Annotated in this window: 58 protein-coding genes, 1 tRNA gene and 1 pseudogene (1 of these 60 cut by a window edge); 20 read left to right on the forward strand and 40 right to left on the reverse strand. The window is 57.1% G+C overall.

The genetic code is table 11. The annotated features are described in order from the left end of the window. From KDX37_RS07845 to rmuC, 4 genes are all read left to right on the forward strand, one after another. Positions 1–575, forward strand: partial view of an ABC transporter substrate-binding protein gene (locus KDX37_RS07845; RefSeq protein WP_231652113.1) — the 3' portion only. The gene continues 205 nt to the left of window position 1, outside the view; 575 of the gene's 780 nt are visible here — the last part of the coding sequence; the start codon falls outside the window, past its left edge; it ends in the stop codon at positions 573–575. Between the two features lie 27 nt (positions 576–602). After that, entirely contained in the window at positions 603–1,292 is a 690-nt protein-coding gene (locus KDX37_RS07850; protein WP_231652114.1) for an ABC transporter permease, read from the forward strand. Then, entirely contained in the window at positions 1,289–1,996 is a 708-nt protein-coding gene (gene hisM / locus KDX37_RS07855; protein ID WP_231652115.1) for a histidine ABC transporter permease HisM, read from the forward strand. The genes KDX37_RS07850 and hisM overlap by 4 nt, the downstream gene beginning before the upstream one ends. A 146-nt stretch (positions 1,997–2,142) precedes the next feature. Beyond that, complete coding sequence (gene rmuC / locus KDX37_RS07860; protein WP_406641704.1) at positions 2,143–4,059, forward strand: DNA recombination protein RmuC; 1,917 nt, start codon at positions 2,143–2,145, stop codon at positions 4,057–4,059. Between the two features lie 372 nt (positions 4,060–4,431). Here the strand turns inward: rmuC and KDX37_RS07865 are convergent, their stop codons facing one another. Beyond that, positions 4,432–5,094, reverse strand: coding sequence for a GntR family transcriptional regulator (locus tag KDX37_RS07865; RefSeq protein WP_231652117.1), 663 nt, complete (start codon positions 5,092–5,094; stop codon positions 4,432–4,434). A gap of 159 nt (positions 5,095–5,253) precedes the next feature. On the opposite strand from KDX37_RS07865, the gene KDX37_RS07870 reads away from it, so the two are divergent. Next, the gene (locus tag KDX37_RS07870) at positions 5,254–6,624 is read left to right on the forward strand and encodes an aspartate aminotransferase family protein (RefSeq protein ID WP_231652118.1); all 1,371 of its coding nucleotides are present in this window, start codon (positions 5,254–5,256) and stop codon (positions 6,622–6,624) included. Positions 6,625–6,685: 61 nt separating this feature from the next. On the opposite strand, the gene KDX37_RS07875 is transcribed toward KDX37_RS07870, so the two are convergent. From KDX37_RS07875 to KDX37_RS07900, 6 genes are read right to left on the reverse strand one after another with little or no spacing between them, the layout of a single operon-like run. Then, complete coding sequence (locus KDX37_RS07875) at positions 6,686–7,618, reverse strand: electron transfer flavoprotein subunit alpha/FixB family protein (protein ID WP_231652119.1); 933 nt, start codon at positions 7,616–7,618, stop codon at positions 6,686–6,688. Then, complete coding sequence (locus KDX37_RS07880; protein WP_231652120.1) at positions 7,619–8,368, reverse strand: electron transfer flavoprotein subunit beta/FixA family protein; 750 nt, start codon at positions 8,366–8,368, stop codon at positions 7,619–7,621. A 41-nt stretch (positions 8,369–8,409) separates the two neighbouring features. Next, positions 8,410–9,234, reverse strand: coding sequence for an ABC transporter permease (locus tag KDX37_RS07885; protein ID WP_231652121.1), 825 nt, complete (start codon positions 9,232–9,234; stop codon positions 8,410–8,412). Between the two features lie 8 nt (positions 9,235–9,242). After that, complete coding sequence (locus KDX37_RS07890; protein ID WP_231652122.1) at positions 9,243–10,505, reverse strand: ABC transporter permease; 1,263 nt, start codon at positions 10,503–10,505, stop codon at positions 9,243–9,245. A 59-nt stretch (positions 10,506–10,564) separates the two neighbouring features. Then, entirely contained in the window at positions 10,565–11,593 is a 1,029-nt protein-coding gene (locus KDX37_RS07895) for an ABC transporter substrate-binding protein (RefSeq protein WP_231652123.1), read from the reverse strand. 38 nt (positions 11,594–11,631) lie between these two features. After that, entirely contained in the window at positions 11,632–12,723 is a 1,092-nt protein-coding gene (locus tag KDX37_RS07900; protein ID WP_231652124.1) for an ABC transporter ATP-binding protein, read from the reverse strand. Between the two features lie 324 nt (positions 12,724–13,047). Here KDX37_RS07900 and KDX37_RS07905 point away from each other — a divergent pair, with 324 nt between their 5' ends. The 3 genes and pseudogenes from KDX37_RS07905 (at position 13,048) to KDX37_RS07915 (ending at position 16,396) form a co-directional block, all read left to right on the forward strand. Next, positions 13,048–13,785, forward strand: a complete 738-nt coding sequence (locus tag KDX37_RS07905; protein WP_231652125.1) for an SDR family NAD(P)-dependent oxidoreductase — start codon at positions 13,048–13,050, stop codon at positions 13,783–13,785. Between the two features lie 45 nt (positions 13,786–13,830). After that, a pseudogene (gene gabD, locus KDX37_RS07910) lies at positions 13,831–15,269 on the forward strand (NADP-dependent succinate-semialdehyde dehydrogenase). 20 nt (positions 15,270–15,289) lie between these two features. Then, positions 15,290–16,396 carry an NAD(P)/FAD-dependent oxidoreductase gene (locus tag KDX37_RS07915; RefSeq protein WP_231652126.1) on the forward strand — a complete coding sequence of 369 codons (1,107 nt, stop codon included), beginning with the start codon at positions 15,290–15,292 and terminating at the stop codon, positions 16,394–16,396. Positions 16,397–16,593: 197 nt separating this feature from the next. Here the strand turns inward: KDX37_RS07915 and KDX37_RS07920 are convergent. The 9 genes from KDX37_RS07920 to thrS all read right to left on the reverse strand — a co-directional run bounded on the left by KDX37_RS07920 (position 16,594) and on the right by thrS (position 24,047). Then, positions 16,594–16,670: transfer RNA gene (locus tag KDX37_RS07920), tRNA-Pro, on the reverse strand. Between the two features lie 88 nt (positions 16,671–16,758). Continuing rightward, positions 16,759–17,115: a MerR family transcriptional regulator gene (locus tag KDX37_RS07925; protein WP_083182629.1), complete on the reverse strand. Its 357-nt coding sequence runs from the start codon at positions 17,113–17,115 to the stop codon at positions 16,759–16,761. Beyond that, positions 17,096–17,398, reverse strand: a complete 303-nt coding sequence (gene ihfA / locus KDX37_RS07930) for an integration host factor subunit alpha (protein WP_002553164.1) — start codon at positions 17,396–17,398, stop codon at positions 17,096–17,098. Before ihfA ends, KDX37_RS07925 begins: the two co-directional genes overlap by 20 nt. A 3-nt stretch (positions 17,399–17,401) precedes the next feature. Next, positions 17,402–19,780, reverse strand: coding sequence for a phenylalanine--tRNA ligase subunit beta (pheT, locus tag KDX37_RS07935; protein ID WP_231652127.1), 2,379 nt, complete (start codon positions 19,778–19,780; stop codon positions 17,402–17,404). 32 nt (positions 19,781–19,812) lie between these two features. Then, positions 19,813–20,829 carry a phenylalanine--tRNA ligase subunit alpha gene (pheS, locus tag KDX37_RS07940; protein WP_231652128.1) on the reverse strand — a complete coding sequence of 339 codons (1,017 nt, stop codon included), beginning with the start codon at positions 20,827–20,829 and terminating at the stop codon, positions 19,813–19,815. A gap of 103 nt (positions 20,830–20,932) precedes the next feature. Beyond that, entirely contained in the window at positions 20,933–21,289 is a 357-nt protein-coding gene (gene rplT, locus KDX37_RS07945) for a 50S ribosomal protein L20 (protein ID WP_002553161.1), read from the reverse strand. A 29-nt stretch (positions 21,290–21,318) separates the two neighbouring features. Further along, the gene (gene rpmI, locus KDX37_RS07950) at positions 21,319–21,513 is read right to left on the reverse strand and encodes a 50S ribosomal protein L35 (RefSeq protein ID WP_002553160.1); all 195 of its coding nucleotides are present in this window, start codon (positions 21,511–21,513) and stop codon (positions 21,319–21,321) included. Between the two features lie 60 nt (positions 21,514–21,573). Continuing rightward, complete coding sequence (infC, locus tag KDX37_RS07955) at positions 21,574–22,125, reverse strand: translation initiation factor IF-3 (protein ID WP_187518008.1); 552 nt, start codon at positions 22,123–22,125, stop codon at positions 21,574–21,576. After that, positions 22,125–24,047 (reverse strand): threonine--tRNA ligase, encoded by a 1,923-nt coding sequence (gene thrS, locus KDX37_RS07960; RefSeq protein ID WP_231652129.1) that lies wholly within the window; start codon positions 24,045–24,047, stop codon positions 22,125–22,127. The genes infC and thrS overlap by 1 nt, the downstream gene beginning before the upstream one ends. A gap of 346 nt (positions 24,048–24,393) precedes the next feature. Between thrS and KDX37_RS07965 the strand changes: the two genes are divergently transcribed. Both KDX37_RS07965 and KDX37_RS07970 read left to right on the forward strand, forming a co-directional pair. Continuing rightward, positions 24,394–24,702, forward strand: a complete 309-nt coding sequence (locus KDX37_RS07965) for a hypothetical protein (RefSeq protein WP_231652130.1) — start codon at positions 24,394–24,396, stop codon at positions 24,700–24,702. A 294-nt stretch (positions 24,703–24,996) separates the two neighbouring features. After that, entirely contained in the window at positions 24,997–25,209 is a 213-nt protein-coding gene (locus KDX37_RS07970) for a cold-shock protein (protein WP_125832272.1), read from the forward strand. Between the two features lie 64 nt (positions 25,210–25,273). Here the strand turns inward: KDX37_RS07970 and KDX37_RS07975 are convergent, their stop codons facing one another. Next, positions 25,274–25,606 (reverse strand): I78 family peptidase inhibitor, encoded by a 333-nt coding sequence (locus KDX37_RS07975; protein WP_231652131.1) that lies wholly within the window; start codon positions 25,604–25,606, stop codon positions 25,274–25,276. A gap of 309 nt (positions 25,607–25,915) precedes the next feature. Here KDX37_RS07975 and KDX37_RS07980 point away from each other — a divergent pair, with 309 nt between their 5' ends. Beyond that, entirely contained in the window at positions 25,916–26,110 is a 195-nt protein-coding gene (locus KDX37_RS07980) for a hypothetical protein (protein ID WP_231652132.1), read from the forward strand. Positions 26,111–26,132: 22 nt separating this feature from the next. Here the strand turns inward: KDX37_RS07980 and KDX37_RS07985 are convergent, their stop codons facing one another. From KDX37_RS07985 to KDX37_RS08020, 8 genes are all read right to left on the reverse strand, one after another. Then, positions 26,133–27,158: a nucleoside hydrolase gene (locus KDX37_RS07985; RefSeq protein ID WP_231652133.1), complete on the reverse strand. Its 1,026-nt coding sequence runs from the start codon at positions 27,156–27,158 to the stop codon at positions 26,133–26,135. 24 nt (positions 27,159–27,182) lie between these two features. Next, positions 27,183–27,587 carry a D-ribose pyranase gene (gene rbsD / locus KDX37_RS07990; RefSeq protein ID WP_231652134.1) on the reverse strand — a complete coding sequence of 135 codons (405 nt, stop codon included), beginning with the start codon at positions 27,585–27,587 and terminating at the stop codon, positions 27,183–27,185. Beyond that, positions 27,584–28,504, reverse strand: coding sequence for a ribokinase (gene rbsK, locus KDX37_RS07995; RefSeq protein WP_231652135.1), 921 nt, complete (start codon positions 28,502–28,504; stop codon positions 27,584–27,586). Before rbsK ends, rbsD begins: the two co-directional genes overlap by 4 nt. Positions 28,505–28,538: 34 nt before the next feature. Further along, entirely contained in the window at positions 28,539–29,552 is a 1,014-nt protein-coding gene (locus KDX37_RS08000) for a LacI family DNA-binding transcriptional regulator (RefSeq protein ID WP_231652136.1), read from the reverse strand. A 1-nt stretch (position 29,553) separates the two neighbouring features. After that, positions 29,554–30,546, reverse strand: a complete 993-nt coding sequence (locus KDX37_RS08005) for an ABC transporter permease (protein WP_231652137.1) — start codon at positions 30,544–30,546, stop codon at positions 29,554–29,556. Beyond that, positions 30,543–32,096, reverse strand: coding sequence for a sugar ABC transporter ATP-binding protein (locus tag KDX37_RS08010; protein WP_231652138.1), 1,554 nt, complete (start codon positions 32,094–32,096; stop codon positions 30,543–30,545). The genes KDX37_RS08005 and KDX37_RS08010 overlap by 4 nt, the downstream gene beginning before the upstream one ends. 53 nt (positions 32,097–32,149) lie before the next feature. Further along, a complete protein-coding gene (locus KDX37_RS08015; protein ID WP_231652139.1) occupies positions 32,150–33,109 on the reverse strand; it encodes a sugar ABC transporter substrate-binding protein in 960 nt (319 codons plus the stop codon). Between the two features lie 165 nt (positions 33,110–33,274). After that, positions 33,275–33,499: a YgdI/YgdR family lipoprotein gene (locus KDX37_RS08020; RefSeq protein WP_231652140.1), complete on the reverse strand. Its 225-nt coding sequence runs from the start codon at positions 33,497–33,499 to the stop codon at positions 33,275–33,277. A 211-nt stretch (positions 33,500–33,710) separates the two neighbouring features. On the opposite strand from KDX37_RS08020, the gene KDX37_RS08025 reads away from it, so the two are divergent. The 3 genes from KDX37_RS08025 to KDX37_RS08035 all read left to right on the forward strand — a co-directional run bounded on the left by KDX37_RS08025 (position 33,711) and on the right by KDX37_RS08035 (position 36,232). Beyond that, positions 33,711–33,911 (forward strand): DUF1654 domain-containing protein, encoded by a 201-nt coding sequence (locus KDX37_RS08025; RefSeq protein ID WP_231652212.1) that lies wholly within the window; start codon positions 33,711–33,713, stop codon positions 33,909–33,911. Between the two features lie 229 nt (positions 33,912–34,140). Beyond that, positions 34,141–35,196, forward strand: a complete 1,056-nt coding sequence (locus KDX37_RS08030) for an endonuclease/exonuclease/phosphatase family protein (RefSeq protein ID WP_231652141.1) — start codon at positions 34,141–34,143, stop codon at positions 35,194–35,196. A 793-nt stretch (positions 35,197–35,989) separates the two neighbouring features. Beyond that, positions 35,990–36,232, forward strand: a complete 243-nt coding sequence (locus tag KDX37_RS08035; protein WP_231652142.1) for a DUF6555 family protein — start codon at positions 35,990–35,992, stop codon at positions 36,230–36,232. Between the two features lie 84 nt (positions 36,233–36,316). Here the strand turns inward: KDX37_RS08035 and map are convergent, their stop codons facing one another. From map to KDX37_RS08060, 5 genes are all read right to left on the reverse strand, one after another. Then, positions 36,317–37,108, reverse strand: coding sequence for a type I methionyl aminopeptidase (map, locus tag KDX37_RS08040; protein ID WP_231652143.1), 792 nt, complete (start codon positions 37,106–37,108; stop codon positions 36,317–36,319). Then, complete coding sequence (locus KDX37_RS08045) at positions 37,105–37,347, reverse strand: ParD-like family protein (RefSeq protein WP_231652144.1); 243 nt, start codon at positions 37,345–37,347, stop codon at positions 37,105–37,107. Before KDX37_RS08045 ends, map begins: the two co-directional genes overlap by 4 nt. 82 nt (positions 37,348–37,429) lie before the next feature. Next, entirely contained in the window at positions 37,430–37,756 is a 327-nt protein-coding gene (locus tag KDX37_RS08050) for a helix-turn-helix domain-containing protein (protein WP_231652145.1), read from the reverse strand. Positions 37,757–37,828: 72 nt separating this feature from the next. Beyond that, positions 37,829–38,026 (reverse strand): hypothetical protein, encoded by a 198-nt coding sequence (locus tag KDX37_RS08055; RefSeq protein ID WP_231652146.1) that lies wholly within the window; start codon positions 38,024–38,026, stop codon positions 37,829–37,831. 99 nt (positions 38,027–38,125) lie between these two features. Continuing rightward, positions 38,126–39,157, reverse strand: coding sequence for an Ldh family oxidoreductase (locus KDX37_RS08060; protein ID WP_231652147.1), 1,032 nt, complete (start codon positions 39,155–39,157; stop codon positions 38,126–38,128). Positions 39,158–39,376: 219 nt separating this feature from the next. Here KDX37_RS08060 and KDX37_RS08065 point away from each other — a divergent pair, with 219 nt between their 5' ends. Next, positions 39,377–39,724, forward strand: coding sequence for a FecR/PupR family sigma factor regulator (locus tag KDX37_RS08065; RefSeq protein ID WP_231652148.1), 348 nt, complete (start codon positions 39,377–39,379; stop codon positions 39,722–39,724). Between the two features lie 326 nt (positions 39,725–40,050). After that, positions 40,051–40,443 (forward strand): Fe2+/Zn2+ uptake regulation protein, encoded by a 393-nt coding sequence (locus KDX37_RS08070; protein ID WP_231652149.1) that lies wholly within the window; start codon positions 40,051–40,053, stop codon positions 40,441–40,443. Between the two features lie 47 nt (positions 40,444–40,490). Here the strand turns inward: KDX37_RS08070 and KDX37_RS08075 are convergent, their stop codons facing one another. Beyond that, positions 40,491–40,679 (reverse strand): hypothetical protein, encoded by a 189-nt coding sequence (locus tag KDX37_RS08075; protein ID WP_231652150.1) that lies wholly within the window; start codon positions 40,677–40,679, stop codon positions 40,491–40,493. Positions 40,680–40,913: 234 nt separating this feature from the next. Here KDX37_RS08075 and KDX37_RS08080 point away from each other — a divergent pair, with 234 nt between their 5' ends. Further along, positions 40,914–42,722: a monovalent cation:proton antiporter-2 (CPA2) family protein gene (locus tag KDX37_RS08080; protein WP_231652151.1), complete on the forward strand. Its 1,809-nt coding sequence runs from the start codon at positions 40,914–40,916 to the stop codon at positions 42,720–42,722. A gap of 1 nt (position 42,723) precedes the next feature. Here KDX37_RS08080 and KDX37_RS08085 read toward each other — a convergent pair whose 3' ends face one another. The 6 genes from KDX37_RS08085 to moaB all read right to left on the reverse strand — a co-directional run bounded on the left by KDX37_RS08085 (position 42,724) and on the right by moaB (position 49,729). After that, positions 42,724–44,145: an efflux transporter outer membrane subunit gene (locus tag KDX37_RS08085; RefSeq protein WP_231652152.1), complete on the reverse strand. Its 1,422-nt coding sequence runs from the start codon at positions 44,143–44,145 to the stop codon at positions 42,724–42,726. Further along, positions 44,142–45,191, reverse strand: coding sequence for an HlyD family secretion protein (locus KDX37_RS08090; RefSeq protein ID WP_406641753.1), 1,050 nt, complete (start codon positions 45,189–45,191; stop codon positions 44,142–44,144). The genes KDX37_RS08085 and KDX37_RS08090 overlap by 4 nt, the downstream gene beginning before the upstream one ends. A 28-nt stretch (positions 45,192–45,219) precedes the next feature. Beyond that, positions 45,220–46,764 carry an MFS transporter gene (locus KDX37_RS08095; RefSeq protein WP_231652154.1) on the reverse strand — a complete coding sequence of 515 codons (1,545 nt, stop codon included), beginning with the start codon at positions 46,762–46,764 and terminating at the stop codon, positions 45,220–45,222. Between the two features lie 194 nt (positions 46,765–46,958). Beyond that, positions 46,959–47,885, reverse strand: a complete 927-nt coding sequence (locus KDX37_RS08100) for a glycosyltransferase family 2 protein (protein WP_231652155.1) — start codon at positions 47,883–47,885, stop codon at positions 46,959–46,961. An 88-nt stretch (positions 47,886–47,973) separates the two neighbouring features. Beyond that, entirely contained in the window at positions 47,974–49,185 is a 1,212-nt protein-coding gene (locus tag KDX37_RS08105; protein ID WP_231652156.1) for a molybdopterin molybdotransferase MoeA, read from the reverse strand. A 4-nt stretch (positions 49,186–49,189) separates the two neighbouring features. Further along, a complete protein-coding gene (moaB, locus tag KDX37_RS08110; protein WP_231652157.1) occupies positions 49,190–49,729 on the reverse strand; it encodes a molybdenum cofactor biosynthesis protein B in 540 nt (179 codons plus the stop codon). A 76-nt stretch (positions 49,730–49,805) separates the two neighbouring features. On the opposite strand from moaB, the gene mobA reads away from it, so the two are divergent. Next, on the forward strand, positions 49,806–50,411 hold the full coding sequence (gene mobA / locus KDX37_RS08115) for a molybdenum cofactor guanylyltransferase MobA (protein WP_231652158.1): 606 nt from the start codon (positions 49,806–49,808) through the stop codon (positions 50,409–50,411). A gap of 72 nt (positions 50,412–50,483) precedes the next feature. Next, complete coding sequence (locus KDX37_RS08120) at positions 50,484–50,702, forward strand: YgdI/YgdR family lipoprotein (protein WP_231652159.1); 219 nt, start codon at positions 50,484–50,486, stop codon at positions 50,700–50,702. Between the two features lie 51 nt (positions 50,703–50,753). Here the strand turns inward: KDX37_RS08120 and KDX37_RS08125 are convergent, their stop codons facing one another. Further along, complete coding sequence (locus tag KDX37_RS08125; RefSeq protein ID WP_231652160.1) at positions 50,754–51,644, reverse strand: pseudouridine synthase; 891 nt, start codon at positions 51,642–51,644, stop codon at positions 50,754–50,756. A 184-nt stretch (positions 51,645–51,828) separates the two neighbouring features. On the opposite strand from KDX37_RS08125, the gene KDX37_RS08130 reads away from it, so the two are divergent. Continuing rightward, positions 51,829–52,683 carry a shikimate dehydrogenase gene (locus KDX37_RS08130; RefSeq protein ID WP_231652161.1) on the forward strand — a complete coding sequence of 285 codons (855 nt, stop codon included), beginning with the start codon at positions 51,829–51,831 and terminating at the stop codon, positions 52,681–52,683. 3 nt (positions 52,684–52,686) lie between these two features. On the opposite strand, the gene KDX37_RS08135 is transcribed toward KDX37_RS08130, so the two are convergent. Then, on the reverse strand, positions 52,687–53,388 hold the full coding sequence (locus tag KDX37_RS08135) for a TetR/AcrR family transcriptional regulator (RefSeq protein WP_231652162.1): 702 nt from the start codon (positions 53,386–53,388) through the stop codon (positions 52,687–52,689). An 86-nt stretch (positions 53,389–53,474) separates the two neighbouring features. Continuing rightward, entirely contained in the window at positions 53,475–55,382 is a 1,908-nt protein-coding gene (quiC, locus tag KDX37_RS08140) for a 3-dehydroshikimate dehydratase QuiC (RefSeq protein ID WP_231652163.1), read from the reverse strand. Between the last annotated feature and the right edge of the window lie 232 nt (positions 55,383–55,614).

Consider the following 55,614-nt stretch of genomic DNA (forward strand, 5'->3'; position numbering starts at 1 on the left):
CTTTCGACGGCATGGTTTCGGCACTTAAAGGCAAGAAGTTTGACGGGATACTGTCCGCCCTGTCGATCACTGAGGCACGCAAGGCCGAAATCGCCTTCTCCGACACCTTGTACGACACCCCGGCCCGTCTCGTCGCGCCCGAAGGCAGTCCCCTGCAGCCGACTGCAGAATCCCTGCGCGGCAAGCGCATCGGCGTGCAGCAAGGCAGCGTTTTCGAGGTCTATGCCAAACGGATGTGGGGCCTCAAGGGCGCGGAAATCGTGCCTTATCAGAGCAGTGACCTGACCTACTCAGACTTGATCAACGGCCGACTGGATGCAGCCTTTGACGACGCCATTGCGGTGTCCGAAGGCCTGTTGAAAAAGCCGATGGGCAAAGGCTTCGCTTACGTCGGCGAGGTAGTCAAATCTCCGGAAATCTTCGGCCCGGGAACTGGCATCGGCCTGCGCAAAAACGATACCGAACTGGCCAAAGACATCAATAAGGCACTGGAGCGGCTGCACCAGAACGGCACCTACCAGCGCATTGCCAGCAAATATTTCGATTTCGACATCTCGCCCAACGTCGCCCCCTGAATAACCTCCCCCATGGAGCCTGACAGCATGTTTCTCGACGGGTACGGTAATCTCATTCTCCAGGGCGCCTGGTTGACCGTGCAGGTGGCCGCTTGGGCTGCTTGCGTCGCTATCGTCCTGGGGCTGCTCGGGGCTCTGGCAAAGCTCTCGCCGCTGGCGCCATTGCGCTGGCTGGCGACGGTCTATACCACGCTGGTGCGCAGCGTGCCGGATCTGGTACTGATGCTGCTCATCTATTACAGCGCGCAGATCGGGCTGAATCAGGTAGCAGAAGTGTTCGACCAGGAATCTTTCCAGTTGAACCCCTACGGCACCGCAATCGGCACGCTGGGGTTCATCTACGGTGCCTACTGCGCGGAAACCTTTCGCGGCGCACTGCAGGCGATTCCATCGGGTCAGCTGGAAGCGGCACGCGCCTACGGCATGAGTCACTGGCAAGTCCTGCGGCGCATTCGTTTTCCACAAATGATGCGCTTCGCCTTACCCGGCATTGGCAACATCTGGCAAGTGCTGCTGAAGAGTGCAGGCCTTATTTCGCTGCTGGGTCTCAATGACATGGTTCAGGTCGCCAAACAGGCAGGCAATGCCACGGCAAGGCAGATGTTTTTCTATCTGGTGATTGCCGCGATATTTTTTGCCTTCGCGATCTTTTCAAGCCTCGCGCTCAAACACCTCGAACGCCGCTACAGCATCGAGCCGCAGCGGAGGGTGTCATGATAGATATTCTGAGAGAGTTCGGACCGAGCTTCCTGTGGTCAGACGGCTATCGCTGGAGCGGTCTTGCCGTCACGCTCTGGCTGCTGGTGGTATCTGCCGTCCTGGGTTTGTGCGCGGCGATACCTTTGGCGTTGATTCGCACCTACGGCAGCCTGTGGCTGGCACTGCCCATTCGGCTGTACACCCTGGTATTTCGGGGCACACCGTTGTTTGTGCAACTGCTCATCATCTACAGCGGCCTGGCCAACCTGAGCCTGATAAGAGGCTCACCGAGTCTGTGGTGGTTCTTTCGCGACGGCATGCACTGCGTCATTCTGGCGCTGGCCTTGAACACATGCGCCTACACCCTCGAAATTCTTGCCGGCGTCCTGCGCACCACCCCACGCGGCGAGATCGAAGCCGCCCTGGCACTGGGCATGACCCGCAGCCAACTGTTCATTCTGGTGCTGATACCAAGCATGTTGCGCCGCGCACTGCCCGCCTACAGCAACGAAGTGATCTTCGTCCTGCACGCTACGGCCATCGCCTTCACCGCAACGGTCCCCGACATCCTGAAAATCGCAGGCGACGTAAACGCCGCGACGTTCAAGACCTTTCAGGCCTACGGCATTGCCGCCCTGCTCTACATGCTGGTGGCGTGCCTGCTGGTGGGAATGTTTCGACTGATCGAGCGTCGGCTGTTGAGTTATCAGCGGTTGGGGTGAATGTGATTCGACTCGACAACAGATCGAGACAAGTTGAAAACCGACATCAGCAGCCTGGCGCAGGAAGCCGCTCACGCTGCTGTTTTCAGCCGATACACAACGTGCCATCATTTTGCGATCCAATCCAGCGATAAAAGGACGTAGCGATGGCACAGCAGTACCTGACACCGGCCCTGATCGGGCTTTTCAGCCTGTTGTTTCTGGGCATCGGCTTCTGGATCAACAGCCGCCTTGCGGCAAGCAGACTGGCCCAACAACTTTCAGAACTGAAGGCCAGCCATCTGGCAGAACACCAACAACTGCTAAACGATGTCACGCTCGCGCAGCAACGAGAGCAGCAGATGCTTCAAGAACAAACAAGCCAGCAGCAAGACCTGAAAATGGCCAGCGAAGCCTTGACCAACCATCGTGAGTTGGAGAAGCAGCTCAGCGTTCAGCTCAGCGAATTCAAGACGTTGCTTGAAGCCGAAAAGCAGCGCACGTTTGACAAGGCCCAGCAACTTGCAGACGCTACAGCCATCAGCGAAAAGCATAGCGCCGAAACAAATCAACTGCGGCTGCAACTTGGCGAGCTGAAAAAAGAGCTTGGGCAGGGCCTGGAGCAGACACGACAGCTGGAGGAGCTCAAGCAGGCGCACTCTGATCAGCAAGCGCGTCTTGAGAAAGTACAACTGCAACTACAAAAACAAGGCGAGCAGTTGGGCCAAAGCGCGGAACAGGCGAATCAGCTTCAGGACATAAAAAACGCCAACAGAGAACTACAGATTCGTCTCGACAATGCTCAGGAAGAATTCAAGAAGCAGCGCGAACAGTTGGGACAGGCAGCCGAGCAAAAGGAGCAACTGGAAACGCTGAAGTATGTATTGGCCCAACGTGAAACCGAACTGGGCAGTACGCGAGATGAGCTCAGCGTTGCGAAGCAGGATCTTGCTGAAATCAACATGCGTCACCAGCGCGATCAACACTCTGCGGCCGAAAAACTGCAGCTGCTTGAAGATAATAAAGTCCAGCTCAAGCAAGAATTCCAGAACCTTGCCAATCAGATTTTTGACAGCAAGCAACAGAGCTTCTCGGAGCAAAGTCGCCAAGGGCTGGACACCCTGCTAAAACCTTTCAAAGACCAGCTTGAATCATTTCGTCAACGAGTGGATCAGGTTCACTCCGATACCGTGCAGGGCCAGAGTTCGATGAAAAGCGAGCTGGTCAAGCTGATGGAATTGAATGCGCAGATCACAACGGAGGCGTCAAATCTTACCAAGGCGCTCAAAGGCGACAAAAAACTCCAAGGCACCTGGGGCGAACAAAAGGTAGAGATGCTGCTCGAGCAGGCAGGTCTGCGCAAGGGGTTCGAATACCATCGCGAGGCAAACTTCAAAGACGACAATGCCAGCAATAATCGACCGGACTTCGTGGTCAACTTGCCTGAAGGCAAGCACATTATCATCGACAGCAAGATGTCGCTGGTGGCTTATACGGACTACGTTTCTGCAGAAACTGACGAGGACCGCACGAGGGCCCTGTCCGCTCATATTCTGGCCTTGAAGAACCATATCAACGGGTTGTCAGACAAGAAGTACACCGATCTGAACGGCATCAACTCGCCCGACTTCGTGTTTTTATTCATGCCCGTCGAGCCTGCTTACCTGGTCGCCGCCGAACACAGCCCTGGGATATTTCAAGCGGCCTATGAAAAACGCATTGCAATCATCACGTCGACCACCCTGCTGCCAGTCCTGAGGGTCGTGTCGAATCTGTGGAGCATTCAGCGTCAGAACAACAGCACGCTACAGCTGGCGGCAATGGCCAGCAAGGTTTACGACAAGTTGCGAATTTTCGTAGACAAGATGGACAAGCTTGGTAATCAGATCGCCACCGTACAGAAAAGCTACACCGAAAGCGTCAATACGCTAAAAGGCGATCACGGGAGCCTGACAAAGACCGTGGACAAGTTCGTCGCATTAGGTGTGACAGTCTCAAAGCGCCTGCCTGCCTCAGCGGTGGGAGATGAAGAGCTGGAAAACGAGCTACACATACTTCCAGTGGAGGGAGCGGCCAATACCTGAGGTCGACTTCGAGCGGCAAATCATGCCGCTCGCATATCTCTGAATGGTCCCTTGTTCGAAACTTCATGCGGCAAGGGTCCAACGTTACTCAGAGTCGAAGAAACACGACTACTGTCCAACCACCAGACCCAACGACAGTAGCCGTTGTATTTTAGTGGCTGCTTCGTGCATCCGCTGTGTCAGCCGCGGTATATCCAGTTCGTTTTTACGGTATTGAGGGATCGTGGCAGAAATAGAGCCGCGCACTTTGCCGTCCACGAAAAAAGGGACCGCCAGACCAAAGCCGTCATAAAAACCGGCGCTTTGAAACAATGAAAGTGATTGCAGGCCGGAATGGATGGACGTGTCCGTCGAGCTTCAAGAGCCCCTTGATTATTGGGTTTTGATAAATTCCAGCATCATTTCATTGCCATCGAGAATGTCTGTGCAGATTGCCTGCCGGGCGGCAGCACCATCACGGTTTTTAAGGGCCGCCAATACTTCCCAGTGGTGCTCGATCGCCATCTGTTCTGAAAAGTGGTCATACGCAAGGGCCAGGAGTGGCCCGGTCCGCATCCACAGGCTGTCCAGAAAGCCACGCAGCAGAGGCATCTGGGCAATATCGGCAAAAAAGAAATGAAACGTCTGGTTCAGCTTTAACGCCTCGGTCATGTCTTCACGGTGGATCGCGTCCAGGTTCGCCTTGATATTGGCTTCGATACGCTCCAGATCCTCGTCAGTGACCATGGTCGCCGCCGTTTCCGCGGCCAGACCTTCAAGCGCCAGTCGCACTACGCGGATTTCCAGATATTGCGCGCTTGAGAGGATAGGGACACGGATGTCTTTAGGCGTCTTCATGACAAGTGCCTGCTCTTTCGCAAGCTGAAGAATTGCATCGCGCACAGGCGTGACGCTAGTACCGAGCTGCGTCGCGAGATCACGAATGCGCAGCTTGTCGTCAGGTTTCAACTTGCCGGTGATCAGCGCTTCACGCAGCGACGAATAGACGCTGGTTCCGAGATACGCATGTTTGATTTCGCCGATTGGGTAGCTCATATCAATTCCGAATGGAGGAAGGCTCTATTTGGCGGGAAACAGGGGCCCGACAGCACAGCGCTTCATCATCGCGGTTTTATGTGGAAAAAACCAGCTACACAACATGATGCATCATGCATTATGCTTCAGTCTGGCGTTCCCTAAACCAGCGAGATCATCATGAATACAACACGCTCCTCGTTAGCCGACAAAGACATGCGTCACCAAATGCACCCCTACACCAATGCCCGCGCTCACGAGGAACAAGGGCCGCTGGTGATCGACCGAGGTGATGGAGTGTTTGTGATTGATGAGAACGGCAAGCGATATATAGAAGCCATGGCCGGGTTATGGAGTGCGGCATTAGGGTTCAGTAACAAACGGTTGGTGGCAGCGGCTGAAAAGCAGATGTCGACCCTGCCCTTCTATCATCTGTTTGGCCACAAGGCGCACGCACCCAGCATCGAACTGGCAGAAAAACTGATCAACATGGCACCGGTACCCATGAGCAAGGTGTTCTTCACGAATTCGGGTTCTGAAGCCAACGACACCGTGATCAAGCTGGTCTGGTATCTCAATAATGCGCAGGGCAAGCCTGCTCGCAAAAAATTCATCAGCCGCATGGGCGGGTACCACGGCATCACGCTCGCCAGTGCGAGCCTCACTGGCTTGCCAACGAATCAGCGCGGCTTCGATGTGCCACTGCCAGGTTTTCTGCACGTTGGCTGTCCGCATCATTACCGCCACGCTCTGCCGCAAGAAACCGAGGAGCAGTTTGCTGACCGCCTGGCTGCAGAACTCGACGCTTTGATCCTGAGAGAAGGCCCGGAAACCATCGCGGCGTTCGTGGGCGAACCCTTGATGGGCGCCGGCGGCGTGATTGTGCCTCCACGTACCTACTGGGAAAAAATCCAGCGGGTTTGCCGCAAACACGACATTCTCATCGTGGCGGACGAGGTGATTTGTGGGTTTGGTCGTACCGGCAACATGTTCGGCAGCCAGACCTTTGGTATCGAGCCAGATATCATGATTCTGTCCAAGCAACTGTCATCGTCCTACCTGCCTATTTCTGCCATTTTGCTCAATGATCGGGTCTACCAGGGGATTGCAGACCAGACCAAATCCTTCGGCGCGCTAGGCCATGGCTTTACCGGCGGTGGGCACCCGGTGGCAGCAGCAGTCGCGCTGGAAAATCTGAAAATAATCGACGAGGAAAACCTCGTGGAGCACGCTGCCAAAATGGGCGAGTTCCTGCGTCGAGAGTTGCAGCGCTTCAGTGACCATCCGCTGGTGGGTGAGATCCGGGGGGCAGGCTTGATCGCTGCGGTCGAGCTGGTCGCCGACCGCACTACCAAGGCACCTCTGGATGCTCCAGGCACGCTGGGCCGCTACTTCGCCGGACGGGCACAGAACCATGGCATGATCACCCGTAACATGGGCGATGCCATCGCCTTCTGCCCTCCCCTTATCATCAGCGAAGATGAGGTACGCTTAATCGTCGACAGGTTCGGCATGGCACTGGATGACACCAGCAAGTGGGTCAATGGTTAAGTGAATGGCACAAGAAAGGCCTGGTGCGAACCAGGCCTTTTTTGTTTCGACGGTAGGGCCTTCAGTTCAACTCTGCCAAGAGCGCCGGCATTGCTTCAAACAAGTCGGCCACCAGGCCGTAATCAGCGACCTGGAAGATAGGCGCGTCTTCATCCTTGTTGATCGCAACAATCACTTTAGAATCTTTCATGCCCGCCAGGTGCTGAATCGCGCCGGAAATTCCGACGGCAATATACAGCTGTGGCGCGACGATTTTTCCGGTCTGGCCCACCTGCATGTCGTTGGGTACGAAACCTGCGTCTACCGCTGCGCGGGAAGCGCCGACTGCAGCGCCAAGCTTGTCGGCCACGGCATACAGGTGCTTGAAATTATCGCCGTTCTGCATGCCGCGACCGCCCGAAACCACGATTTTTGCAGAGGTCAGTTCAGGACGATCCGACTTGGCCAGTTCTTCGCCAACGACCCGGGACGTATTGGCGTCGTGAACGATGGAAACCGTTTCAACGGTAGCCGAGCCGCCTTCAGCGGCCACCGGCTCGAAACCTGTAGCACGAACGGTTATGACTTTGATCGAAGCGCTGGACTGAACAGTAGCAATGGCATTACCGGCGTAAACAGGGCGTTTGAAGGTGTCGGCGGTTTCAACCGAAATGATCTCGGAGATCTGGTCAACGTCCAGCAGCGCTGCAACGCGAGGCAAGATGTTTTTGCCGCTGGAGGTGGCAGCGGCCAGGATGTGGCTGTAACCCGAAGCCAGCTCGACCACCAGTGGTGCGATGTTCTCCGGCAACTGGTGGGTGTAGGCCGCATTATCAGCAACCAGCACCTTGGTGACACCGGCGATTTTGGCAGCGGCATCAGCCACGGCGCCAGCACCCTGACCTGCAACCAGCACATGAATGTCGCCGCCGATTTTGGCAGCAGCGTCTATGGTGTTCAGTGTGGACCGAGCCAGTGTTGCGTTGTCATGTTCAGCGATTACCAGGATAGTCATTCAGATTACCTTCGCTTCATTTTTCAGTTTCTCGACCAATTCAGTCACCGAGTTGACCTTGATACCCGCACTGCGTGCAGCGGGGGCTTCAACTTTCAAAGTTCTGTTGGTGGAGGCAGTACAAACGCCCAACGTTTCAGGAGTCAGCACTTCCAGAGGCTTTTTCTTGGCTTTCATGATATTTGGCAGGGACGCATAGCGCGGCTCGTTCAAACGCAGGTCGGTGGTGACGATGGCTGGCAATTTCAGAGAGACTGTTTGCGCGCCGCCGTCCACTTCGCGAGTGACAGCTACGCTGTCTCCGCTTGCTTCAACTCTGGACGCGAAGGTCCCCTGACCGAAACCGGTCAGCGCCGCCAGCATCTGACCCGTCTGGTTATTGTCGCTGTCGATTGCCTGTTTACCGAGGATCACCAGCGATGGCTGTTCCTTGTCGACAACAGCCTTGAGCAACCTGGCAATGGCCAGTGAAGTAAGTTCTTCAACGGATTCGACGAGAATGGCGCGGTCGGCACCCAGTGCCAACGCAGTACGCAATTGCTCTTGAGCAGCTGCCGGCCCGACGGACACGACAACAATTTCAGTCGCAACGCCCTGCTCTTTAAGGCGCACGGCCTCTTCAACGGCGATCTCGCAAAAAGGGTTCATCGACATCTTGACGTTAGCGAGATCGACGCCGGAATGGTCCGCTTTGACGCGGACCTTGACGTTGTAGTCGATCACTCGCTTTATGGAGACCAGAATCTTCATCAATTACCTCAGTAAGCACAACACGGGGGCGGAATAACAAATCAAACAGCGCTGGTGCCGCGCAGTTTTTCATTGCGTCGACGCAGCCACTCCATCATGAGTAGAAGCACCGCAGAAGCCACCACCATCAAGGTCGCTGCAGCAGCGATGGTGGGGTTGAGATTTTCGCGAATGCCACCAAACATTTGCATGGGCAAAGTGCGCTGTGCGGGGCTGGCCAAAAACAGCGTCACGACCACCTCATCGAAAGATGTGGCGAATGCGAACAAGGCACCACTGATGACCCCGGGAGCAATCAGCGGCAACATCACCTTGCGAAACGCCAACAGCGGAGGCGCCCCCAAACTGGCTGCAGCACGGGAAAAGTTGCGGTCATAGCCCTGTAGTGTCGCGGCCACAGTGATCACTACGAACGGCACGCCCAACGCAGCATGCGCCAGCACCAGACCCAGATAGCTGTTGAGAAGATTCAATTGGGCGAAGAAAAAGTAGAGCGCCACGGCAATAATCACCACGGGCGCAATCATTGGCGAAATCAAGATGGCCATTACCAGGCCCTTGCCCCGAAACTCGCCACGCGCCAGCCCCACCGCCGCCAAGGTTCCAAGCCCGGTGGCAAGTAAAGTGGCTGCCGGTGCGATGACCAGGCTGTTGCGTAGCGCCCGCATCCATTCCTGGGAACCGAGAAACTCTTGATACCAGCGCAATGAGAAACCGCTCAACGGGTAACTCAAAAACGATCCCTCATTAAATGACAGCGGCACGATCACCAGGATCGGCAGTACCAGAAAGATCAGCAGGCTGAAGCTGAAAACGCTGAAGACAGGCGCCCAGAGGCGCTCGATCACGGTGGAATAATGACTCATCGAACACCTCATGCACGCTGGGCAGGGTTGGCTGGGCGGGTGATACGCGAGTACACCCAATAAAGCAGCAGGACGATGATCAGCAACTGGCTACCCAGCGCAGCGGCGATCCCCCAGTTGATGGTGGTGTTGTTATAGAACGCGACGAAGTAACTGAGCATCTGATCACCCGGCCCGCCCAGCAATGCCGGGGTGATGTAGTACCCGATCGCCATGATGAAGACCAGGAGTGCACCGGCGGTCACGCCTGCAAAAGTCTGCGGCACGTACACCGACCAAAAGGCTCGAAACGGGTGAGCACCGAGTGAAACTGCAGCACGTACGTAGTTGGGAGAAATACCTTTCATCACTGCGTAGAGCGGCAGGATGACAAAGGGCAACAGTATGTGGGTCATGGAGATATAGACACCCGTCCTGTTGAACACCAGTTGCAACGGTTGCCCAATCAATCCAAGGCCGATCAGCGAACTGTTGATCAGTCCACCGTTTTGTAGAAGCACGATCCAGCCTGCGGTACGCACCAGCAAAGAAGTCCAGAACGGCAATAGCACCATGATCAGCAGCAGGTTCGCGCGACTGCTCGGCTGCCTGGCCAGCCAGTAAGCCACCGGATAACCAAACAGCACGCACAACAGGGTGACCACACTGGCCATCCACAAAGTTCGCATCAGCACAGAAAGGTATAACGCCTGCCCCTTGGGCAGTTCGACAATACTGCCGCTCTGCGCATCCACCTGATGATCGAACGCGGCCAGCACGTAATAGAATGTAAAACTACTCCCTGCACGCTGAATGCTGAGCCAGGTATATGGGTCTGCCCAGAGCTTCGATTGCGCGATCAACGCTCGGCTGATGGATTGGGCGTCATCATCCGGCAATCTGTTCAACGCCATCGTGAGCAGCGGTCGGTAACGACTGTCCTCATAACCCAGTCGCTTGACCAGGCCGGGAAATTGCCCCTCAGTCTTGGCAGTCTTCAGATCTCTGACCAGCGCCGAATAAACTTTCTCATCCGGCTGACTTTCACCGTCCCAGCCACGCAATGCCAGCAAAGTGGTCGGAAGCGCTCTTGCGACTTCGGGATTATCAATGCTCTTCCACAGGATGTTGCCAATCGGGAACACGAAGCTGATCAGTAAAAATATCAACAGTGGCGCGATCAACAGTATTGATCGCTTACGGTAAGTGCGCTCGGCATCCAGCAGTCTCTGCTTGAGCGACGGGCCCTTAGCGGTTGAACGATCGATAGCCGTCAGGCTGACTTCTGACATGCTGGTCTCCAGGTATAAGGCTGAACCGGCTTCAAGTGCTTGAAGCCGGCAGTGGCTGATTAGTTCGCCGCCCAGGCATTGAAGCGTTGCTCAAGCTCTTCACCGTGTTCGATCCAGAACTCGGTATCCACTCCACGTGCGCCTTTGAGGTTGGCGGGCGCGGTGGGCAGGTCAAGTTGCACTTTGGGGTCGATCTGCGCGATGGCCAGCGTGTTGGTCGGGCCGTACGGGATGGTCTCAGCGAACACTTTCTGGTTCTCGGGGCGATTGGCAAACGCAATGAACTGCTCAGCCAACGCCTTGTTCTTCGAACCTTTGACGATTGCCCAACTGTCCAGGTCGTAAAGACTGCCGCTCCAGACCATAGAAAACGGGTGACCTTCTTTCTGGGCTGCCGTGACGCGCCCGTTGTAGGAAGAGGTCATGACCACGTCACCGGAAACCAGCCACTGCATGGGCTGAGCACCCGCCTCCCACCACTGGATGCTTGATTTGATTTCATCAAGCTTTCTAAACGCGCGGTCGACGCCCTCGGGCGTAGCGAGAACCGTGTATAGCTGCCCCTGAGAAACACCATCGGCGAGCAAGGCGATTTCAAGGGTGAACTTGGCACTTTTGCGCAGCGCGCGTTTACCCGGATACGTTTTCAAATCCCAGAAATCTGCCCAACCGCTGGGCGCCTTGGCGAGTTTTTTCGAGTCGTAGGCCAGCACGGTGGACCAGATAAAAATGCCCGCTCCACACTCGGTGACGGCAGAATCAACCAACTGTTTCTTATCACCCAACTTTGACCAGTCCAGAGGCTCGAACAACCCTTCACTGCAGCCGCGCACCAGCTCAGGGCTTTCGACCTCGACGACATCCCAGCCAACCTGGCCGGTTTCGACCATGGCTTTTATCTTGGCCATTTCGCCGTTGTATTCGCCGGCCTCGATATCCACCTTGTTCGCTTTGGAGAATGGTTGATAAAACGCCTTCTCCTGAGCCTGTTTATTCAAACCTCCAAACGACACGACCGTGAGCTGTTGGGCCTGAACCTGGCTTGCCGCGCCAGCCATCAATGCCATTACTGCGATTTTCTTGAACATGGGAACGCTCCTCAGCAGGTTTTATGGGCAACGCTTTTTTAGTGATGAACCAAGGGGTCGAGCGCGCTGGCGTCGTGACTTAACCAACTGACCGGAACCGTATGGCCAGCCAACCAGTCGTCTTGCATATCAGCGATGGGAACTTTGGCAGTGAAAGCCTGATGACCCGCCACGTTGAGCCGTACGCGGACGTGATCACCCAGGTAGATCAGTTCCTCGATCCGTCCCGGCAGGCTATTGCCAGAAGGCCTGTCCAACGCGACGCGTTCAGGGCGAATGGACAACGACGTGGATTCACCAGCACGTAAAGCGGTGCTTGAGCGCGCGCCCACCTCAGTACCATCTACAAGGCGTATGCGACACTCAGCACCGGCAACCGACACCACAGTGCCGGGGAGCGCGTTGTTTTCACCAATGAAGTGGGCAACAAAGGAGTTGCTGGGGTTTTCGTAGAGTGCCTTTGGGGTGTCGATTTGTTGAATCACACCATCATTGAATACGGCCACTCGATCAGAAAGCGTCAGCGCTTCCGCCTGGTCGTGCGTGACAAATACGACGGTCAGACCCAACTGGCGATGCAAACGGCGTATTTCGAGCTGCATCTGCTCACGCAGTTGTTTATCCAGCGCCCCCAATGGCTCATCCATCAGCACCAGGCCAGGCTCGAACACCAAGGCACGTGCCAGTGCAATTCGTTGCTGTTGCCCACCGGAAAGTTGCGCCGGATAGCGTTGCGCGAGGTGGCCGAGCTGGACCATGTCCAACGCTCGCTTGACCTTGACCTCGATATCGACAGTGCCCATTCGCCTGACTTTCAGAGGAAAGGCAAGGTTGCCCGCCACCGTCATGTGTGGGAACAGTGCGTAATTCTGGAACACCATGCCAATCCCCCGCTGGTGGGGCGCCACTGTATGTAACGGCTTCCCGTCGAGCAGGATTTCGCCTTCGGTTGGGGTTTCGAAGCCCGCCAGCATCATCAAACTGGTGGTTTTTCCAGAACCCGACGGGCCCAGCAAGGTCAGGAACTCACCCCGCTGTATGTCGAGGTCAAGTTTTTTGACCACCAACTGTTCGCCGTCATAGCTCTTCTGCACGCCTCGAAAGCGCACATACGGGTGGGCAATGCTCATGGCTGCACCTGCTTATTATTGTTTTGGAAAAGTTGCCTTGGGTTACACGCATTCATTTTAAGCACACCTTCATTTATGATGCATCATGTTTTATATTTCACGACGACAGCATAATATGTGCCAGCTTTTGCCATCACTTTCGGAACGGAAAATAAGGCGCGGCGTTGCGATATGGGTTAAAGCTCAGCACTCATGCGGTGCGCAAAACGCTGTGGTGCACTGCGCAGGCGCGACCTGATGGTTCAGAGGAAGTAATTGACAGTCACATTTGAATTAAACATGATGCATCACGCATCATAAATAACGAAATATCGAGGATGGTCCATGATCGAGAGAAAAACCCTGCTGCTTACCGGTGCCAGCAGAGGCATCGGGCATGCAACGGTCAAACACTTCAATGCCGCTGGCTGGCGCGTTTTCACAGCCTCTCGTCAGAGCTGGGCAACAGAGTGCCCCTGGGCAGACGGTCAGGAGAACCACATCCACCTGGATCTTGAAGACATAGGCAGTATTGAAGCGAGCATCGACCTGATCAAACACAAGCTCGGTGACGGCAAGCTGCACGCGCTGGTCGATAACGCTGGCATGAGCCCCAAAGGACCTCAGGGTGGCCGACTGGGCGTACTGGAAACTGACTATGCAACCTGGTTACAAGTCTTCAACGTCAACCTGTTTTCCACCGCCCTGCTCGCTAGAGGCCTGTTCTCAGAGTTGAAAGCAGCACAAGGCACCATCATCAACGTCACTTCCATCGCGGGTTCACGAGTCCACCCGTTTGCAGGTGTTGCCTACGCGACCTCGAAAGCCGCCTTGTCTGCCCTGACCCGTGAAATGGCCTACGACTACGGCCAACACGGCATACGCGTGAACGCTATCGCACCCGGAGAGATCGACACCTCGATACTCTCCCCCGGCACTCAGGACATTGTTGAGCGCAACATCCCCATGCACCGGCTCGGCAAACCTGAAGAAGTGGCTTCACTTATTCACTTCCTGTGTACCTCCGGCGCCTCGTACATCAATGGGGCAGAGATCCAGGTCAATGGTGGCCAGCACGTCTGATAGCTCAACCCCCTCCCTTTAGCTGTGCGTCAAACCGGAGTTTTTATGAAATTGCGTGATAGCAGTCTGTTCCGTCAGCAAGCCTATATAGCCGGCGTCTGGAGCGACGCGGATAACGAACAACGCCTGGCCGTAAATAACCCGGCTACGGGCGAGATACTTGGCCATGTACCTAAAATGGGGGCATCAGAAACACGTCGGGCCATTGAAGCCGCAGAACGGGCGCTACCCGCATGGCGAGCACGGACCGCCAAGGATCGAGCGACACTGCTGCGTCGCTGGTTCGACCTGATCATGGCCAATCAGGACGATCTGGCCTGTCTGATGACGCTTGAACAGGGCAAACCTCTGGCAGAAGCCAAAGGCGAAATCGCCTACGCCGCGTCGTTCATCGAATGGTTTGCCGAGGAAGGCAAGCGCGTTTACGGCGATATCATTCCGGGTCATCAACCTGACAAGCGCTTGCTGGTTATCAAGCAGCCTATAGGCGTAACTGCAGCGATTACGCCGTGGAATTTTCCTTGCGCCATGATCACACGCAAGGTCGGCCCGGCCTTGGCCGCCGGGTGCACCATGGTGATCAAACCTGCAAGCCAGACACCTTTCTCCGCATTGGCGTTGGCAGAACTCGCAACACGCGCAGGCATTCCTGAAGGCGTGCTCAGCGTAGTGACAGGATCTGCCGCGCAGATCGGCGCAGAGCTGACCAGCAACCCAATCATTCGCAAGCTGTCGTTCACCGGCTCAACGGAAATTGGTCGTCAGTTGATGGCGGAGTGCGCTCAAGACATTAAAAAAGTCTCGCTGGAACTGGGCGGCAACTCGCCGTTCATCGTATTTGAGGACGCAGACCTTGATGCGGCCGTCGACGGCGCTCTGCTGTCCAAATACCGCAACGCCGGACAAACATGTGTATGTGCCAATCGCCTCTACATCCACGACAGCGTTTATGACGCATTCGCCGACAAGCTGCAGACTGCCGTCGCGAAGTTACGCTTGACGAAGGCATCACGACCGGCCCGCTGATTGATGACAAAGCCGTGCTCAAGGTTCAGGAACATATTGCCGACGCGATCAGCCAGGGCGCGCGCATCATTCAGGGCGGCAAGCCCCATGCCCTGGGCGGTAACTTCTTCGAACCCACCATTCTTGTGGATGTGCCAAAGACGGCCCTGGTTGCACGCGAAGAAACATTTGGCCCATTGGCACCGCTGTTCCGTTTCTCCAGCGAAGCCGATGTTATCGCTCAGGCAAACGACACCGAGTTTGGTTTGGCCGCTTATTTTTTCGCGCGAGACCTGTCACGGGTGTTCCGTGTGGCCGAAGCCCTCGAGTACGGAATCATCGGCATCAACACCGGAATCATCTCCACTGAAACCGCGCCGTTCGGTGGTATGAAAGCGTCCGGATTGGGCCGTGAAGGTTCGAAGTACGGTATCGATGATTATCTGGAAATCAAATACATGTGCCTGGGCGGCATCTGAATCTGCAAAGGAGTCAGTACGTGAGTGTCGATATCGATTGCGTAGTGGTGGGTGCGGGCGTGGTGGGGCTTGCCGTCGCACGCGAGATGGCCCAGGCCGGTCATGAAGTGCTGGTTATAGAAGCAGGAGAAGCCATCGGTATCGGCACGAGCTCGCGCAACTCGGAGGTCATCCATGCCGGAATCTACTACCCTCCCGGAAGTCTGAAAGCCAGACTTTGTGTCGAGGGGAAACACGCTCTCTACACGTACTGTGAGAGCCACGGGGTCAGCACGCGCAGGACAGGAAAGTTGATCGTCGCCAATACTCAACCGCAAGTTGATCAACTTCAGTCATTACTGAAGCGAGGGCATGACAACGGGGTGGATGATTTGCGCATGCTTGATCGTGATCAAGTCTTTGCCCTCGAACCTGCGCTCACCTGTATCGCTGCGTTGTATTCACCTTCGACCGGTATTGTTGACTCCCATGCACTTATGCTGGCGCTGCAAGGGGATGCCGAAGCGGCCGGCACCAGCATTGCGTTCCATGCGCCGCTGCTCAGTGCAACAGTCACAACCGACGGTTTTTTATTGAACGTGGGTGGAGAATCGCCCATGCAGCTCTCCTGTCAGAAGCTTATCAATGCTGCAGGTCTGCATGCTCCGGCGTTAGCCCGGCGCATAGAAGGTCTGTCGCCGGACACAATACCGCGTGAATACCTATGCAAAGGGAGCTACTTCAGCTTGGCCAAGCGAGTGCCCTTTACCCATCTCATCTACCCGGCACCCGAGGCCGATGGTCTCGGCGTGCATATGACTGTCGATCTAGGTGGCCAGGCGCGCTTTGGCCCGGATACCGAATGGGTCGAAACTGAAGACTATCAAGTCAATCCGGAGCGTGCGCAAGGATTCTATTCCGCCATTCGCAGCTACTGGCCAGGCTTGCCAGACGGCAGTCTGCAGCCCGGCTACAGCGGGATTCGGCCAAAGATTTCGGCGCCAGGTGAGCCCGCCTGCGACTTTCTGATCTGCAGCCAGAGTGAGCACGCCATTCCGGGGCTCATCAATCTGTTTGGCATTGAGTCTCCTGGATTGACATCATGCCTGGCCATCGCCAGACACGTACGTGAGCTGATTGAACGCTAGCTGAAGCAGAACCCCGTTCACATTCCTCGGCTTTTTTGCAGGGTCACGGCTGCGCGGAGCACGGGTGTCTCGCACGAACTCGACATTTCTGATGGCAGGCCTACCGAGCATCGGACATCCCCGGAAAGAAAGAGGATGCATGTTTCAGACATGAAAAAGCCCAACCTGAGAAGGTTGGGCCAAGTCATTGAATAATATGGTCGGGACGGAGTGATTCGAACACTCGACCCCTAGCACCCCATGCTAGTGCGCTACCGGACTGCGCTACGCCCCGACTAGGCGTGAAACTGTTTTGCAACTTGCGAAAGCGTTGAGAAATATACCCTAAGCTTTTGAATTATGGAAGTATCCTACTCGCCCAATTACGACTTGAGCATGACCAGTACGTCTTCCAACTCGGCAATCATCTGCCGGATCATCTGCTTGTACTGCTGGGTATCGTCCTTGACTTCACCACTCGAAAGACGAAGTCGGGCGCCACCGATGGTGAAGCCCTGATCGTACAACAAACCACGAATCTGCCGGATCATCAGCACATCCTGGCGCTGATAATACCGGCGATTTCCGCGGCGCTTGACGGGGTTGAGTTGAGGAAACTCCTGCTCCCAATAGCGCAGAACGTGCGGTTTTACCGCGCAGAGCTCGCTGACCTCACCAATGGTGAAGTAGCGTTTGCCGGGGATAGGCGGCAGCTCGTCGTTATGACTTGGTTCCAGCATAAGCCTCAACTCGGGCCTTCAACTTCTGCCCTGGACGAAAGGTGACCACACGGCGAGCCGTGATCGGAATTTCTTCGCCGGTCTTGGGATTTCTCCCAGGCCGCTGGCGTTTGTCTCGCAGATCGAAATTACCGAAACCGGACAACTTCACCTGCTCGTTGTCTTCCAGAGCGTGCCTGATTTCCTCGAAAAACAGCTCCACCAATTCCTTGGCTTCTCGTTTATTCAGGCCCAGCTCTTCGTACAGACGTTCGGCCATCTCAGCTTTCGTCAGAGCCCCCATACGCTACTTCCTTAATGTGGCGTTTAACCTCTCCTCAAGCGAGGTGAGGATGGCAAGTGTCGTTGCGTTTACCTCATCGTCATTAAGAGTGCGCGATGGATGCTGCCAGGTCAAGCCGACTGCGAGGCTTTTTCTATGTGGATCAATGCCTTTACCCTGATAAACATCAAATAGCCTGAGGTCTGTGAGCCACTCGCCTGCATTTTCACGAATTACTTCAAGAACCGCACTGGAAGAGACATCCTTATCGGCCAGAAGTGCCAGGTCACGGCGCACTTCAGGGAAACGCGACAATTCGTGGAATTTCGGCAGACGACCTTTTGCCACTTCGCCAAGAACCAGCTCGAATACAAATACCGGACGATCAAGACCCAGGGATTTCGACAGCTCAGGGTGAATGGCGCCGAGGAATCCGACTTCGCGACCGTCGCGTTCGATACGAGCGGTCTGGCCTGGATGCAAGGCAGGATGGTGACCTGGCGTAAAGGTGAATTCACCCAGCGCACCGGCAAAACCCAGCACCGCTTCGACATCAGCCTTGACGTCAAAGAAGTCGACAGCGTCGCGACCTTGCGCCCAGCCCTCTGGCAGGCGACTGCCGCATACCACACCCGCGAGCATTGGCTCTTGCTTCAAACCATCAAGCTGACCGACGAAACGCAGGCCGCTTTCAAACATCCGCACACGATCCTGCTGACGGTTCAGGTTGTGCTGCAACGCCTTGACCAGGCCTGGCCACAGCGAAGCACGCATGGCAGCCATGTCATTGGAAATCGGGTTGGCCAACAGCAGCGGCTTGACGCCAGGACTGAACAGTTCGAACCACTTCGGATCGATGAAGCTGTACGTAATAGCTTCCTGATAACCACGAGCGACCAGCAGACGGCGCAGCTCAGGCAGATCGCCTTGAGCCTCGGCCTTGGCCTGAGGTGCCAGACGCGCTTGCGGGTAGCGAACCGGCAAACGGTTGTAGCCATACAGACGTGCAAGCTCTTCGATCAGGTCTACTTCCAGACTGATATCGAAGCGGTGGCTTGGCACTTCAACGCGCCACTGGCCTTCGGCTTCAGCTGTCACGCCAAGACCCAATGCGCTCAGCAAGCGAGTGATTTCCGCGTTTTCGATCACCAGGCCGAGCATCTGCTCGACGCGGCTGGCGCGCAACGTCACAGGCGCAATGGAAGGCAGATGTTGCTCACTGACCACTTCGATCACAGGACCGGCGTCGCCACCCGTGATCTCCAGCAGCAGGCCAGTCGCGCGCTCCATGGCTTCGCGGGCCAGTTGCCAATCAACGCCACGCTCATAGCGGTGCGATGCATCGGTGTGCAGTCCGTAGGAACGTGCCTTGCCAGCAACTGAAATGGTGTCGAAGAAAGCGCTTTCCAGGAAGATGTCGCGCGTGCCAGCCGTCACACCGCTGTGCTCGCCACCCATGACACCCGCGATAGCCAGTGCACGCTGGTGATCGGCGATGACCAGTGTGTCGGCACGAAGGCTGACTTCCTGGCCATCCAGCAGGACGAGCTTCTCGCCCTCCTCGGCCATGCGCACGCGAATGCCACCGTTGATTTCAGCCAGATCGAATGCATGGAGTGGCTGACCCAGCTCCAGCATGACGTAGTTGGTGATATCGACGGCAGCATCAATGCTGCGTACGTCAGAACGACGCAGACGCTCAACCATCCACAGCGGGGTTGGGCGCGACAGATCAACGTTACGAATGACACGGCCCAGATAACGCGGGCAGGCCGCCGGGGCCAGAACCTCGATCGGGCGTACTTCGTCGTGTACAGCGGCCACGGTGGCGACTTGCGGACGCGTCACGTCAGCGGCGTAAAGCGCACCAACCTCACGGGCAAGACCGGCCACTGACAGGCAGTCGCCGCGGTTCGGAGTCAGGTCGACTTCGATGCTTGCATCGTCCAGCCCCAGATAGACGCGAATGTCCTGACCTACCGGCGCATCGGCCGCCAGCTCCATCAGGCCATCATTGCCTTCGCCAGCCTGCAGCTCGGCAGCCGAGCACAGCATGCCGTTGGACTCAACGCCACGCAGCTTGGCTTTCTTGATCTTGAAATCGCCCGGCAGCTCGGCGCCAATCATGGCGAACGGGATTTTCAGGCCTGGACGCACATTGGGCGCGCCACAGACAACCTGGAACGTCTCGGCGCCATTGCTGACCTGGCAGACGCGCAGTTTGTCAGCGTCCGGATGCTGCTCGGTACTCAGCACTTCGCCAACCACTACGCCGGTGAATACGCCGGCGGCCAACGTTACGCTGTCGACCTCAAGCCCGGCCATAGACAGACGAGCAACCAGCTCGTCACGGGAAACCTGCGGGCTTACCCAGCCGCGCAGCCATTGTTCACTGAATTTCATCCTGCTCTCCTGAAAGATTCGTTACATGCGACCTAGCGAAATTGCGCGAGAAACCGCAAATCGTTGTCGAAGAACAGGCGCAAATCATTGACGCCGTAACGCAGCATGGCGAGACGTTCTACGCCCATGCCGAAAGCGAAGCCCTGGAACTCTTCAGGGTCGATACCGGACATGCGCAGCACGTTCGGATGGACCATGCCGCAGCCCATCACCTCAAGCCAACCTGTCTGTTTGCACACGCGGCAGCCTTTGCCGCTGCACATCACGCATTCCATGTCGACTTCCGCCGATGGCTCGGTGAACGGGAAGAACGAAGGACGGAAGCGAACGGCAAGTTCCTTCTCGAAGAACACTCGCAGGAACTCTTCGATAGTGCCTTTCAGGTCTGCAAAGTTGATATCACGGTCAACCAGCAAGCCTTCGATCTGGTGGAACATCGGCGAGTGAGTGATATCGGAGTCACAGCGGTACACGCGGCCCGGACAAACGATCCGGATCGGCGGCTGTTGCGATTCCATGGTCCGTACCTGCACCGGCGAGGTGTGGGTGCGCAACAACATGTTCGCATTGAAATAGAAGGTGTCATGCATCGCACGGGCCGGGTGATGGCCTGGGATGTTGAGCGCCTCGAAGTTGTGGTAATCGTCTTCGACCTCAGGACCTTCGGCAATGCCATAGCCGATGTGGGTGAAGAATTGCTCGATACGTTCCAGAGTGCGGGTAATCGGATGCAGACCACCAGAGGTCTGACCACGGCCCGGCAGGGTTACGTCGATGCACTCGGCGGCGAGTTTGGCGGTGAGTTCCGCCTGCTCGAACGATGCCTTGCGCGCATTGAGAACCTCTGTGACACGCTCCTTGGCAACGTTGATCAGGGCGCCGATTTGCGGACGCTCTTCAGCAGGCAGGTTCCCCAGGGTCTTCATCACCTGAGTCAACTCGCCTTTCTTGCCGAGGTAGTGAACCCGGATTTGCTCCAGGGCATTGATATCTTCGGCGCTTTGCACAGCCTCAAGAGCTTGAGAGACCAGCGCGTCCAGGTTTTCCATGTACAGACTCCAGATACGAAATAGGGGAAGAGCTTAAGGCTCTTCCCCTATTTATGACGTTCAACACCGACCCCGGAAACCGGGGCCGGTGATTGTCGGGGACTTAGGCCAAAGTGGCTTTAGCTTTCTCGACAATCGCAGCAAACGCCGCTTTTTCGTTCACTGCCAGATCAGCCAGAACCTTACGGTCGATCTCGATGGACGCTTTTTTCAGGCCAGCAATGAAACGGCTGTAGGACAGACCGTTAACACGAGCACCAGCGTTGATACGAGCGATCCACAGAGCGCGGAACTGACGTTTTTTCTGACGACGGTCACGGTAGGCGTATTGGCCTGCCTTGATTACCGCTTGCTTGGCAACACGGAATACGCGTGAACGCGCGCCGTAGTAGCCTTTTGCAAGTTTCAGAATTTTCTTGTGACGCTTACGGGCAATGACGCCACGCTTTACACGAGCCATGAGTTACTTCCTCTATATCTTGATCAAAATTAACGAAGGCGCAGCATGCGCTCGACTTTTGCAACGTCGGACGGATGCAGCAAGCTGCTTCCGCGCAGTTGACGCTTACGCTTTGTCGACATTTTGGTCAGGATGTGGCTCTTGAAAGCGTGTTTGTGCTTGATGCCGTTAGCAGTTTTCAGAAACCGCTTGGCTGCACCACTTTTAGTCTTCATCTTTGGCATGTTCGGATACTCCGCATTCAGTTGATAAACATAACCGCAAGGCCTGCCGTGCCCTGGTGGTTACTTCTTCTTTTTCGGGGCGATGACCATGATCAGTTGGCGTCCTTCCATCTTAGGATGCTGTTCGACGGAACCGTATTCAAGAAGGTCAGCTTCAACCCGCTTCAACAATTCCATACCCAGCTCCTGGTGGGCCATCTCACGACCGCGGAATCTCAACGATACCTTGGCCCTGTCCCCATCACTCAGGAAACGTACCAGGTTGCGCAGTTTTACCTGGTAATCCCCTTCCTCCGTCCCTGGACGAAACTTGATTTCTTTAACCTGGATCTGCTTCTGGTTTTTCTTCGCTGCAGCAACCTGTTTCTTCTTCTCGAAGATCGATTTGCCGTAGTCCATCACGCGGCAAACCGGAGGCAGTGCGTCGGCAGAAATCTCTACCAGATCCAGCTTCGCCTCTTCGGCTATACGAAGCGCTTCATCAATCGAGACGATGCCAATCTGCTCGCCGTCAGCGCCAATTAACCGAACCTCGCGGGCCGAGATATTCTCATTGATCGGGGCCTTGGGTGCAGCTCGTTTATCTTGTCTCATTTCACGCTTAATAGTAATTACTCCGAATCTTGGCGACCACGCCGGGAAACCGCTTGTGCGAGGAATTCAGCGAATTGGGCGACCGGCATTGAGCCGAGGTCAGCGCCTTCGCGTGTCCGCACAGCGACAGTTTGCATTTCAACTTCCCGATCTCCTATCACAAGGAGATAAGGAACCTTGAGCAAAGTATGCTCACGGATTTTAAAGCCGATCTTTTCATTTCTCAAGTCGGACTTGGCACGAAACCCGCTTTGAGCCAGAGTTTTTTCGACTTCGAGGGCAAAATCAGCCTGTTTATCAGTGATATTCATGATCACTGCCTGAGTCGGCGCCAGCCAGGCCGGAAACGCACCTTCGTAATGCTCGATCAGAATACCGATGAAACGCTCGAAAGAACCGAGAATCGCACGGTGAAGCATGACAGGACTTTTGCGACTGTTGTCTTCCGAGACGTATTCGGCGCTCAAACGGATCGGCAGATTGAAGTCCAACTGCAAGGTGCCGCACTGCCAGACACGACCGAGGCAATCCTTGAGGGAGAATTCGATTTTCGGACCGTAGAACGCGCCCTCGCCGGGCTGCAAGTCGTACGGCAAACCTGCGCTGTCGAGTGCAGAGGCCAATGCAGACTCGGCACGATCCCACAACTCGTCAGAGCCCACACGCTTTTCAGGACGGGTGGACAGCTTCAGCTCGATGTCCTTGAAACCGAAATCGGCGTAGACGTCCAGAGTCAGCTTGATGAAAGCGGCGGACTCGGCCTGCATCTGCTCTTCCGTACAGAAAATGTGCGCATCGTCCTGAGTGAAGCCACGCACGCGCATGATGCCATGCAATGCACCGGAAGGCTCGTTACGGTGACAGGCTCCGAACTCGGCCAGACGCATCGGCAACTCGCGGTAGCTCTTCAGGCCCTGATTGAACACCTGCACATGGCACGGACAGTTCATCGGCTTGATGGCGTAATCGCGGCTTTCGGATTCAGTCGTGAACATGTTGTCGGCGTAGTTGGCCCAATGACCAGACTTCTCCCACAACGACCGGTCGACAACCTGCGGCGTCCTGATTTCCAGGTAACCGTTTTCCTGCTGAACCTTGCGCATGTACTGCTCAAGCACCTGATACAGGGTCCAGCCCTGCGGATGCCAGAACACCATGCCAGGCGCTTCTTCCTGGGTATGAAACAGGCCGAGGCGCTTGCCAATCTTGCGATGGTCGCGCTTTTCAGCTTCTTCTATACGCTGGATATAGGCTGCCAGTTGCTTCTTGTCTGCCCAGGCAGTGCCGTATACGCGCTGCAGTTGCTCATTTTTTGCGTCACCACGCCAGTAGGCGCCGGACAGCTTGGTCAGCTTGAAGGATTTCAGGAAGCGAGTGTTCGGCACGTGCGGACCGCGGCACATGTCGACGTATTCTTCGTGATAGTACAGACCCATGGCCTGCTCGTTCGGCATGTCTTCGACCAGGCGCAGCTTGTAGTCTTCGTGACGGGCGCTGAACACCTCGATCACTTCTGCGCGCGGGGTGACCTTCTTGATCACGTCGTAGTCTTTTTCGATCAGCTGCTGCATGCGCTGCTCGATCGCCGCCATGTCATCTGGCGTGAACGGGCGCTCGTAGGCGATATCGTAGTAAAAACCGTCGTCGATGACAGGGCCGATCACCATCTTTGCAGTGGGATACAACTGCTTGACCGCATGACCTACCAAGTGAGCGCAAGAGTGACGGATGATTTCCAGTCCTTCCTGATCCTTGGGGGTGATGATCTGCAGACTGGCGTCGTGCTCGATGAGATCGCACGCATCAACGAGCTTGCCGTCGACCTTGCCGGCCACGGTTGCCTTGGCCAGACCCGCGCCGATTGAAAGCGCGATGTCTGCGACAGAGACCGCATGGTCGAATGAACGTTGACTGCCGTCGGGAAGAGTAATAGTTGGCATGGCGCCTCCTCTCCTAGTGGTGACCCCTACCAAAGGTCACGTGGGTTGGGATGAGCCAGTACGTGATTCGGTGGTGTGCCTGCCTCACAGTGGCAGGAGCCCATGGGCCAACCTTGAACCGAACCAGATGACTGGAGTGTACGAAAACCTGCAAGCGCGGAGCTTTAAGACACAGCCGCCAGGGCACTTGAATTTAACAGGACGCGTATCCTAACACAGTTGCGCCAGCGCTGCGCCGCATTGCTTCAAATGAATATGAAATGGAACAGCCCTTGAACTGGTTTGCTCGATCAGCGTCTGAACTAGTCGATGTCGTGCACGATTTTTTCCAATAAAGGAGAACACCATGAAGCTTTTACCTCTGTCCGCCCTCCTCGCTTGCGCCGCACTTCTGGCTCCATGGGGTGCTCAGGCCGCCATGGACGGTGCAGCACGCACAACCTTCACTCAGGAATGTGTCAGCGCTGCCAAGCAGGGCAATGTGGACGAAAAGACAGTCAAGGCTCATTGCAATTGTGCCGCCAAGCAGATGGACAGCCATTTTTCGGACAAGGAAATTGCAGGTCTGAACGACTCGAATACGAAGCCAAGCCCTGAAATGACCGCAAAACTGCAGAAATTGGTCGCTGAAAACTGCTCGCAGGCAAAAAAATAATTTTCATCGAGCTGCAAAAAAACAGTCTGCAAGACGGCTTGAACTCACCCTCGTAGAACAGCTGAAAGCCTTTGAATACAAGGCTTTCAGCGACCCTCGCATCCTACCGAAAACACTCTGACGATCGACGCGAAAGCGGCGCTCCATAGCATGGCGACCTGCATATATTCGGTATTAGCTCAAACTTCCTACCGAAATAGCTCTCTTTTCGTACATTTCGACTATGATAGGCCGGTGTGCCCAGTTGGCCTGAGCAGCACGCATTACTGAAAATTATGTTCTTGGAGATACACCATGTCTAATCGCCAAACCGGCACCGTAAAATGGTTCAACGATGAAAAAGGCTTCGGCTTTATCACTCCACAGGGTGGCGGTGACGACCTGTTCGTACACTTCAAAGCAATCCAGAGCGACGGTTTCAAAAGCCTGAAAGAAGGCCAGACCGTTTCTTTCGTTGCTGCTAAAGGCCAGAAAGGCATGCAAGCAGAAGAAGTCCAGGTAGTCTGATTTACCTTGGCTGAAAAAACCCCGTCATCGACGGGGTTTTTTATGACCGCATAAAAACAAAAGACTAGCCGCAGTTCACCCGGACCACTTTGCCGGCGGCGTCTGTATTGACGTTGACACGTTCGGAACGGTACTCCAGCGTAACCATGTCGTTGGGCCCCAGAATGCGGGCGTCCAGCGAACCTGACCGGCTACGGACCTGCGTCAACAACTCGATGGACGCTTGCTTGCCAACAGCGAACTGAGCCTGCTCAGCGTCGCAGCGGCCCGGTACTGCACTGGCGACCGGTGCTGCCGCCTCGCGGGACGCGTCAGAAGCCGAATCAGACGTCGTACTGCACCCGGCCAGAAACGATGCTGCGACCAGGAAACCCAATGTTGCGAACTTGCAGGGCATAGACACCCTCCTTTGCCAAAAAAATTTTCCAGACCTTGTGCGACCGCACTCAACCCCGATGGTTGCAATGTGTCCACATCAGTTGACCGAAAAGCGGCAGATCTCCAAGGCGATGCAGTCTGCCTTGGCTGGCAAGGATTGGCCTGAAAAAATCGTCACAAAACGTTTGAGCCCGAGTGTTCACAGAACCTCCGGACAGGCATGATGCGTAAGTAGAAGTGTCAAACAGCGTGCGTGATGGTCTACTGGCAGAGGCAGCATCGCAGCTGTAAGCGCCAGACGACACACCCTCAGGAAAGCGAGACAGACATGACAGTCATTTCGATAGACGCGGATATAAAGGCCAAATGGCCTCAGGGCCATTGCTCGCACAGCCCGGGTACAACGGAAGAATTGATGATCATCGCCGTTGACCTGCTGATAAAGGATCTGGGCACCGAGGGTGCACGGTCCTTTATCACTCAGGTGCTGAGGCGCTATGCAACCGAAGAACTGCCCGCGTGATACGGGCAGTTGTGCAGCACGCTTACTTCAATCGTGACAGACGTTCGGTCAGCAGATCGAAGAAACCCTGAGCATCACCATCCTCGACCCAGAAAACGTTGGCGGGCTGTTTTAGAGTGCCATACCAGTCGGCAACCGTCTGACCAAACCCAATCCCCTCGCGACTGTCGACCGCGAAGTTGATCTGCCTGCCAGAAAACAGCTCCGGCTTGAGCAGCCAGGCAATGACGCTGGCATCATGAACCGGGCCACCTGGCAGGCCATAGTGTTCCATGTCGAGCTTGACGTACTCGTTGAGTATCCCATCAACGAGTTTGCCCGCCTGATTGCCCAGCGCAGCAATCTGCTTGAGCCGCTGCTCGCTGGTCAGGATCTTGTGAGTGACGTCCAGCGGCACGTAAGTCAGCTTCACACCACTGCCCAGAACGATCTGCGCCGCATGTGGATCGGCAAACAGGTTGAATTCGGCCACTGGCGTGATGTTACCGCCATTGAAATGCGCCCCGCCCATCACGACCACTTCCTTGATGCCCTGAGTGATCTCTGGCGCCTGTATCAGCGCAAGCGCAAGGTTGGTCTGCGGCCCCAGCATGGCGATGGTGATGCTGTGAGGCTTGGCCTTGTTGAGGGTCTCGATCAGATATTCGACCGCATTACCCTTTGCCAGCCGTTTGGCCGGCTCATGCACGGGCACGCCTGGCAACCCTTCCTGACCGTGCACGTTTTCGGCGTAGATGGGCGTACGGACCAGTGGCTTGGGCGCGCCGGCATACACAGGCACTTCCTCACGACCGGCCCACTCGCGCGCCAGCCTGGCATTGCGCGATGTCTTGTCGAGGCGCACGTTACCCGCCACGGTGGTGATTGCCATCACGTTGAGCTCTTCGGGTGATGCGAGGGCCAGCAACAGTGCAACCACATCGTCAGCGCCCGGATCGGTGTCGATGATGAGATCACGCTTTTCAGCGGCGTTTACAGCACCAATGCCGAGAACTGACAAGAGCAATGCTCCCCGTATGAACTGCCTGGAAAAATGAATCAATGTCATATGAAGCTCCCTTTCATGAATAACTTAAAACACGACTCCGGAAACCAGCGCCACGTTGCTGTAGGGCTGGCACTCGCCAGTCCTGACGATTGCCTTGGCCGAACGGCTGAGCGTTTTCAAATCTTCGTGGCTGATCCAGCGCTGCTGGCCCATTTGATCATCCAGATTCAGACTCTCGATGACCTGCAAGGCAGGCGGTTTGATCTGGGCCATCTCGCTGGCCAGCACATGACTTTCGACCTGCATCTCGCTCAGTACGACGTCGAGCACGCTGACAAAGTCAGGCACGCCACGCGTCAGGGCCAGATCAATCAGCTCGACGCCGGGGGGCACCGGCATCCCTGCGTCGACGATCATCAATATATCCCCATGCCCTAACGAGGCGATTACGCGAGACAAGGCGCTGTTGAGTAACGGTGTCTTTTTCATTTCGGATCGAATCCCTGTACTTCCTCAAATGTAGGTATGGACGGTTGAGCACCCGCACGGGTGACAGACAACGCCGCTGCGGCCTGACCGAAACGGATCGCCGCAGATTCGTTCTGCCCTCTGGCCAGTGCCGCCGCAAAACCACCCACAAAGGTATCACCTGCTGCGGTGGTGTCTACCGCCTGTACACGACGTGCAGGAATGTGCTGCACGCCAGTCGCATGTGCGAAAAGCGTGCCCCGCTCGCCCAGGGTGATGATGACATTGCGCGCACCGGCCGCCAGCATCGCGGACGCAGCCTGTTCAGCAGACTCGGGCGAATCGACAGCAATACCGGTCAGCATCTGCGCCTCGCTCTCGTTCGGGATCAGATAATCGATCAGACCGTACCAGCTCGACGGCAATGGCTCGCTGGCGGGTGCCGGATTGAGGATCACGGTCTTGCCCAGCGCATGGGCGCGATTCAGAGTATGGAAGACAGTTTCGGTAGGCACTTCGAGTTGGCAAATAACAATTTCGGAGCCTGCCAGCAGCGCGTCGAACTGCTCGACACGCGCCGACGTCAACTGTCCGTTGCCGCCGGCAACAATGACAATCGCATTCTGGCTGTTGGCGTCGACCACGATCGAGGCGATACCGGTAGGCACGCCCTGAATGGCAGTCACTGCCTGGCAGTCGATCTGCTCGGCCAGCAGCGCGCCACGCAGTTGATCGCCGTAGGCATCAGCACCCACGCAACCTATCATGGCCACGCTGGCGCCCAGACGCGCAGCTGCGACCGCCTGATTTGCACCCTTCCCGCCGGGGACGGTATCGAAAGTCTCGCCGGTGAGTGTTTCGCCAGGGCGCGGCAGACGCTGGGCACGGATGACCAGATCCATGTTGAGGCTGCCCACTATCACTATTTTTGCTTGCATGGCTCATTCACTCGTTGCTGTACAGGCGTGTCATTCATTTAAGGGCGATGCCCGGTGCTGCGGTTGATTCACGCACCACAACGCAGGGCGTCACAAGCCGTTTCTCGATGGGCGCGGCGTGAGGCTGGGCAATTCTGCAGAGCAGCATTTCTGCAGCGGTTTCACCCAGCTGCATGATCGACTGGCCTACGGTGGTGAGCGCCGGATAGACGTAGCGACTCATCTGGATATCGTCGAAGCCGATGACGGACAAGTCCCTGGGCACTTGAATGTTGCGCTCGGCGGCAGCCCGCAGTACGCCGATAGCGATCACATCGTTACCGGCAAAAATGGCCGTAGGCCTGTTGTTGGCCAACAGCTCGCCAGCGGCCTCATAACCGGCTGCACTGGTGAACTCGCTGTGCACCGCCCATCCTGAGCCGACTGGAACAGCAGCCTCGCGCATGGCGCGCTCATAGCCAGCCAGACGCATCTCGGCCACCAGACTGTTATGCGGCCCACCGATACACGCAATGTGCAGATGACCCAGATCCAGAAGGTGGCGTGTCGCCAGATAAGCGCCCTGTTCGTGATCAATGCGCACCATGTCGGCAGCGATACCCTTGAGCTCGCGGTCGACAATCACCAGCGGAGTGCGTACCTCGGCCAGCCCACCCGCGACGGTGGTGTCACCGCCCACGGATGACACGATTAACCCATCAACCCGTTTTTCCAACAGCACACGCAGATAACCGCGTTGCTTGTCCGGATTGTCATCGGAATTGCAAAGGATCACACAGAACCCGTTGCGCTCGCAGTAATCCTCAATGCCCCTGGCCAGCTCGGCGAAATAAGGGTTCATACCGTCGGGGATCAACAGCCCGATGGTGGACGTGCTTTTAGCCTTGAGCGAGCGAGCCACCGCACTGGGCACGTAGTCCAGTTGCGCGATCGCCGCTTCGACCTTGAGCCTGACCGGCTCGCTTACCGGCCGGGTCTTGTTGAGCACGTGAGAGACCGTGGTGTAGGAGATCCCCGCCAGTGCTGCAACGTCTTTGATGGTTGCCATGTCAGCCCTGTCGACGTGCGCGGTGGCTGCGATACGTATCCAGCACCACTGCGATGACGATCACCGCGCCGGTGATGATCCGCTTGGTGGGCTCGGTTGCGCCAATCTGCGCAAGGCCTGCGGCGAGCACCGAAATGATCAGTACGCCAAAAAAGGTACTGATGATCGAGCCGCGTCCGCCCATCAGACTCGTCCCGCCAATGACCACTGCCGCAATCACTTGCAGCTCAAGCCCGGCACCTGCGTTGGGATCGGCAGCTTCAAGACGCGAGATCTGAAACAGTGCAGCCACGCCCGCCAGCAGGCCCATCAAGGAGAACACAAGAATCTTGTAGGGCTTGGGGTTGATGCCCGCTAGACGGACCGCTTCTTCGTTGGTACCGATACCAATCAGGTAACGGCCAAACACAGTGCGCGTCAGTACAGCCTGAGCGATAAAGATCACCAGCAGCGCGATGATGAACGACGGTGAGATGCCAAACGCCACCGGGTCGGACAACCACGCGAAAGAGTCACCTATATAGGCTGTGCGCGAATTGGTCATCTGATACGCCACACCGCGTGCCATTTCCAGAACGCCCAGCGACACGATAAAGGACGGGATGCGCCAGGCAACGGTGATGGAGCCGGTTATAGTGCCGGCCAGTGTTGCACAGGCAATGCCCAACAACGCCGCAGGGAAGACACTCCAGCCCCAGCCGACGATGGCCACGCTGACGGCTGAAGCGGCCAGCGCCAGCACCGAACCGACGGACAAGTCGATACCGCCAATGATCAGGATCAGGGTCATACCGACCGACAGCACCATCAGGTCAGGGATCTGGTTGGCCAGCGTGCTGAACGTCTGATACGACAAAAAGTGATCACTGAGCAGTGAAAACAGCACGATCATCGCCAGCAGTGCGCCCGCCAGACCGAGATAGGTACCAAGGCCGAGATAATTGCCGCCGCGACGCGCGGGCATGGTCTGCATCGCAGGTGAGGTATTTTTCATGAGTCGTTCCTGGGCGCGGCTTCGTTGAGCAGCGCGTCACGTTTCTGATAGCCGGCAAATGCAGCAGCAAGCAATTGGTCCTGAGTCCAGCTGTCGCGCTCGAACGTGTCGATCAGGCGACCCGCCGACAGCACGCCGATACGGTCGCAGATCAGCATCAGTTCACGCAGATCACTGGAGACCACCACCAGTGCCCTGCCCTGACGAGTCAATTCGCCGAGCAGTGCATAGATGTCGAACTTGGCGCCGACATCAATCCCCCGCGTCGGCTCATCGAACAGCATCACCGGGCAGTCGCGCTCCAGCCAACGGCCGATGACAACCTTCTGCTGGTTGCCCCCCGATAGCTCAGACACCAATTGGGTCGGGCTGGAACTGCGGATACGCATGGCATCAACTTGCCGCTGGGCCAGCTTGAGCTCGTCGCCCGCATTGACCAGACCGGCTTTGGAAATGGAGTGCATATTGCCGAGCGCGATATTGGCGCTGATGGATTGCGACATCAGCAGGCCTTCGCTTTTACGGTCTTCAGTAATCAACGCGAGCCCATGCTCGACGGCATCCGAGGGCGAACGAATGGTCACTGCCTTGAGCGGCTGGCCCACTTCAATGCCGCCACTGTCAGCACTGTCGGCGCCGTAAATCAAGCGCAGCAGCTCTGTACGGCCAGCACCGATCAGCCCGGAAATACCGAAGATCTCGCCGCGGCGCACGTCAAACGAAACATTCTCGACTTTGCCCGCACGGCTCAGCCCTTTCACCGAAAGCGCGACCTCACCAATCTCGCGCGCGCCCATGTCCATGTGTTCGCCCAGCTCACGGCCGACCATCAGCGTTACCAGTTGCTCGCTGTTGTATCGGGCGATGGGCTCGACACACACCAGCTTGCCGTCACGCAGTACGGCAATGCGCTGCGATACCCTGGCCAACTCTTCCAGACGATGCGAGATGTAGATGATGGAAACGCCGCGCGCCTGCAACCGCGTGATCTGCTCGAACAGCATCTCGACTTCCCGAGAGGTGAGCATGGCGGTTGGCTCATCAAGGATCAGCACATGGCAGTCGCCGATCAGGTTGCGAGCGATTTCGACCATCTGTTGGTGACCGATGCCCAGATCACCCACCAGCGTATCGGGGTCGATGGCTTCCAGCCCGATTTGGGCCATCGCCTTGATAGCATTTTCACGCAGGCGCTTGCGGTCGATCCAGCCCGCACGGCGCGGGAGATCATCCAGAAACAGGTTTTCAGCAACGGTCAGGGTCGGCAGCAGATTCAGCTCCTGCATGACCATACGCACACCCAGCTTTTCAGCCTGCGTCCGGTTGGCAGGCTGATAAGGCTGACCCTGGAATTCCATCTGCCCGGTAGTGGGCGTCACCAGTCCGCCGATAATCTTCGACAGGGTGCTTTTGCCGGCACCGTTTTCTCCGGTCAGAGCCAGCACTTCACCACGCATCAACGTCAGGTCGACATCCCCGAGAACAGGTTGAGCGTAGGTTTTGCCAATGCCACTGACTGAAAGAACAGCAGTCTGAACAGACGCTGACATACATTTCTCCCAGCGTCCGCACCTCTGGCACGGACGCCTTTACTCAGCGTGGATCAGGGTTTGGTAACCAGCTCGACTGGCGTTTCGATCACGCCCTTGTCGTTGGTATCGACCTTCTCACCCTTGACCGCCTTGAGCGCTGCCTCGATACCGAAAACGGCTTGCTTGGCTGCGAACTGGTCGGCAGTGGCGAGCACTCGGCCATCCTTGAGCATTGGCTTGATGGCGTTGATGTTGTCGTAACCGACGACCATCACTTTGCCGGCCTTGCCAGCCGCACGTACTGCCGACACAGCGCCCAATGCCATGCTGTCATTGCCTGCCAGCAGTGCCTTGAGATCCGGATACTCGTTGAGCATGGCCGAGGCCACTGCGTTGCCCTTGTCGATTTCCCAGTTGCCGGACTGCACGGACACGACTTTCATCTGCGCACGGTCCATGGCGTCCTTGAAACCAGCGGTGCGCTGTTGGGCGTTGGTGGTGGTTGGCACACCTTCGATAATGCCGACCTGATCACCGGCCTTGAGCTGCTTGGCCAGATAATCGCCAACCTGACTCGCGCCCTTGCGGTTGTCAGGCCCTACGAACGGAATCTGCAGGCTTTTGCTTTTCAGTACATCGGCATCGAGCTGGTTGTCGATGTTGACGACTTTGATCCCGGCATCCGCAGCTTTTTTCAGCACCGGCACCAGCGCTTTGGAATCGGCAGGCGCAATGACCAGCGCGTCCACTTTGGACACGATCATCTGCTCGACAATACGGATCTGGTTGGCGGTGTCGGACTCATCCTTGATGCCGTTGGAGATCAGGTCAAATTCGTTGGCATGTTCTTTCTGATAAGCCTTTGCGCCGTCTTCCATGGTCAGGAAGAATTCGTTGGCGAGGGATTTCATCACCAGTGCGACCTTGGGTTTTTCAGGCGTCTGGGCATGCACAGCAGAGAGGGGAATGACTGCCGAGAGGGCAGAAAACATGGCGACAGCGAGAAGGCGTCCAGCAAATGGCAGCTTCATGAGTTCATCTCCGATCTTGTGATTATTGTTCGGGCGAACGACGCAGGGTCGGTCCAGAGAACCGACACGCAAACGTTTGCGAGAAACGAACTATGGGAAAAGCCGCGCGCTTTGTCAATCCACGAAAATGAAGTTCGCCCCAGTGCGCTATCCAGGCAGGGCTCCTTACTCCTCAGGCCTGACCGTAGCCACCTCATCAGCCTTGATGCGCACTTTCTTGCCCGAGATATCTTCGAACTCATAGAAGCCGTCCGCAGTACGGGTCTTGGGCGCGTCTTTGGTGATGTACTGCGTTCCGTTCTGCAACGTCACGACCGAGGGCGTCGAGCAGCCGGCCAGTGCAGCGGTTGCGGCGAGCAACAATGGGAAGGCCAATGATTTGATGTTCATGTGAACTCCTGAATGCAAGGTGCGATCCGGATCAGATCACGATTGCGGCGAATTGTTCTGCGCAACGACCTTTATCTTCAGGCGCGTCCCGCTTCTTCCTACATAGCTGTTGCGAAAAATCCGACACTGAAATACTGTACGCCCGTACAGCACAACCAGGGACTTTTTCGTGGCAAATCAACCAGCAGCTACACCCGGCACATACGAGCGTATGGGCGTCCGGGTACAGAAGATCATCAACTCGCCTACTGCGCAAAAAGCCAGGGCGGCGTTGCTTTTTCGTCTACCCGATGAGCTGGAAGACGACTGGGCTCAGTTGCTGGAAGAAATTGCAGAGAACGACAACGTCACGCTCGCCTGGCGCGACGACGGCGGCGTGCAGCTGTTCTGGACACTGCCCAAAGACGACTGAAGACGTGCTGTTGGCGCTGGCTAACGGCCAATCGAGTCGAGCACTGGGATGTCAGCTCCCTCGAAAACCGTCGCGCGACACGTCGTCGGTTCCAGCATGGGAACGCTGGTCGTCCGCCGCAAAACGCAACTCATTGATTAAAAAGCTTTAAATATCAAGCTTTCCATTTTTGCTGTCCGTTCGACGCCTGTATGTAGCGGCATGCCTTCGATTCAAGGAATACACACCCATGCTCAAGAACCTTTTGGCGGCGCTCGTGCTGCTGGTGACTTCGTGCGGCAATGCATTCGCAGACATCAATATTGGTACCTGGAACCTGGAGCACCTGAGTGTGCGCCCTACCAAAGACATGGCCAGCATCGCAAAAGTGGCCAAACATGTTGATTTCCTGGCGGTTCAGGAACTGATGAACGAAGAAGGTCTTCAGGCACTGGAAAGCGCACTTGAGCAGGCGACTGGCGAAAAATGGTCGTCGCTGGCTTCTCACTCCACCGGGCGCAGCAGCTACAAGGAGATGTACGGGTTTGTGTGGCGGGACAAGGCCGTCGCCTACGAAGATGGCGCGGTCACTTACCTGGATCGCGGCGACCGCTTCGAGCGAGAGCCCTTCTCTGCCCGATTCAGAAACCTCAAGGACAAGACCACCTTCGTGGCGGCAACCGTGCATATTCTGTATGGCAAATCTGCTGCCGACAGGACCAAAGAGATTGCCGTATTGGGTGATTACTGGGATTGGCTGAAAAGCGTGTACGACGGCAACACCAACATCATGCTGATGGGGGACTTCAACATGTCGCCTGACTCGCCCGCCTGGCAAAGTCTGGAGGTTGGCGCCAAGCCTTTGATCACCTCTGGCGCGTCGACCCTGTCCACGACCGATGGCAAGTTTGCGAACCTGTACGACAACATCTTCATCGCGAAAGCCGGCACGATTCAGGTCAACAAAGCAGGTGTTTTCGATTACCCCGGTTTTCTTGGCATTTCCCATGTCGAAGGACGAAAAAGCGTTTCGGATCATGCTCCGATCTTTCTCAACGCCACCATGGCGGGCAAGAACTCAGCTACGCCAGGCAAGCGTGTGAGCGCAACTCCTGTGGCGCCGTCAAACACTCAACTCGCCAGTAATGGCAGCGGCGGCAGCGTGCGAGGCAACAGCGCGTCCATGATCTATCATCGGCCGGACTGTCCTTCCTACGCTGCCGTGTCGAGCAAGAACCGGGTCGACTTCGACAGTGAAATCGCTGCACAGAATGCTCATTACCGAATTGCCAAAAACTGCAAGTGATCACGGCTTTGCCGTTGACGACTTGATATTGAGTTGAGCCCGCACATCACAAAAAGGGCTCAACCCACGTCGAACAGGTATAAATCCGGGCCATGTGTGTGTGTGTGCGGCGGTCGCCAGCCTGACTATCCGCTCGCCTCACCGCCTCCTACGTCACGGACCAGCCCAGGGGTCAGAGCCGGTGATTCAGCCGTTCTGTCCGGGTGATTCCGGTCCAGAAAACGGCGCAGCCCTTCGCTTGTTTCTGGCTGAAATATAGATCGGTTAAAGCACTCAGCCTCAATGCACAGCCTCTCGGGAAAAATGTGATCAATGCCAACTTTCGCGAACTCTGAGGCGACCGTGCCGCTCAGCGCGGCCCTGGTGGTGGTGGTGCTGCCAGCGAGCATCACGCTGCTCTCAGTACCTTTCCCGATATCCGACTCGAACTGATTGCCGAAACAACGCTACGTGACATGAATAGAGTACCGATGGCAAGTGGATCGGCTACCTGCTACATCAAGCGCCCTTGCACCTGAAAACAGTCTGCCCGAGCAATCAAGGCGCCAGCTGCAACACGCAAAAATGGCGCTCGGCCACTCATCGGACAGCTGTTCACGACTGCGCGGAACGGTGTGATGATTGGGCGGTAATTTCCCGAGACAGTAGTCCGATTACAGCTGCTTTCAGCGGTATCAGCCTGTAACGATCTCGAAATGAATCAGCGACTCAGCGATTGACCGATCAGTGTCGCCCAGTACCCTTCCGTACTCATTTTAAGACGGCGTATCGCTACGCTTTCAGGCAGATAACGATGAATAATCAAATGGAATTTGAGGTTCACTATCAGTTCAAGGGCGAAACCCGATGCTTTCTCTACAAGGCGCCGCAGTTTTGCCAAAGTGATGCTTTGCATTGCGCGATATTGCACGCTGGAGTGGGAGTGATCAGTGACTCTATTGCGGCTCGACCGATACGCATGGCGACGTTGCAGGCTCAGCATGCAGGCGTGACCGGCGTGCACTGGAGGCAATCTTCCCTGCCCGCTCAGGTGTAAAAAGTCATTCCTGCTGTTTGTCCACTCCAAAGAACGGCCTCTTATGAGGCCGTTTTTGCAAGCTCGCGATAAACCATAGTGGGTTCAGATGGCGGGATAATCGCCCGTCCCGTCAGGCCATGGGGTGAGCAGCTCAAAGCCGGTCGAGGTCACTGCCACCATGTGCTCCCACTGCGCCGAGAGTGACAGATCGCTGGTCAGGACAGTCCATCCATCCGGCAATGTCCTGGTGCCCGCCTTGCCCGCGTTGATCATAGGCTCAATGGTGAACACCATGCCCTCCTTCAACTTCAGCCCCTTGCCCTGCGCGCCGTAGTGCAACACCTGAGGCTCTTCGTGATACTTGCGGCCAATCCCATGCCCGCAGTACTCACGCACGACACTGAAACCTTCCCGGTGGGCCACGCTCTGGATCGCGTACCCCATATCACCCAGCGTCGCGCCGGGACGCACCGCGTGTATGCCAGCGCGCGTCGCTTCATATGTGGTGTCGACCAGTCGTTTGGCCAGCGGACTGACCTCACCTACCAGATACATTCGGCTGGTGTCGCCATACCAGCCATCCTTGATGACCGCTACGTCGATATTGACGATATCGCCTTCCTTGAGGATATCTGACGCCGAAGGAATGCCATGGCAAACCACCGCGTTTGGAGAAATGCAGGTCGTCTTGGTGAAGCCGTGATAGCCCACGTTGGCCGGGATCACCTTGAGCTCCTTGACGATGTATTCATTGCAGATATCATCCAGCGCTTCAGTGCTGACGCCAGCCTTGACGTAAGGCGTGATCATGGCAAGCACGTCCGCTGCCAGCCTTCCTGCGATTCGCAAATGAACCAGATCCTGCTCAGTCTTGATGCTGATAGCGCTGCTCATGAGGCGGCCTTCGTGAGTTCGGATACCGTAAAGGATTGAGTCGCCAAGGTGGCACCGCCAGCATCTTCCACGCGTATCAACATCTGGCAGATCTCGCTGTAATCAAGAGTCGGGTGCAGTTCGGCGAGCATGCCGATACGCATCCAGTGCTCTGCCTGCGCATTGATAGAGCGGCTGAGCGCCACGCTGGCGCTGCGCAAATTGCCGTGCATTTGTTCGGAGATTTTTACCAGGCCCATGATCCACCTCAACTTTAATATACGAAGCATATACGTTTCGTATACTCAAAATCAACGGTGTCGGCCGGCCTGGTGACCGTACTCAGCCGGAGCGCCTGCATAGAGAGAGCGCCAACTGACTGATCGTATGTTGATCGACTTCATTCAGCAGCCTGAACCGCTGGACGATTTCCCTCTCGCCCGGTGAGAGCGAGTCGAGCCCCACAGGCAGTCGGGTTCCGGACAATAAATAGAATATGTCGACCCCCTTTTCACCCAGCGCTACCAGATACGTGGAGCGCGGCGTGCGTTTGCCATGCTCATACTTGGCCTGGGCGTTTGCTTCCACTCCACCTATTTCTGCAAATTTTTGCTGAGAAAGCCCCATGGCACAGCGCTCTTCTCTCAAACGTGCGCCGAAATCGTTCATATGGATGCACCTGAGCAAAAGTCACATCCATTACGATACGCCCGATTACGCGCTTACGCAGGGTTATTACCATTACTCGGCAATACGATTCCCGCGGTATTCGCCGCCTGCCTGGGCAGCGGCGACTACCAGCGATACTTGGGCCTCATAAGCGTTGAACTGGCGCAGCGCCGCAGCAAGCGCAAGAAAATCCTCACGCTGCATCTCGTTCAGGGACGTAGATGCATGAAGCTGATGAGCGACCGGTTTTTGCGATGACTTCAAGGACATGACACACCTCTTTCTTCGATACTGTTCATGTATACAGTATTTAGATCGAGGCGCGGATGCAAGTCTGATCTCGACGAATGGTCGCCCAATTGTCAGCGGTCAGCCCTTTGCAAGCTCCCGCAAGCGCGTCAGGTCGCGCGCTGCAACAGGGATTCCATGGGCAAGGGATTTTGCACGTTCGACGTAGCGGCGGTCGCCGGGCATACGCTCCTGCCCTGCTCCCTGAAGCTGACGCATCAGCTCTTCGCTGCGCTGCGCAAACTGCTGCCCACTGCCTTTATCGGGATCAATGACGATCAATACCTGCCCCGTCCAGGGCGTCTGTGCGCCGGGGTGTTCAGCCCAACTGAACTCGAAAGAAAAATTTCCGCCGGTAAGCCCGGCTGCCAACAACTCGACCATCATCGACAACGCCGAACCTTTGTGGCCGCCAAATGGTAACAAGGCCCCACCCTTGAGGATCGCTGAAGGGTCGCATGTCGGCTGCCCGTTGCTGTCCACGCCCATCCCTTCGGGCAACAAGCGTCCTTCACGCGCTGCGATCTGCACATCGCCATGTGCAATGGCACTGGTCGCCAGGTCGAACACGATAGGTTCACCCTCAGCACGCGGTGCCGCAAAGGCGATGGGGTTAGTCCCGAAAAGCGGCTTTTGCGCGCCATGCGGCACGACGCAAGTCATGCTGTTGACCATGCTCAACGCCACCAGCCCTTGCTGCGCGAACGGTTCGACGTCCGGCCAGAGCGCAGCAAAGTGGTGTGAATTGCGAATTGCCAGAACAGCAATGCCAGCGCTGCGGGCCTTTTCGATGAGCAACGGCTTGGCGGCTGCCAGAGCTGGCTGAGCAAACCCTCTCGCAGCGTCTACCCTTACAAAGGCAGCTCCGACATCCTCAACGATTGGCACTGCTTTGCCATCGACCCAGCCGCTGGCCAACGATGACAGATAGCCCGGTATACGGAAGATCCCGTGGCTGTGCGAACCGTCGCGCTCGGCACTGGCGCAGTTTTCAGCCAGGGCTTTGGCCACGTCCGGTGATGTGCCGTGAGCCAGGAATATCTGCTCAAGCAGGTCTGATAGCTGCTGAAAGGAGATACTTTCAGCCGGGACGTCAGGCGGGGAGTCGTGCATCTAAAGCTCCGAAGTCATTGAAGAGCGCAAGCGCTGCGATCACAGCATCGGAGAATAGCGCTGCCAAGGGCACATAGAAACTCTCGTAGCACGCGTTCCCTTTGAGAGGGACTCGCTCACGTCGAGAAACATATCCGGATGATAGGCAATGGCCATCTCATGTTCTCTCCTGACAGGATCAAAGGGTAGAATGCGCGCACGGTACACACCGGAGAGCCCATGAACGTTCCTATTGCCAGCGAAGCAGAGCATGACCAGATCACCGAAGCCGCAGCGCATTGGTGCATGCGACTGCACGCTGAAGATTGCTCGCCCGCTGAAAAAAACCAGCTCGAACAATGGCTGAACGCCCATCCGCTGCACGCTGCCGAGTTTCAGGCAATGCAGGAAATCTGGGAACTCTCCGGGGAAGTGGAACCGGTAAACCCGCAGCCGTGCACAGCGAGAATCGTCAGCACACCGGAGCCTGAACCCTATCAGCGTCGTCGAACGTACAGTTGGGTCCACATAGCAGCCGCAGCTGCCTTTACAGCCCTGGCAGTCCGAATCGTGAGCTATATCGGCTGAATCGAGCTTGCTGCACAGGCAACACGATCGTTGTCGGGCCGCATAAAGACACGCTCGCTGACCATGGCCATCGAGGCGAGCTGAACCAGAAAGACAGACCAGCTCTGCCAAGGCACGTCCCGACCTCACTCAGAAATGATCGCTACACTGCGTGCTCTGGCGAAACTTTCGCAATCCAACTCTCTGTCAGCGCGGATCGAACTGGCGTTTCGCATGTAATGCACGGACGAATCAGGATTTATTTCCCTTCAGCCCTGAGATTTTGCGTCGCTCGTTCGTCTTATACAGGAGAGACCCGTTCAAAAGGCCTGAAAAGGAGGTTGCGCATGTTCAATCGTCAAGGAATCACTACCCGTACGATGCTCAGGCAGACGTCGATTGCTGCTCAGGCACAATCGTCTGCCACGGAGCCCGAGCGGCCCGGCAACGAACACATCAGATTACTGCTGAAAAGCTTTGGCCTGCGCACCAGCCTGGTCAGGCTCAAAGTGCTCGACGCGCTACTGGTCTCCAGCGAAAGCGGTCAATCACTTGGCGTTCGAGGCGTACACAGCCAACTTGTGAAACTTGATGTGCCGCTTTCATTTCTGAGCGTGCGCGAAGTGCTCAAACGATTGTGTGACGAAGGCGTTATCCACCTGAATGACGACAAGACCTACAGCCTGCACTCACGCGCGATCCAGTGGCTGGGTGAGTCAGGCAAAGGCCAGACTGAATAACCGGGTCATCATCGGAGTCAAGCGACAGCCTGTCGCTCATTGGAGGCTTAGCGCTTGACCTTGCGTCGCATGACCCCATTGAGAACGACCACCAGGACTGCAACGCTGATAGCGATGTACTGGAACGTCTTTTCAGTGATCGCACCAGTGTTCTGCAGGTGCGACAAGCCCAGCATGATTGCCAGAACAGACAGGGCGATCAGAATCGAATACATCAAACGCTGTTTGTTGGTCATAACGGTTTCCTGAGTTCTTCATGAGCGGCATCGGTGCTGCGCAAATGCGCGAACATCTTACGCTGATGCACCGCCGATGACATCGTCCCGTCTGCGTCAAACCCCTACCCTATGCGTCACTCATCAATCCTGTTGATGGTCGTCATGCCGGATTGAACGTTGTCGTGCAAAACTCACGTGTTTTAATGCCAGCCTGTTTCAAATCGTTTCCGGTCATTTTTCAAGGAGTTTCACATGCCCCACGAAGGCAGCCTGCTGCAGGTCGCAGTGGTATTTCTGTTAGCCGCCGTTCTGGCCGTTCCGCTGGCCAAACGCCTGAAACTGGGTGCCGTCATCGGCTATTTGTTCGCCGGAGTGATCATTGGCCCATCTGTGCTGGGGTTGATAGGAGATACGGAGAGTGTCAGCCATATCTCCGAACTTGGGGTGGTATTACTGCTGTTTATCATTGGCCTTGAGTTGTCGCCCAAACGCTTGTGGGTGATGCGCAAATCGGTGTTTGGCGTGGGCATGGCTCAAGTGCTGCTGACCGGGCTGGTAATTGGTGCTGTCGCTCTGCTGGTGTTTGGTCAGTCAATGAATACCGCAATTGTTCTGGGGCTCGGCCTGGCGCTGTCTTCCACCGCCTTTGGCCTGCAAAGCCTTGCAGAACGCAAGGAGCTGAACAGCCCACACGGGCGTATGGCGTTCGCTATTCTCTTGTTTCAGGACATCGCGGCCATTCCGCTGATTGCCCTGGTGCCCTTCCTTGCGGGCGCAGATCACACATCGGATACCCAGGACAGTGTTCACCATGGCTTGATGGTGTTGGGCAGCATCGCCATTGTAGTGGTCGGTGGCCGTTATCTGCTGCGTCCGGTGTTTCGCATTGTGGCCAAGACCCGCATTCAGGAAGTGTCCACGGCCACCGCCTTGCTCGTGGTCATAGGCACCGCCTGGCTGATGGAGCTAGTGGGTGTCTCGATGGCGCTCGGGGCGTTTCTTGCGGGCTTGCTGCTGGCTGACTCGGAATACAGACACGAGCTGGAGGCCCAGATCGAACCTTTCAAAGGCTTGCTGCTGGGCCTGTTTTTTATCAGTGTGGGGATGGGTGCGAACATCAGCCTGTTGTTCAGTGCACCGCTGGTCGTACTAGGGCTGACCGTACTGCTGATCGGTATCAAATTGCCGTTGCTGTTTGTCATTGGTCGTACCGCAGGCGGTCTCAACAGCCGCAGCGCTCTGCAACTCGGCCTGGTACTGGCCGCAGGAGGCGAGTTTGCATTCGTGGTGTTCAAGATAGGCAGTGCACAAGGTCTGTTCGACGCAGGCCTGTATGACATGCTGGTGCTGACCATCACCCTGTCGATGGCGATCACACCCCTGCTGTTCATTGCGTTGGCGCGTTGGATCAAACCCAAAGCCAAACCGGTCAACGTACCGGATGAGTACCGCGACATCCAGACCGACAAGCCGCGCGTGGTGATTGCCGGGATGGGCCGTATGGGTCAGATCGTGGCGCGAATCCTGCGGGCGCAGAAGATCCCGTTCATTGCGCTGGACACAGCCGTGGAGTCGATCGAGTTCTCCCGCAGCTTCGGCAATGTGCCGGTGTTTTACGGCGATCCGTTGCGCCCGGAAATCCTGCGCGCAGCCAAAGTGAATGAGGCAGAGTTTTTCATCATTGCGACCGACGACCCGGACACCAATATCAAAACCGCAGAGCTGATTCGCAAGTTGTATCCGCACATGAAAATCATCGCCCGCGCTCGCAACCGGCAGCACGTTCACCGGTTGATGGACGTTGGTGCTCACGCGGTGCGCGAAACTTTCTATTCAAGCCTGGAAATGTCGCGTCAGACGTTGATGGGGCTCGGCCTGAGTGAAACCCAGGCCAATGCACGAATCAGCCGCTTCAAGCGTCACGATGAACAAGTGCTGGCCGCGCAGCACGAAGTGTATGACGACGAGGCGAAGGTGCTGCAAACCGCCCGTGAAGCCAGGGCAGATCTCGCTCAGTTGTTCGAAGCGGACCGTCTGGACGAAGAGGCAGCCAGAACCTGACCTACCAGCTACCACCCAGGGACGTATACAGGCCCACAAGCGCCTGGGCCTGGGTGGTAGAACTTTGTACCCACTGCTCTTCGACGTCCAGCAATGTGCGCTGTACTGTAAGCACGTTGAGAAAGTCCACAACGCCTTCCACGTATTGAAGTTTGGCGGTATCCAGGGCAATACGGTTCTGTCTTACGGCCTCGTCCAGTTTGCGCTGTTGCAACTGGCTGGCGTTGTAAAGGCTCATGCTGTCATCGATTTCCTGCCAGGCTTGCAGCACCGTCTGTTGATACGCCAAAGCCGCTTCCTGACCCTGAGCCTCGCGCAGATTCAGCATGCCGCGCAGACGCCCGCCCTCAAATATCGGCAAACTCAATTGTGGGCCTATGCCGAATTGACGGGAGCCCCAGCTGCCAAAGTCGGCCAGTTGCAGGGCTTGAAAACCGACGTTGCCAGACAGCACGATTCGTGGATAGAAATCACCCTCGGCTACACCAATGCTCGCCGTTGCTGCATGCAGACGCGCCTCGGCGCGGCGAATGTCCGGACGGCGTTGCGCCAGCTCGGATGGCAGACCCACCGGCACGGTGGCAGGCAGCGCGATGGGCTGCGCCGATTTCTCAAGCTCGGCCTGCAATGCTCTCGGGGTCTGGGCAAGCAACAGCCCCAACGCGTTGATCAACTGGGCCTGACGTTGTTCGAGCACAGGCAAGCGTGACTCAACCGCAGCCACCTGCGCCGCCGCGCCGGCGACGTCCAGATTGGTGGCGACACCGCTGCCCTGCCTGACCTGCGACAGCTCGAGACTGTTGCGAGACAATTGCAGATTCTGCCGCGTCACTTTCAGTACAGCCTGCACACCACGCAGTTGCAGGTAGTCACGCGCCACCTCAGCCTGTAACGACAGAAGCGCTGCGCGCCGCTCGCTCTCCGCCACATCAACATTGGCATTCGCTGCTTCGACCTCGCGCTCGACGCGCCCCCACAGGTCCAGCTCCCAACTCGCCGTCAGACCGCCGTCCCACTGATTGAACGCGGCCCTGCCCTGATTGCCGGACGGATCACTCAAGCCTTCGGCGCTGTTGCGCTTGCGTCGATACGCTACATCACCCGAAACCCGAGGCAACTGCTCGCCGGTGACCACTTCTCGAGCTGCCTGACTTTGCGCCAACCGCGTGGCAGCGATTTTAACGCTGATGTTCGAAGCCGACGCATGATCAATCAATGATGACAGCTCGGCGTCCTTGAAGATGTCCCACCAACGCACACCGATAGGGGTGGTATTAACATGACTGACTGCCTGCTCTCCTCGAACAGGCAACCACTCCACTTCGTTGCCTTGAGGTCGTTGAAAGTCCTGCCCTACCTGACATCCCGACAACGCCGCTGCCAGGGCAAGGCACAGGCCACTCAACACTGACGCACGGTTCATAAAGCACCCGCACTCTGTTGACTGGATACCGCCTGCGTGTCGATGCTGGCTTCGACCGACATACCTGCGCGCAGGCGACTGGATAGCGGCTGCCCAGGGTCCAGCACAATTTTCACCGGAATACGCTGCACGACTTTGGTGAAGTTACCCGTGGCGTTGTCAGGACGAATGGCGGCAAAGGTCACACCTGTTGCCGGGGCGATACTTTGCACATGAGCGTTGAGGACTTCGCCCGGGTAGGTATCGACCCGTACTTCCACCTCCTGCCCCACGGAGACATGAGTCAACTGGTTTTCCTGAAAATTGGCCACCACATACGCCTGCTGCAATGGCACAACCGACAGCAGTTTGCTGCCGGGCACAACGAAGTTACCGACGCGCACCGCGCGCTCCCCAACCACGCCATCGACGGGTGCCTCGATGCGTGTGTAGGACACCTGCAAGCGGGCCTGATCCAGGGACGCCTGCGCATGCTTCAAGCCAGCTTCGGCGCTGTGCTGGCGGGCCGCCAGAATATCAACCTGCTTGCGTTCGGCCGCCAACGAGGCGTTGGCACTCGCGAGCTGCGCAGTGGCCGTATCGATGCGGTTACGCGCCTGTTGCGCGTTCTGTACCGTTCCCGCACCAGCGCCGGCCAGATGTTCATAACGATTACGCTCCTGCTCGGCAAACTTGACCGCAGCCTGGCTGGCGGTCAGCGCTGCCTGGGACTGGGCGATCACAGATACCTGGCGCTGCTGCAGGGCAATGATCTGCTCAAGCTCCGCCGCAGCAGACAGCACACCGGCTTCAGCAGAGGTCAGCGCAGTCTGCAGGTCTCGGTCATCGATCACCGCCAACAGCTGTCCAGCTTTGACAGTCTGATTGTCTTCCACCACTACTTCGCGGATGAACCCGGAAACCTTCGGCGCAACCACTGAATAATCTGCAGTAACGAAGGCGTCGTTGGTGGTCTGCCGGGTGCTGTCACTGGTCAGGAAATAAATGCCCAGGCCAGCGAGCACGATGGCACCGCCGCACACGGCCAGAATCTGTTTTGAGGTCATGCTCATGAACGGGTCTCGATAGGGGAATTCAATGCAGTGCCCGGGGCGGGTAAACCCGCGTTGGCATCAGGGGAATCAACAGAATCAGCGCGGCCGCAAGCCAGCCCATGCAGTAGTAGAGGTCAGCACTGGTCAGCACCACGACCTGCTCGTGCAGCCGATGCGCCAACGATGCGACCGTGTCTTCGGCGGCCAGCCAGGGTGAGTTGCCAAGGCGGTCCACCAGCGTGTTGGAATGAAAGTGCTGCCGTGAGGTGGTCAGTGCCTCGAGCACACCAGTGGCGACCACCGATGCCAGTCCACGGACAGTGTTGAACCACGACGACGCAAATGGCCCGTCGGGCGGCGCGATTCCGCCTGTCGCCTGCATCAGCAACGGCAACACGGCCATGGGCTGAGCAATGATTTGCAGCAGTTGAAGACCGTAGAAATTGTCGCGAATCCAGTCCGACGTCATCTGTGTGGCCAAGCCGCAGTAAAGCGCCAGCAGGCCAAGCCCGAACGCCAATACCCAACGGCAGTCGATCCAGCGAATATTGCACAGGGCCGCCACCAGCGGCAGCGCGATCAGTTGCGGCAACGCGACAATCAGCATCAGCGGCGCGGTCTGCAGTGGGCGATAGCCGTGCACCTGAGCCAGATAGGACGAAGGAATCGACGCCACGGCGGTCAGCACCACCAGCACGCCCCCAAGCGTCAGCAAGGCGTGCGACAGATTGCGGCTGCTCAACAGTTGCAGCTTGAAAAACGGCACCGGGGTGAACCACTCGTTGACCATGAATGCGATCATTGACAGCAGGCCACCGGCCAATAACCAGCAGATCAACGTGGACTCGAACCAGTCCAGACGATTGCCCTGCAAGATACCGATGACCAACGCCACGATTGCCGGCAGCCCCAGCAATACGCCACGCCAGTTGAACTGGCGAAACCGCTCAAGCCTGAGCGTGTCTTGCGGAATGCCGTGCGAGATAGCGATCATCGCCACCAGACAGGGCGGGATGACCTGCCAGAACGTCCACTGCCAACTGAAATGCTCGGTCCACAGCGCTGCCAGCGGTGTACCGAGACTGGGGCCGAAGGTGGCGGTCAGTGCATACCCTGCCAAGCCATAGAGTTTGATGCCGGGCGGCAAAAAGCGCAGCGCGACAGTCATCAACATCGGTGGCAGGCAACCTGCGGCCAGGCCTTGCAGGATGCGTAGCGCCAACAGGCTTTGATAGGTGGGCGCCAGCGGACATAACAGGCCGAGCACAATGAAGGCGGTGATAGCGCCGAGCGTGAAGCGACGCAGTGACAATGTCACAGCGAACCAGGGCGCGAAGGCCATCGCAGCTACCGAGGTTGCCGAATAGGCGGCGATCAGCCAACTGGCTTCATCGGCCCCAACGAACATCGCGCCGCGTATGTCGGCCATCGCGATGCGCGTCACGCCTTCATTGATGCCTGCAACCAGGACTGCCAGCAACACGCCCACCAGGCCGATGACCGTCTGCAGGCCGAATGCGGCCGGAACCGGGGCAGCGGCGGGAACAGTCTGCGGGGCTGGGCCCGAGGCGACGAGAGAAGACATAAGAGCGGATCCGGAACGAGAGGACCCTGCCATTTTAGAAACAGCGATGCATCAGGAAAATTTACATTTGGGCAGCGTATAAGTGCATGGGACGCACGAATGCACCTGAATGAATGACCTGAGCGTTCTGTATATCAAAACCTCACCCATACGCGAGCCCTACCGGATATCACTGCACCGGAGCGGCATCAGGCTCAGGCGTAAGGACTGTCCCAATAGCGTTTGTACATGCCGAGCTTTTTCTTGAGCCCTTTGGGCAGGTGCTTTTCCTGCTTGCTAAGTTTGTAGGCCACCAGCTTGAGTGCGTTGCGCATGAACGACATTGGCCACCACAGCAATCGCCTCGTGCCCAGAAATTTCAGTTCGGACTTCACGTAACGCATGCCTTCGCCGCCAACTCCACCAAACGTGTCGTAAATCCATGACTCGCGGGACTGAAACACGCCGATGTCAAAGTACCGACGGAACTCTTCGCGCAGGCTGTAGTTATGTGAATGACGACAGACGGCAGAGCCCTCATACACCACTTTCCAGCCCGCGATGAGCATTTTCGCAGTGACGTACATGTCTTCAGACAGGATCACATGCCGTGGAAAACCACCAATGGCCGCCAGCGCCTCGCCCCGATAAGCAGCGAACGAATTGGACATGAAAGGCGTCTTGATGCCCAGCGTTCCGGCGTCGTCCAGGGTCTTGATCTGCGAGGTCGGTGGATAGTTGAACAACCGCGCATGCTGCGCCAGCAGGCTGGCGTTCTTGTGCGGCAATTGACGCCCGCACACCGCACCTACCTTGGGGTCAGCGAACGGCAGCAGGATGTTGGCGATGGCCTCGATGTCTTCAACGTAGGCATCCTGCGTCATGTAGACGTAGACGTCGTAGTCAGGATTCAGGTCGACCATCATCTGACGGGTGCCGCCGTGATTGAAGTCCTTGCTGTCGATACGCATGACGTGGGCGCAGCGTGAGCGCGCCAGCTCCAGCGTGCCGTCAGATGAACTGGAGTCAACGATCAGGGTGTCGAACGTCGCGGTTTGCGTGGCCAGAGAGTCCAGCAGGCGCTCCAGGTCCTTACGTCCGTTGTAGGTCGGGATAACACAAGCCACTCTCAGTGACGCCATAACAACACTCCAGGGCGAAAACAGGTTGCCCGCTTGTCAGCGTTACTGAGGGTAGCTCATGCAGAATCAGCCGACCATTCGAATGCCGTCAACCCAGCACTTCGCTCAACGGGATGAAGTTGACCCAGTCACCTTCTGCCACGGTTGTGCCCTCTCGCACTTCAATCAAGCCGTCGGCCCAAGCAGCGCTGCGCAAAACGCCCGAACTCTGATTGCGATAGGCGACTGCCCTGCCCTGCTCCATACGACCGCGAAGGTATTCGCGACGATTCCCAGGACGGGTCCAGACAAAGCCTGCACGCACCGGAAATTGCAACGGCGCGACATCAATGACACCCTGACGGCGCAGCAGGTAAGCGCGTGCCAGCAGAGCGAAAGTCACCAGCGTGGAGGCGGGATTACCTGGCAGACCAATGACCGGTACGCCACGAAAATGCCCGAATGTCAGCGGCTTGCCGGGCTTGATTGCCAGTTTCCAGAGGGTCAGTTCGCCCTCTTCACGCAGGGCGTGCCCCAGAAAGTCAGCTTCGCCCACCGATACACCGCCGGTGGAAAGAATCAGATCGACGTCGTTCAGGCTCGCCAATGCCGCACGGGTCCGGGCCAGATCGTCCGGCAGGATACCGGCGTCCACCACCTCACATTGCAGGCGCTTCAACCAGCTGCACAGCAACACACGATTGCTGTTGTAAATCTGTCCCGGCCCCAGCGGCTGGCCCGGCTCGATCAACTCGTCACCCGTCGACAATACGGCGACCCGCACGCGGCGGATCACGTCCAGCTCGGCCAGACCCAGCGACGCCGCCAGTCCCAGTTCAATGGGACCCAGGCGGGTGCCTGCTGCCAGAACCGTATCGCCAGTACGGGTCTCCTGCCCCTGAGGGCGGATGTTCTGTTCAGGCTTCAGGGGCTCGGTGAACCGGACACGCTGATCAGCCAGCACCTCGGCGTTTTCCTGCATTTCAACGCAGTCAGCGCCCTCTGGCACCGGCGCGCCGGTAAAGATCCGGGCGCAGGTGCCAGGCGCCAGCGGCTCAGGCGCCTGCCCGGCAAATATGCGCTGGCTGACCGGCAAGGGCTCACCGGTCCAGTCCGACAAGCGCAGCGCGTACCCATCCATTGCGCTATTGGGCCAGGGCGGCAGGTCCAGGTTCGACACCAGGTCAACGGCCAGCACCCGACCTTCAGCCTCAGCCAGCGTAACGCGCTGCCGATCGGTAATGGGCGCAGCTTCCGCCATGGCCAGCAACCGGGCGATGGCGTCTTCGACAGGCAGCAGGGCTTTGGGCACCTTGTTCATGGGCTCAACCACGGGTCGCGCAGGGCTCGGCCTGCTTGAGGTGCGGCACGAAATTGCAGGGGCGGAAACGCGAATCCAGTTGCTGGGCGAGAATCCCGTCCCACGCCGTACGCACGGCATTGGTGGAGCCTGGCAGACAGCAGACCAGCGTGCCATTGGACAGCCCTGCCAGGGCGCGAGACTGAATGGTCGAGGTGCCGATATCCGGCACTGATATCTGCCGGAACAGCTCGCCAAAGCCATCGACCTGTTTGTCCAGCAGACAAGCGACTGCTTCAGGCGTGCTGTCACGGCCGGTAAAGCCCGTGCCGCCGGTGATCAACACCACTTGCACCTGGTCGTCGGCGATCCAGGTCGCAACCTGAGCGCGAATCTTGTACAGATCGTCCTTGAGCAGAACGCGTTCGATCAGGCCGTGGCCGGCTTCGCTCAGGCGGTCGACAAACATCTGGCCAGACGTATCGGTTTCACGGGTGCGGGTGTCGCTGACCGTCAATACAGCGATGTTCAGGGGTACAAAAGGTGTGTCAGCCTTGGCTTTCATGGCCTCTATCCGGTTGTTAAGGGAACAGGCCGGTGTTATATCACAGCACTCCTTTTCACCGCCCGTTGAGTCGTCCATGAATGCCAGTATCGCGTTGCCTCCCTGCTCTATTCTGCTGCTGGCAGGCGGCCGTGGTCAGCGTATGGGTGGCCGCGACAAGGGACTGATCGAATGGCAGGGCGAACCGATGATTCAACACCTGCATCGTCTGACGCGCCCGATGACCGATGACCTGATAATTTCCTGCAATCGCAACCTCGACCACTATGCGCGCTATGCCGATCGACTGGTTCAGGACGATGACAGCGACTTCAATGGTCCGCTGGCTGGCATCCGCGCTGCCTTGCCTTTGGCCCGACATGACTGGCTGCTGATTCTGCCGTGTGATGCGCCATTGATCGACGCAAAGCTGCTGGGCGCGTTACGCGAAAAAGCACTGGCGCACCCGGATCAACCCGTCATGGTGCGCGAAGGCGAACATTGGCAACCGCTTTTATGTATTATCCCCACCGTCCACGCTGCGTCGCTGGAAGCCTCATGGCAGAGCGGCGAACGCAGCCCAAGGCGGGCGATGGCCCCATTGCAACCGGTCGCCCTGCACCTTGAAAGCGACGATCCACGACTGGCCAACCTGAACACACCCTGTCTGTTGACGCAGATCAGCGCCAGACAAAGCAAGTGACTGGTCATTGAACTTGCTGCGGGTGTATACGTCTGAAGGTCAGTAATCAAGAATCCATCTGGAGACACAGTAATGAAACAACTTTCCGCTGCCTTTCTGCTTGCATTGAGCATCGCCTCCCTCGCTGGCTGCGCATCGCCCACTGTGATCACCTTGAATGATGGTCGCGAGATCCAGTCTGTCGACACTCCAAAGTACGATGAAGACTCTGGCTTCTACGAATTCAAACAGCTTGATGGCAAGCAAACGCGCATCAACAAGGACCAGGTACGTACCGTCAAGGATCTGTGATCCAGACGTTGTGTAACTGATACGAAAAACCCGCCAAGTGCGGGTTTTTTGTTACCAGTCCAGCGTCAATCTGCTGTAAAACTCACGCGCCTCGCCATTCAGCGGGTCAATAAAGCGCAAGCCTTTGGCAAGCAGTTTCAACGGCTGCTGATAATCGTCGACCGGATCCTTGAGCACTTCCGGGTAAAACGGGTCATTGCAAATCCCGGCGCCCAAGGCCGCCATGTGCACCCGCAACTGATGCTTCTTGCCTGTCACCGGATATAGCCCGTAACGCCACAGCGCCCCGTTACGCTCAAGCACTTCGATGCGGGTGTTCGTGTTATTGGCACCTGCGCCTTCCTGCATGCGAAAGAACGGTTCGCCTTCGACCAGACGACTTTCATGCACACGCGGAAATTCCAGGGTCGGCAACGCGGGTGCGATGGCTTCGTAAAATTTCTCGATACGGCGTGTCGGGAACAGGGCCTGATAAGCAGAGCGGCTCTGTTTGTTGGCCGAAAACAGCACCAGCCCAGCTGTGTGCCGATCGATGCGGTGCAGCGGCACCAGATCAGGATTGTCCAGACGATGGATCAGGCGGCGCAGCAACGTTTGCTCGACGTACTCGCCAGCGGGCGTCACGGGCAAAAAGTGCGGTTTGTCGGCCACCACCAGATGCTCATCGGCGTACAGAACTGTCTCGACCACCGGGATGGGCGTCTCGTTGGGCACTTCCCGAAAATAATGAATCTTCAAACCTTCACGATAAGCCAGGCCCGGCGATATGGCCTGACCGTCAGCGTCCAGCACCCGACCACGGGCGATACGGTCCAGCCATTGTTCACGGCTGATGGCCGTAAACTTCGCGCATAGACAGTCCAGCACCGTAGGCCAGGAGCCAGGCGGCAGGTACAGGGTGCTGGCCTGTTGTTGCGCAGCGCTGAATACAGATTCGGACATGCGGGAGCTCAAACTTTCATACGCCGGAGTCGGCGGGTCGGTGATTATCACTGATTGGGGCGATCACCGCACAACATCACTACGCCCGACCTCTCAGGGACTGCAGAACTTTTAACCGTCTGGTACATTTTGCTCGAAAGCTGCCCGTGAATGGGCATCGGCACAAAAACAAGAGACACACCCAATGAATCAAAGTGAACAGAAATCCGTACTCGCTGGCCTGATCGGCTCTGGCATTCAAGCCTCGCGCACCCCGGCGCTGCACGAGCACGAGGGCGATGCGCAAGGCATGCGCTACCTCTACCGTCTGATTGATATCGATGCACTGAAACTCGACATCAACGCCCTGCCCCATCTGCTCGAAAGCGCGCAACATTGCGGATTTACCGGGTTGAATATCACCTTTCCCTGCAAACAGGCCGTCATCCCGCTACTGGATGAACTTTCTGAAGAAGCACGCGGCATTGGCGCAGTGAACACTGTGGTGTTCAAGGACGGCAAACGCATCGGTCATAACACGGACTGCCTCGGGTTCGCCGAAGGTTTCCAGCGCGGTCTGGATAACGCATCTCGTCGGCATGTGGTGCAAATGGGCGCGGGTGGCGCGGGTGCCGCAGTGGCTCATGCACTGTTGAGCGCAGGTGTCGAGCAGCTGAGCGTGTTTGAAGTCGAACCGCTACGGGCCCAAGGACTGGTCGACAACCTCAACAATCACTTCGGCGCTGGCCGGGCTCGGGTCGGCCTCGATTTACCTGGCGCAGTGGCCGAAGCTGATGGCGTGGTCAACACCACGCCTGTGGGCATGACCAAACTGCCCGGTACGCCGTTGCCCGTAGAGCTCTTGCGCCCGGAGCTGTGGGTGGCGGAAATCATTTACTTTCCGCTGGAAACCGAACTGCTCAAACATGCCCGCGCGCTGGGTTGCCGCACGCTGGACGGTACTACCATGGCGGTCTTTCAGGCCGTGAAGGCTTTTGAGCTGTTCACCGGCCAGTCGGCTGATGCCGCACGCATGATGACGCACTTCCACGGCCTGTAGGCATCAGCACTTGAGGTAGCACATCACAGCGTCACAGATCATCGCCTTGTGACGCTGTCTGACCTCTTCGCTCCACAGCTCGATCTGGAAGATCTCACTGAAGGTGTGGCGGTTGGATATACGGTAGAAGCAGAACGAGCTGATCATCAGGTGCAGGTCCACCGGGTGCACGCCCTCGCGGAAGACCCCGCTGGACTCCCCGCGACGCAGAATGCTGTCCAGCGCCTGAATGATGGTCTGACTCTGCGCCTGAATCGAGTCGGACTGTTTGACGTTCTCGCCATAGTGAATGTTTTCGATGCACACGATGCGCACGAAATCGACATTGTTGTCGTGGTGATCGAAGGTGAACTCCACGACTCGCTGAATAGCGTCTACAGGCTCCAGTTCATTCAGATTAAGGTCTTTCTCGGTGTTGCGAATCGCACCGTAAAGCTTTTCCAGCACCTCGACATACAACTGTTCCTTGCTGCCGAAGTAATAATAAATCATCCGTTTGGAGGTTTTGGTGCGCTCGGCGATCGCGTCGACACGTGCACCTGAAAGCCCGTGAGCGACAAATTCGGCCACGGCGGCCTGCAGTATGTCTTCGCGAGTTTTTTCCGGATTATTCTTGCGACCTTTGGCGGGCAACTTGCCGGGCTCGGAGGGCGCAGGCTTCGACCTGGCGGATTCGAGGGCAACGGAGTCGTCAATTGTTTTCATTATTGGCTCATGACCACGGGTGAAGCGCCGAGTATGAAGCTGACAGTACAGAGAGGGAAGCTGCGGTTGCCCGCAGCCCCTTGCGGTCAGAGTCGCGCCTGGCGTACTGCCACACTGCGCGCCTTGGCCATCGCGGCAAGACGCACCGGCACGTTCGCCGCACCGTAGCCGCCGTATCCGTTCTTGCGCTGCAGGATCTCGAAGAAAAAGCGGCCATCGAACGCATCGGTGTAGACGTGGAACAGCTCGCCGCCCTGCGCATCGCGGTCATACAGGACGTTGTAGTAGGCCAGCTCACTGAGAAACTCGTCATCGAAATCGAAGCGTGCTGCCAGGTCGTCGTAATAGTTGAGCGGGATATCCAACAACGGTACGCCCGCCTCTTTGGCGCGGCTGACCTCAGCAAAAATGTCTTCGCAGGAAAAAGCGATGTGATGCACGCCTGAGCCGCGATAACTCGACAGTGCGTGGGAAATCGCCGTGTTGCGGTTCTCCGAAATATTCAGCGGCAGGCGTACGGTACTGCAACGACTGCGCAGCGCACGGCTTTTGACCAGACCGTAGGGATCGGGCAGCACCACTTCGTCATCCGCCTCGAAATCCAGAATGCTTTTGTAGAACAGCACCCAGCTGTCGAGGCTGTCGGCGGGCAGTGCTATCGCCATGTGATCGATACGCTGCAAGCCACCTTTGGCAGCCGCTTGCGGGTTGACGACAAAGTCACTGTCGTAGATCGAGCCGCCCGGGGCCACGTTATCGACCAGGTAGATCAGGCTGCCGTCGGGTGCCCGGACCGAGGGGATTTCCCGTTCGTTAGGCCCGACCAGACCGCGATAAGGCTGACCCTTGAACGCACGGGCGCGCTCCAGCGCCTGATGGCCGTCGTCCACTCGCAGGGCAGTGGCGCACAACGAAGGACCATGGGCCTCGAAAAAACTGTGCGCAAAGGAATACGGCTCGGCGTTCAACACGATCTTGATGTCGCCCTGCCCCAACAGGCTGACGGCCTTGGAGCGGTGCTGCCCCAGCCTGGCAAAGCCCAGCCGCTCCAGCCAGCCGGACAACCGGGCCGCATGGCTCTCGTCCACCGCGAATTCCAGAAACTCGACGCCGTTATAGGCGCTGGCAGGTGGCGGATTGAACAGGATTTGCGAAGCCAACGGTTCGGCTTCACGGGCCAGCAACTGGCGGGTCCGCTCTTCCAGATACAGCAGCGAGCGCAAACCGTCGGCTGCGTTGGCGCGGGTCGGAGCGGCCCGAAAGCCATCATTGAAGACTTCAAGCGATAGCGGCCCGGTATAGCCACTGCGCAGGATCGGCGCGAGGAAGCCGGCCAGGTCGAACTCGCCCTGGCCGGGGAAGCAGCGGAAATGGCGGCTCCACTCCAGCACATCCATGGCCAGGATTGGCGCATCGGCCATTTGTACGAAGAAAATCTTGTCGCCGGGGATCTGTGCAATAGCACTTGGATCACCCTTCAACGACAGGGTATGGAAGCTGTCGAGCAAAACGCCCAACGCCGGGTGATCGACCTGTCGCACCAGATTCCAGACCTGCTGCCAGGTATTGACATGCCGCCCCCACGCCAGCGCCTCGTAACCAATGCGCAGGTCGCGCGCACCGGCACGCTCTGCCAGCAGGCTCAGGTCATCGAGCAGAATATTTTCGTCGCCCACCGAATCGGCTGACGCATTACTGCAGACCAGCACCAGATCGGTACCGAGTTCCTGCATCAAGTCGAACTTGCGCTCAGCACGGTCAACGTTGCGCTGCAGGCGATCACGGCGACAGCCTTCGAAATCACGAAATGGCTGGAACAGGGTGATGGCAATCCCCAGGTCGGCGCACATCTGCCGGACATTGCGAGGGCTGCCGTCGTAATACAAAAGATCATTTTCGAAAATCTCGACACCATCAAAACCGGCAGCGGCGATGGCTTCGAGCTTTTCCGGCAGAGTACCGCTCAACGATACGGTGGCAATTGAACGCTGCATGCTTTTCAGCTCCTGGATGAACGCGACTTTTTTCAGCCACGCTGGATGGCACCGCATTCATGGCCTTTCTCGGCCTTATTCAGAGGTGCGAGTAAAGTATTTCCCTGTCAAAATACTACAGCAACATAAAGTGTACGAACTGGTTAGTTTTACGTTCGATTATCGAACAAAAGCCGTTTTCGTCAATTGACGCTGCCCTGCGCAATGCCCAACATCAGCGTCACATTGCACG

The organism is Pseudomonas californiensis, from assembly GCF_021147775.1.
GTDB lineage: Bacteria > Pseudomonadota > Gammaproteobacteria > Pseudomonadales > Pseudomonadaceae > Aquipseudomonas > Aquipseudomonas californiensis.

Excerpts from the sequence above, each read along its gene's own strand:
- KDX37_RS07850 (WP_231652114.1), top strand. The coding sequence starts at position 603 with ATGTTTCTCGACGGGTACGGTAATCTCATTCTCCAGGGCGCCTGGTTG.
- hisM (WP_231652115.1), top strand. The coding sequence starts at position 1,289 with ATGATAGATATTCTGAGAGAGTTCGGACCGAGCTTCCTGTGGTCAGAC.
- rmuC (WP_406641704.1), top strand. The coding sequence starts at position 2,143 with ATGGCACAGCAGTACCTGACACCGGCCCTGATCGGGCTTTTCAGCCTG.
- KDX37_RS07865 (WP_231652117.1), bottom strand. The coding sequence starts at position 5,094 with ATGAGCTACCCAATCGGCGAAATCAAACATGCGTATCTCGGAACCAGC.
- KDX37_RS07870 (WP_231652118.1), top strand. The coding sequence starts at position 5,254 with ATGAATACAACACGCTCCTCGTTAGCCGACAAAGACATGCGTCACCAA.
- KDX37_RS07875 (WP_231652119.1), bottom strand. The coding sequence starts at position 7,618 with ATGACTATCCTGGTAATCGCTGAACATGACAACGCAACACTGGCTCGG.
- KDX37_RS07880 (WP_231652120.1), bottom strand. The coding sequence starts at position 8,368 with ATGAAGATTCTGGTCTCCATAAAGCGAGTGATCGACTACAACGTCAAG.
- KDX37_RS07885 (WP_231652121.1), bottom strand. The coding sequence starts at position 9,234 with ATGAGTCATTATTCCACCGTGATCGAGCGCCTCTGGGCGCCTGTCTTC.
- KDX37_RS07890 (WP_231652122.1), bottom strand. The coding sequence starts at position 10,505 with ATGTCAGAAGTCAGCCTGACGGCTATCGATCGTTCAACCGCTAAGGGC.
- KDX37_RS07895 (WP_231652123.1), bottom strand. The coding sequence starts at position 11,593 with ATGTTCAAGAAAATCGCAGTAATGGCATTGATGGCTGGCGCGGCAAGC.
- KDX37_RS07900 (WP_231652124.1), bottom strand. The coding sequence starts at position 12,723 with ATGAGCATTGCCCACCCGTATGTGCGCTTTCGAGGCGTGCAGAAGAGC.
- KDX37_RS07905 (WP_231652125.1), top strand. The coding sequence starts at position 13,048 with ATGATCGAGAGAAAAACCCTGCTGCTTACCGGTGCCAGCAGAGGCATC.
- KDX37_RS07925 (WP_083182629.1), bottom strand. The coding sequence starts at position 17,115 with ATGCTGGAACCAAGTCATAACGACGAGCTGCCGCCTATCCCCGGCAAA.
- ihfA (WP_002553164.1), bottom strand. The coding sequence starts at position 17,398 with ATGGGGGCTCTGACGAAAGCTGAGATGGCCGAACGTCTGTACGAAGAG.
- pheT (WP_231652127.1), bottom strand. The coding sequence starts at position 19,780 with ATGAAATTCAGTGAACAATGGCTGCGCGGCTGGGTAAGCCCGCAGGTT.
- pheS (WP_231652128.1), bottom strand. The coding sequence starts at position 20,829 with ATGGAAAACCTGGACGCGCTGGTCTCTCAAGCTCTTGAGGCTGTGCAA.
- rplT (WP_002553161.1), bottom strand. The coding sequence starts at position 21,289 with ATGGCTCGTGTAAAGCGTGGCGTCATTGCCCGTAAGCGTCACAAGAAA.
- rpmI (WP_002553160.1), bottom strand. The coding sequence starts at position 21,513 with ATGCCAAAGATGAAGACTAAAAGTGGTGCAGCCAAGCGGTTTCTGAAA.
- thrS (WP_231652129.1), bottom strand. The coding sequence starts at position 24,047 with ATGCCAACTATTACTCTTCCCGACGGCAGTCAACGTTCATTCGACCAT.
- KDX37_RS07965 (WP_231652130.1), top strand. The coding sequence starts at position 24,394 with ATGAAGCTTTTACCTCTGTCCGCCCTCCTCGCTTGCGCCGCACTTCTG.
- KDX37_RS07970 (WP_125832272.1), top strand. The coding sequence starts at position 24,997 with ATGTCTAATCGCCAAACCGGCACCGTAAAATGGTTCAACGATGAAAAA.
- KDX37_RS07975 (WP_231652131.1), bottom strand. The coding sequence starts at position 25,606 with ATGCCCTGCAAGTTCGCAACATTGGGTTTCCTGGTCGCAGCATCGTTT.
- KDX37_RS07980 (WP_231652132.1), top strand. The coding sequence starts at position 25,916 with ATGACAGTCATTTCGATAGACGCGGATATAAAGGCCAAATGGCCTCAG.
- KDX37_RS07985 (WP_231652133.1), bottom strand. The coding sequence starts at position 27,158 with ATGACATTGATTCATTTTTCCAGGCAGTTCATACGGGGAGCATTGCTC.
- rbsD (WP_231652134.1), bottom strand. The coding sequence starts at position 27,587 with ATGAAAAAGACACCGTTACTCAACAGCGCCTTGTCTCGCGTAATCGCC.
- rbsK (WP_231652135.1), bottom strand. The coding sequence starts at position 28,504 with ATGCAAGCAAAAATAGTGATAGTGGGCAGCCTCAACATGGATCTGGTC.
- KDX37_RS08000 (WP_231652136.1), bottom strand. The coding sequence starts at position 29,552 with ATGGCAACCATCAAAGACGTTGCAGCACTGGCGGGGATCTCCTACACC.
- KDX37_RS08005 (WP_231652137.1), bottom strand. The coding sequence starts at position 30,546 with ATGAAAAATACCTCACCTGCGATGCAGACCATGCCCGCGCGTCGCGGC.
- KDX37_RS08010 (WP_231652138.1), bottom strand. The coding sequence starts at position 32,096 with ATGTCAGCGTCTGTTCAGACTGCTGTTCTTTCAGTCAGTGGCATTGGC.
- KDX37_RS08015 (WP_231652139.1), bottom strand. The coding sequence starts at position 33,109 with ATGAAGCTGCCATTTGCTGGACGCCTTCTCGCTGTCGCCATGTTTTCT.
- KDX37_RS08020 (WP_231652140.1), bottom strand. The coding sequence starts at position 33,499 with ATGAACATCAAATCATTGGCCTTCCCATTGTTGCTCGCCGCAACCGCT.
- KDX37_RS08025 (WP_231652212.1), top strand. The coding sequence starts at position 33,711 with ATGGGCGTCCGGGTACAGAAGATCATCAACTCGCCTACTGCGCAAAAA.
- KDX37_RS08030 (WP_231652141.1), top strand. The coding sequence starts at position 34,141 with ATGCTCAAGAACCTTTTGGCGGCGCTCGTGCTGCTGGTGACTTCGTGC.
- KDX37_RS08035 (WP_231652142.1), top strand. The coding sequence starts at position 35,990 with ATGAATAATCAAATGGAATTTGAGGTTCACTATCAGTTCAAGGGCGAA.
- map (WP_231652143.1), bottom strand. The coding sequence starts at position 37,108 with ATGAGCAGCGCTATCAGCATCAAGACTGAGCAGGATCTGGTTCATTTG.
- KDX37_RS08045 (WP_231652144.1), bottom strand. The coding sequence starts at position 37,347 with ATGGGCCTGGTAAAAATCTCCGAACAAATGCACGGCAATTTGCGCAGC.
- KDX37_RS08050 (WP_231652145.1), bottom strand. The coding sequence starts at position 37,756 with ATGAACGATTTCGGCGCACGTTTGAGAGAAGAGCGCTGTGCCATGGGG.
- KDX37_RS08055 (WP_231652146.1), bottom strand. The coding sequence starts at position 38,026 with ATGTCCTTGAAGTCATCGCAAAAACCGGTCGCTCATCAGCTTCATGCA.
- KDX37_RS08060 (WP_231652147.1), bottom strand. The coding sequence starts at position 39,157 with ATGCACGACTCCCCGCCTGACGTCCCGGCTGAAAGTATCTCCTTTCAG.
- KDX37_RS08065 (WP_231652148.1), top strand. The coding sequence starts at position 39,377 with ATGAACGTTCCTATTGCCAGCGAAGCAGAGCATGACCAGATCACCGAA.
- KDX37_RS08070 (WP_231652149.1), top strand. The coding sequence starts at position 40,051 with ATGTTCAATCGTCAAGGAATCACTACCCGTACGATGCTCAGGCAGACG.
- KDX37_RS08075 (WP_231652150.1), bottom strand. The coding sequence starts at position 40,679 with ATGACCAACAAACAGCGTTTGATGTATTCGATTCTGATCGCCCTGTCT.
- KDX37_RS08080 (WP_231652151.1), top strand. The coding sequence starts at position 40,914 with ATGCCCCACGAAGGCAGCCTGCTGCAGGTCGCAGTGGTATTTCTGTTA.
- KDX37_RS08085 (WP_231652152.1), bottom strand. The coding sequence starts at position 44,145 with ATGAACCGTGCGTCAGTGTTGAGTGGCCTGTGCCTTGCCCTGGCAGCG.
- KDX37_RS08090 (WP_406641753.1), bottom strand. The coding sequence starts at position 45,191 with ATGACCTCAAAACAGATTCTGGCCGTGTGCGGCGGTGCCATCGTGCTC.
- KDX37_RS08095 (WP_231652154.1), bottom strand. The coding sequence starts at position 46,764 with ATGTCTTCTCTCGTCGCCTCGGGCCCAGCCCCGCAGACTGTTCCCGCC.
- KDX37_RS08100 (WP_231652155.1), bottom strand. The coding sequence starts at position 47,885 with ATGGCGTCACTGAGAGTGGCTTGTGTTATCCCGACCTACAACGGACGT.
- KDX37_RS08105 (WP_231652156.1), bottom strand. The coding sequence starts at position 49,185 with ATGAACAAGGTGCCCAAAGCCCTGCTGCCTGTCGAAGACGCCATCGCC.
- moaB (WP_231652157.1), bottom strand. The coding sequence starts at position 49,729 with ATGAAAGCCAAGGCTGACACACCTTTTGTACCCCTGAACATCGCTGTA.
- mobA (WP_231652158.1), top strand. The coding sequence starts at position 49,806 with ATGAATGCCAGTATCGCGTTGCCTCCCTGCTCTATTCTGCTGCTGGCA.
- KDX37_RS08120 (WP_231652159.1), top strand. The coding sequence starts at position 50,484 with ATGAAACAACTTTCCGCTGCCTTTCTGCTTGCATTGAGCATCGCCTCC.
- KDX37_RS08125 (WP_231652160.1), bottom strand. The coding sequence starts at position 51,644 with ATGTCCGAATCTGTATTCAGCGCTGCGCAACAACAGGCCAGCACCCTG.
- KDX37_RS08130 (WP_231652161.1), top strand. The coding sequence starts at position 51,829 with ATGAATCAAAGTGAACAGAAATCCGTACTCGCTGGCCTGATCGGCTCT.
- KDX37_RS08135 (WP_231652162.1), bottom strand. The coding sequence starts at position 53,388 with ATGAAAACAATTGACGACTCCGTTGCCCTCGAATCCGCCAGGTCGAAG.
- quiC (WP_231652163.1), bottom strand. The coding sequence starts at position 55,382 with ATGCAGCGTTCAATTGCCACCGTATCGTTGAGCGGTACTCTGCCGGAA.